Origin of the sequence: Lacibacter luteus, from assembly GCF_004118265.1 — a bacterium.
Lineage (GTDB): Bacteria > Bacteroidota > Bacteroidia > Chitinophagales > Chitinophagaceae > Lacibacter > Lacibacter luteus.
In genome coordinates this window covers 576,717-634,387 of the sequence record NZ_SDHW01000002.1, presented here as the reverse complement: position 1 = coordinate 634,387, position 57,671 = coordinate 576,717, and the positions used below count along the sequence as shown (strand labels likewise).

Here is a 57,671-nt window from a genome sequence, read left to right as displayed (position 1 = left end):
AACAGGCACGGGCATTTCACGGAGTTCGTTTTTCACAAACGTCATGTTATAGCTCGCATCCCATGTAAAGTTTTTGCCTTTAATGATCTTGTAACCGAGGCTAACTTCCCAACCTTTGTTGATTACATAACCGGGCAGGTTAATAAACCAGTTAGAAGTAGGGGCGAAACCACCCGGAGTAGGAGCATTGAACAGGATGTTTGTGCGCTTTGTATAGAAGTAATCAACGGTAATATTTAAACGGTTGTTTTTTGTTGTAAGATCAACACCGGCACCGGTAGTAGCAGCTTCTTCCCATTTAAGATCGGGGTTACCTGTTTGTACCAATGTGTTTTGATCTGCACCGTTTGCATCTTTATAGTTGAACTGACGGTTAACAGCCCCGTAAGAAGGCAAACCATCCTGGCTACCCAGTACACCATAGTTTGCTCTTAAACTGAACTCGCCTAACCATTTGCCAATACTGTTTCTTGCAAACTCTTCGTTAATGAGTTTCCACTTACCGGCAAAGGCAGGGAACACACCGTAACGGTTATTTGCACCGAACTTAGAAGAACCATCGGCACGTACTGTTGCAGTAAGGAAATACTTATCGTCGAACGAATAGTTTACACGACCAAAGTAAGACTGTAATTCATTCTTATCGTAGCCGGGATACATATCCGCATAGTTCTTAAAGTTGTTGAAGTCTTTTACAAATACATCTGTTGGTGCAGTTACCGGTGTATTTAAACCCCAACCTACACGTTGGCTGTATTCTGTAATAAAGTTCTGATAAGAAAAACCACCAACGATGTTGAAGTTACTCTTACCAAAATCTTTATCGTATGTAAGATAATGTTCAACCAGTGTAGATTTAAGATCTAAGTTTTGTTTGGTTGTACGTCCATTACCCTGGATAGAGTTATTGAAGTTTTTAACAGTAATGCCGTTTGGTGTACTTAAACTTGTTGTACCACTGTAAGCATTGGTGCTTAAGCGTGGATCGGCAAACGCAATACGTTCACTTTTCATATTATCCAAACCTAATACCACTTTATAGGTAAGCCCTTTCGTAATGATCCAGCTACCTGAAATACTGTTGAGGAAACGGGTTACACGATCGTTATCATCGAAGTAAGCCAGCATTTGAGCAGGGTTACGTTGATCGCCGGGTTGGTAGAACGAACCATCAGGATTATAAACAGGATAAGTAGGGTTAAACTGTAATGCAGCACCCAGCAAGCTACCCTGGTAACCTGCGTTATTGCTTAATGGAGGATACTGATTTTTTGTGTTTGAATAGGTAGATGCAATTTCAAACTTCAGTTTATCGCCCCAGAATTTTTGTGTAATGTTTGCACGTGCAGTTAAACGTTTCAACGAGCTGTTACGGATAATACCTTGTTGATCGTCGTACGAACCGCTTAAACGTACATTGGTTGATTTAGCATTAAAGCCCCAACCAAGGTTATAGTTTTGTGAAACGCCTGTGCGGAAGATCTGATCCTGCCAGTCTGTACTTGCTTTTTTATCGAGCAATTCAACGGCAGAAGCAGCAGCAACAGGATCGGCGCCACCATCAATATTCGCTTTCTTGGCTGCAAGCAAAAAATCTTGCGGGCTCATCAGATCGTAACGTTTAGCAGTTGTTGCAATGCTTGTTGCAGCGCTGAAGTTGATTTGACCTTTTTTACCGCCTTTACCGCTTTTTGTTGTAATTAATACAACACCATTTGCACCTCTTGAACCATAGATAGCGGCTGCAGATGCATCTTTTAATACGGTAATGCTTTCAATGTCGTTAGGGTTTAAGAACATCAACGGGTTTCTTGGAGTTGAGCTACCTTCTACACCGCTGGCACTACCTAAAGTACCACCACCTGCAATGGGTACACCATCCACCACATATAATGGTTCCTGGTTACCACGAATAGAGGCTGTACCTCTGATGTTGATTGTTGCAGCAGAGCCCGGTTCGCCGCTGGCAGGAGTTACCAACACACCGGGTGTACGACCTTGTAATAACTGGTCGGGAGTAGAGATCTGTCCTTTGTTAAAGTCTTTTGTTGTGATGTTGGATACAGAACCTGTAAGGTCTTTTACTTTACGGGTACCATAACCAATTACTACTACTTCATTTAAAGCAGCATTTTGTGTTTCGAGGCTAACAGCAATCGGACCATCTGTTATACCCACTTCTTTGGTAGAAAATCCTACGGAAGAAATAACAAGTGTTTTAGCACCTGTGGGAGCATTTAAGCTAAACGAACCATCGGCACCTGTAGTAGTAGAAACCTTTGTTCCTTTAACTGCTACTGTGGCCGAAGGAACACCTTCGCCTTTCGAGTCGGTTACCTTACCGGTAACTGTTTTTGTTTGTGCGGTTGCAAAAGCAACAAATACAAACAAACTGAGCATGGTGAGAATGCCTCTTGCAAGTTTCGTCAAGATCATAATCAGTAGTTTTTAAATTGTTGAGGGTTATAATCAACACACGTCTTGCAATGACAGCCCGGAGAAAGCCCAGAATGGCCGGGATATGAAAATTCTAAAGCAGTCTTATATGGCTACAACGCAATCGGCAATGTTAATCTGTTGTGAATTTATATCAGTTTTTAGGAAATCAATCCGGAAAAACATACTAAGTTTAACCTTTCAAACCCGCAAACGATTGCGAAAATAATTGCGGTGGAAAAATTAACGATCCTCATTTTCTGATATGGCAAACGCTACACTAAAAAAGATCGCTCAAGTGTTAGAAATCAGTGTTTCTACGGTGTCAAGAGCATTAAAAGATCATCCTGATATTTCTGCGGGTACAAAGCAAAAAGTAATGGAGCTGGCAGAAACACTTGAATATGAGCCCAACGCCGTAGCAGTTAACCTGCGCAGCAAAAGCACAAAAGTGTTTGGAGTAATGATTCCTTCCATTACCAATAACTTTTACGACTCCTTTGTAAACGCTGTTGAAGAAGAAGTAAAAAAAGCCGGTTACTCATTAATGATTCTGCAAAGTGGTGATGATCCTGTTACTGAAATTGACAATCTTAAGATCTACAGGCAGAACAGGGTAAGCGGTGTGTTTGTATGCCTGTCGAAAGAAACAACTAAGATCGATGCATTTGATAAAATGAAAGATGCAGAAATTCCTGTTGTGTTTTTTGATAAGGTACCCGACGATAACGCTTACGACCGTGTTTGCCTTGCAGATAAAGATGCAGCAGAAATGGCAGCGGAAGCTTTACTTCAAAAGCAGAAAAAAAACATACTGGCCATTTTTGGCAATACTCAGCTATCTATTACAAAACGACGGCTCGAAGCGTTTAAAGAAAGCATGAAGCAAAATACAGCTGTAAATGTTTCGTACGAATTTGCAGGCAATTCGGAAGAAGCAGACAATATTGCACAACGATATTTTCAGTTAAAACAAATGCCCGATGCTGTTTTTTGTATGAGCGATGAAATTCTGGTAGGCCTCATGAAATGTGTGCAGCAACTGCATATTAAAGTACCCTCGCAAACAGGTATTATTGCTTTAAGCGATGGTTACTTTCCTAAAATCTATTACCCCGAAATAACCTATGTTGAAACAAGCGGTTACAGGTTAGGTAAACTCGCATGCGAACGAATGATGGAGTGTTTAAAAGGAAAAGAAGAAACTACAGAATTGTTTGTAAGCTCACGCTTTGTTGAAGGGGGATCACTCTAAAGTTTAGATTGCTGCTCTTTTAATTTTACATGCAGACGAATAAAAATTCCCAGCAGCAGAAAATATATACTGCCGATTTTATCAGTTTCAATTAAATCACTTAACAGATTGAGTGTAACGATCATGCTGAGAATAACAGCTGCAGTAATTGCAAGCGAACGTTCAAAGGGGTCGTTTAAAGTATGGTACGCTTTTACAGCAATAGCAAACATGCTGATGAGTAATGCTAACAGAATAAGCAATGCAGGCAGGCCCTGTTCGATGGTTACCAGTAAAAAATAATTGTGTACCGACGATTTTTCTTCGTTGCTGCTCACCCATGTTTTAAAAGAGGCAACGGTGTATTCTTTATAATAAGTAGTAAATGTATTGGGGCCATAACCTTTCAGTTTTTCTTCGTTTACCATTTTAACTCCTGCAATCCAACGATAGAAACGCTCCATCGTTGACATATCCTTGAGCGTATACGTAGCTTCAAGATGTTCATTCAAATCGAAATGCTGACGGGTAGTATTGAAGTCGGGTGCAAACTTCATGTAGTTGTCGTTTTGAATGAGCAAAAACAACGATACTGCTGCCAAAAGCAAAGCGCCGGCAATAAGCGAAAGCAGAAAACGCTTTTGTACTGCATACCAGGTTATAAATCCGGAAAGCAAACAAAGCCATGCACCTCTCGAGTAAGCAAAAAACAATGCAACCAGAAACAATGCCATACATGCCAGCACCCATTTACGCATTTGCTGATTTGCAAATCTATACCACAACAATAAAACAGGAGAGAGGCATACAAGCAACGCTGAATAGTTTACATGGTTTCGAAAGAAGGGGTCGAGAGTAGCGTTAATTGCTTCAAACGAAAACCCTTTCCCGGCATGCCGTATTAAACTGTACAGCACCGGAATCAACATTGAAAAGATGAGTGCTTTGGAAGCTGTTGCAAAATCTTCTTTGGTACGCAGAAAATATAAACCGCCAACAACAAAAGCCATAATAAACCAACTCTTTGCCAGGCAGTATTTAATACTCAACCACACTTCATGCGAAAACAAAACGGTTACCAGCATCCACACAAGTTGCAGCAGCAGCAAAAGAACCAAACTGCTTTTCTTTATTTCAACAGGTATTAATTGTGGCTTTATTAAAAACAAAACAAACAAACTACCTGCCAGCAGCAACATCAATGGTTCGTCGGGAAGATCGGTAGAAAGTGTAGCGGTTACTTCAAACTCTGTTGAAAGCGGAATGGCAAACAGCAATGCAAAAAACAAAAACCTGATGTTTAAGCCAAAGGCAATACTACCCAGTACTGCAAATGGCAAAACCAACAGCAGTTTTTGATCTAAAACAACAGCTGCAACAAAACAGGTTATTGCTGCTGCTGCAGGCAGCCAAAATGTAAATGCTTCTTTCCTGGTAAAAAGAGCCTGCATATTATTTTGCTTTCGCCTGCAAGCGCCATTCAATAAAAATGAACAACAAGACCGCAAACACAAAAGAAACTACTGCAGCAAGCAGCATGCCGGCCATAATTTTTGGTTTGTCCTTTTTTAATGCGGGTAAAGCTTCTTCTATAACAAACAATGAGCTAACATCATTAATACTTGTATTAAACTGCTGAATGAGTTTTTCTGTTTCATTAAGCCGGCCGATCAATCCTTCCTTGCGTGCGGTTAAAAAAGCATCGGCATCTGTTTTCAATTGCTGTTCTACCTGTTGCAACGTATCTTTCTGTGCATTGAAATCACGTTGCAGTTTTTGCAGTATCTCGATCTTCATTAGATTAAACGAAGCCACACTTTTCTGATTCACTCGAGCAACAATGGCATTGGCAATAGCTGCTGCCAGCTTTTTATCGGTATCCCACACATTTACTTTTACATGCCCAAACTCGTTTTTATGAATACGTACATTCTCTTTGTATTCATAATCTACATCGTAAAGTGCTTTATCGCCGATCGCTGTTATTTTATAATGATCGATTAATTTAAAACTATCAACCATAAAGCGACACATTTCTTCGGAGCGTGCCAGTGCCATTAAACGGTCGTTATCCAACTCGCCTCCGTAATAAAAATATTGTTCCCAAAACTCTGTACGGTAAATATTTGAACGATCTCCAAGATTTGGGTTTGCTGCGGTAAAAACAGCCGAGCTGCGGAAGTACGGTTTCTGCAAATACAAAATGCCTCCTGTTAATACAGTTGCAAACAGCACAATAACGGCTGCCTGCTTCCAGCGTTTCTTAATCAGCTCAAATACAATATCTAAATTCATAAACAGTAAACGGGTTGTAGATTCACTAAAGTACAATTAGTTTTCAGTAGCTGCTTCCATCAGGAAATGTTCGAAGCAACCTGTACTTTGCGGTTAAAACTTTCTTCAAGAGAAATAAGTGTTTCGGTACGTTCAATACCTTTTATTTTCTGCAACGCATCGTGCAATACATAACGCAGCTGGTTAATATCCTTGCATACCACTTCAATAAACATACTATAGTTACCTGTAGTATAATTTAACCGAACGATCTCCGGAACCTTCTGTAACTCTTTTGCTACGTTATCGTATAGGGAGCTTTTTTCAAGATACACGCCAATAAAAGCTGTTATATCGTAGCCCAAAGCTTTCAGGTCTACGTTTAGCTTGGTGCCTTTTACAATGCCGTGCTCCTGCAGTTTTTTTATGCGTACATGGATGGTACCTCCCGAAACAAAGAGCTTTTTACCCAAATCGGCGTAGGAAATCTGTGCATCTTCCATCATTTCTGATATAATCTGCATATCGAGTTTGTCAAGATTCAATTTAGTGGCCATATTGGAGCGCTGTTTTGAAATTATTTCAATATTAACAATATTATTTTGAATACAATCAAAAGTTTTAAAATTTATGTTTGAAAACGTTCAACAAAAGGTAAAGATGGTTTAATATTGCACTGTAATCGTTCTTTGAACAACATACTGTGGAGTGATGAAATTTTCGGCAGACATGCCCTCTCGTCTCGGGGGTGGAGAAATCAGAATAAAGTCCGGCAACGGTTCCTAACTGCTCCGTGGAGGTTCGACCCCTCCCTCTACAGCACAATAAAAAGACAAAAACCAATCCCCAAGAATGTTACCAGTTTGGACATTGGAATTTGATTTTTGGATTTTTAAACGAGTTCTTTTTACACTGTGGGGTGATGAAATTTTTGGCAGACATGCCCTCTCGTCTCGGGGGTGGGGATTCCAGGATAAACGCAGCATAGAGCCGACGTTACTTTTGGTAAGGCCGACCAGGGTTGACCACTAAAACTTTGTACTGCAGCTAACTGCCCCGTGGAGGTTCGAACCCTCCCCCTACAGCATCTTATTTCGGCGCAAACCGATAACCTTGCTTTCCGTACAGATTTTTCTCATGCTTTTTTACGATTGCCTTTTGTTTTTACAAAGGGCTTTTTTGTTTTTACAACGTTTCTTTTACGTGGTTTTATTTTTAAATATTTAGCGCCCGTACCCACCATTACTCCTTCACTACTTAAATGAATTTGTAAAATAAATACCTTAAAAAAATAATACATGAAGTCCTGTCAGTTGGCCATTCACCAACATTTTTAAATTTTCACTGATTTAATCTTCTAGCCTTTTTTCCCTGTATCCATTTCATTTCCTGCCTAAAAAAGACAATTTTTTTGTCCTTTTTGGACTTCAAGCCATTTCAGAGCTTCGTTAGGCGATCGCATTCAGCTCCGGTTTATTGTCCTTCATCCCCGAAAAGTGCACTATATGTTTGCTGATGAGTGGTTGACAGTAATTGCAGTCTGTCTGAAAAAAGGGGCAGAATTTTGAGAGTGGGTATTAGAATTAGGTAACGGTTGAGAGTTGAAAAAGCTGTCTTTTCCCGTTTGGAGATAGTTTTATTGATTTGTGCTGTGGAGCTGGTGGCTTGTACAGCCCACGACAAAATGATCATTTAATTCTGAAGATGAAAAGAAAGTTGATTTTAAGTGAAACATTTGCCACCACTACCTATTTATGTATGGTTGACGATAAATAGCAGCAGCGGTTTTTAAAGAATAACCTTTGATGTGCAAGAGGGGAAGTTAAAAAAATGTTTCGCCAAAAATTGCATTTTAAACATCAAACTGGTTCATTTGCTTAAACTCGATTGATGCTATTCAGGAATCAGGGATAAATTTTCGTGAATTTTCAAGATTCTGTGAAAAATCGATTTCTGCTATGAACTAACATTACATTATGAAAAGCAGGGTTGCTTATGAAAAAAGGGGATAATGATCGGAATAATAATGAGATAAGCAAAAACATATCCCTGTTTTATTTCCACAGATGTGTGGATAGCTTGTTCTGTTGATGTTGAGGAGTAATTGGTATTTTGCATACTACCAAGTTCTTTGATACATATCTCATTTGTGGCGCACCATCGAAAAAAGAAGAATTTAACTGAGGCATCAGAATAACTGCCGCATATGAGAAAGATTATGACAGAGGTTCTTTATTGTCTAAAATGTGGTAAACCATTGCCTAATCACTGGTCGTGGGAATCGCCCTGCACATTAACCATAAAAGAAGAAAGCCCCGTGGTAGGAGGCTTAATTCGGGTTGAATGTTGCACTTGCGATACACATTCAGAGTAACTTGGTCAAGTTCGGCCCCTTGTTTTTACAGGGGGCTTTTTAATTACAATAAATTGTAATTACTCCACAATGTTAAGGTGAATTCATGGGATTTAAAAGACCGGTTGTGTGATTTTATGCCCAATTGTGTCATAAAATGTGAAAACACAGTTTTGAATTCTTAAATATTGTGAATTATGGTGACCCATTTTTGTCGGCGATATTCCATGCCAACCTATTGAATTCTTTTAGTTTATGTAATAATTGGCTTAAAATAAGCTGTCTCAAAGTCTTCACTTTTCCTGCACCCGTTACCACCAACTCTTTTAATAGGAACTCCCCGATTTGTTTTATTCCCATTCTTCTTCCACATCCTACCTTTGCCCGCTATGGGACAAAAAAAGCTCATCCGTTTTGCAGAAATAGAAACCTTTCCAAACGTGTTGCAATACCCGCAGCACATGAAAGGGCAGTGGGCAACCTTTTTTAAAAATGAGCATCCGCTTACGTTGGAACTGGCTTGTGGTAAAGGCGAATATGCCGTTGGGCTTGGCCGCATGCACCCGCAACGCAATTTCATCGGTATTGATCTAAAGGGTAACCGCATTTGGGTGGGTGCCAAAACTGCTATTAAAGAAAACCTCAATAATGTTGCATTTGTACGTTCGCAAATAGACCAGGTAAACAATTATTTTGCTGCTGATGAAGTAAGCGAAATATGGATCACCTTTCCCGATCCGCAACTGCGTGCATCAAAACACAAAAAGCGTTTAACACATCCCAAGTTTTTACGTTTGTACCAGCAGTTCTTAAAGCCCGGTGGTTTTGTGCATTTAAAAACCGATTCGCCTGTGTTATATCAATTCACTAAAAAAGTAATTGAATTATACAACCTTCCGCTGCACGAATCAACCGATGACCTGTACAAACAGACAAGCATCAGCGATGAATTAAAAATTAAAACCCATTACGAAGGTTTGGATATTGCACAAAGCAACCGTATCCATTACCTGCGTTTCAGTTTACCGGCTACTGCATTACCTGCCGATAACGACAGCCTGTTAAAGCAATGGGTGTTTGATACAGAGAAAGAATAAGAGTGTCCCTTATTAATGTAACTGAAACAGATTTAAGTGAATGCGGTGCGGCAGGCTAACGCTTTTCGCCCATAACAAACCGTGTACATATTAATACAAATCTTAACTTTTTTTCCACCGGCTCAACAAAACGCTTTCCCGTTGGTTATTGTTTTGAAGCACCACTTATGAGCAGGTTAAAACAAGGCGCCGATTTTTATTACGACGAGCACGATAATATTGTGCTTACTGCCGAATACCATCTTAATAAAGGTTATTGTTGCGGGCATGGTTGCCTTCATTGCCCTTACGATTATGAAAATGTTCCGGAACCCCGTCGTACCTTGTTTTTAAAAGAACGGAACAATGTCCAACAAAAAGCAAACAAGCAAACTCCCCAAAACAGGTAAGGCAAAAGAATATTCTTTTTTTGATGATGTGTATGATGTGGTAAGGCAAATACCCAAAGGCCGTGTAACATCGTATGGAGCCATAGCCGTTTACCTGGGCACCAAACTCTCTGCACGTATGGTAGGTTGGGCAATGAATGGTGCACACAATGTAAAACCGAAAGTACCGGCCCAACGTGTTGTAAACCGTAATGGTATGCTTACCGGCAAAGCACATTTTGCAACGCCTACACAAATGGAAGAGTTATTAAAGAAAGATGGTGTTCCTGTAAAGAACGATACAGTTGTTGATTTTGAAAAACGTTATTGGGACCCGGCGGTGGAGTTAGTATAGCCCCGACCTTGTCATCCAACCACTAATCAACATTTTCCTTTTTTTTCAACTGCAAAGATTACCTTACCATTTCAAAACCTTATACAGTATGAGAAGATCTGCTATTGTGCTGGCAATGCTTGGCTTTGCCTTGCCCCTTGCTGCACAGCAACCAACCAAAGACAGTGTAAAAAAAGATACGATGCCATACACGGCATTCGCTAATCTTCCGCTTAAACCTACAAGACAGGTAAAGTTCACCGCAAAAGAAGGTACATGGATGAGTGTGGATGTGAGTCCTGATGGTAAAACCATTGCCTTCGATCTGATGGGTGATATTTATACTATGCCCATCGAAGGTGGTAAAGCCACACAAGTAACAAAAGGTATTGCGTACGAAACGCATCCACGCTTCAGCCCCGATGGAAAGAAAATTTTGTTTACCAGCGACAGAAGCGGAAGCGATAATATCTGGTACATCGATACAGAGAAAAAAGATACCGTACAGTTAACCAAAGAACCAACAGAAGATTTTCCTGCAGCAGTATGGAGTACCGATGGCAATTACATCATCGCCAGCAAAGGTCGTCGTATACCGAAGATCTTTATTTACCACAAAGATGGCGGCGGGGGTACGCAACTCACCGAAGGATCGCCTTCATTAAAAATGATCGATCCGTTTATGAGTGCAGATGGTAAAACCATCTACTTCAGCATGCGTAATGGTTCGTGGAATTACAATGCATTATTACCGCAATACCAGATCGGCACTTATGATCGTGTAAAAGGAATCATGAATTCCATCACCACCCGTTATGGTTCGGCGTTTACACCTACACTCAGTAAAGACGGACAGTGGATGGTGTACGGCAGCCGTTACCAGGATAAAACAGGTTTGGTTATCCGCAATATGAAGAGTGGCGATGAACGCTGGCTTGCTTATCCTGTACAGCGGGATGAACAGGAAAGTATTGCACCGCAGGGTGTGTTGCCCGGCATGGCGTTTACCCCCGACAGTAAGTTTTTAGTAGCGAGCTATGGCGGTAAAATATGGCGCATACCTGTTGATGGCAGCAAGGCATCAGAAGTTTCGTTTGAAGCAGATGTGGTTTTAGATATGGGTCCACGTTTGTATTTCAATTATGCTATTAAAGACACTACTGCAAAACTCGCCACACAAATACGGGATGCCGTTCCAAGTCCCGATGGAAAGAAATTAGCATTTACAGTATTGAACCGTTTGTACGTAATGGATTATCCAAACGGTACTGCTAAACGTGTAACCACTAACAACTTTACCGAAGCAATGCCTGCGTGGAATCCTGATGGTACACAGCTTGTATTTGTTACATGGAACGAAAGCGATGGCGGTCATTTATACAAAGCAACACTTGGCAATAAACCATCGGTTACAAAACTTACAACAGAGTCGGGCTTTTACATGCAGCCTGCATGGAGTTACAGTAACCGCATTGCGTTTTTTAAAGCACCTGTGCGTTTGTTTAAAGATGCAGAAGATCCCTTCTATAGCGGAGCAGAAGGAGAAATTGTTTGGATAGCACCAACAGGTGGCGCTATTACAAAAGTTGATAACGCAAACGGACGTGGCAATATTCATTTTACAAAAGATACAAGCCGCATTTTCTTAAATGCAGGTGGTGGCACATTAATGTCGATCCGTTGGGATGGTACAGATACGAAAGTGTATGTACGTATCACCGGTATTACAACATATGGTACGGTTGCCGATGCAGACGATCACAGCAATCACGAACACACAACAGTAAACAGCAATACCTATGTAATGGGCAAGTCGATGATGAAAGCCGATCCGGTAAATTATTGCATGTTGCCCGAAGGTGCCAGCAGCAGAGAACCGCAGAATCTTCCATCAAGTGCCGATATTATTTTAATGGCGCCCGAAGGGAATCTTGCATTAGCACAGGTTAACAACAATGTGTATGTAGTTACTGTGCCCGAAACAGGAAAGCTCACCAGCATCAATGTTGGTACGCCTGCCTTCAGTGCATTTCCCTCTCGACAGTTAACAGAAATCGGCGGAGAGTTTCCTGCATGGGAAGCAAACGGCAAACGTGTACACTGGAGTTTAGGTAACGGACATTGGGTGTACGATGTTGACCGTGCACAATTTGTTGAAGACTCTGTGAAAGCTGCGAAAAAAATTGAAGCACAAAAAACAGCAGACAGTATAAAAGCCTTGCTCGCACTTGGGCCCGATGCAAAAAAACTGGCAGATTCGTTAGCGAAAAAATATGCCGATTCAATGGCGGTTGTATTGAAAGCTGATACTGCCCGTGCAAAACGTGAAGCATTGGCGAAAGAAGAACAGAAGAAAAAAGAAAAATACAGTCCCGATGAAAACCAAGTGAAAGTATATTTCAATAAAGACATTCCTTCATCTACCATTGTACTAAAGAACGCACGCATTGTAACCATGAAGGGTGAGGAAGTAATTGAAAATGGTGATGTACTCATTGTTAACAACCGTATTAAAGCTGTTGGAAAATCAGGAACGCTGAGCATACCTGCAGGCGCCAAAGAAATTGATTGCAGCGGCAAAACCATTACGCCAGGTTTTGTAGATACACATTCGCATATGTGGACCAATTGGGGCTTGCATAAAAACACATCCTGGATCTATGCTGCCAATCTTGCATATGGTGTTACAACTACAAGAGATCCGCAAACTGCAGTTACCGATGTATTAACATGGGGCGATATGGTGGAAGCCGGACAAATTCCCGGTCCACGTATTTACAGCACAGGACCTGGTGTTGGTTTCTGGATGTATAATTTAAAAAGCCTGGAACAAACACGCAGTGTATTAAAGCAGTACAGCAAATACTTCAACACACAATACATTAAAATGTATTTGGTTGGTAACAGGCAGCATCGCCAATGGATAATTATGGCTGCTAAAGAACAGCAGCTGATGCCTACTACCGAAGGTGGTTTGGATTTTAAATTAAACATGACACAGTTGTTTGATGGCTACCCCGGTCATGAACATGCAATTCCTGTTTTCCCGCTGTACAGCGATTTAACCAAAACCATTGCAGAAAGTAAAATGGCCTACACACCAACCTTACTTGTTGCTTATGGCGGACCATGGGCTGAAAACTTTTATTACACAACCGAAAGTCCCGTGCATGACAAGAAGCTCAACTTCTTTACACCGTATGAAGAAATGAGTGCAAAAAGTCGCCGCCGTGCAGGTGGTTTGGGTGGATGGTTTACTCCGGAAGATCACGTGTTTCAAAAGCATGCACAAAGTGTAAATGCTGTTGTACAGCAAGGAGGTTTGGCAGGCATTGGCAGTCATGGTCAGTTACAGGGGCTCGGTTACCATTGGGAAGTGTGGAGTGTTGCAAGCGGCGGCATGAGTAACCTCAATGCATTACGCACAGCAACAATTCTTGGTGCAACTGCATTAGGTTTAGATAAAGAGTTGGGCAGTATTGAAGAAGGTAAACTGGCCGACATTATTATTATGGATGCCAACCCATTGCAGAATATCCGCAACACCAATACCATACGTTATGTAATTAAAAACGGAAGATTGTACGATGGCAATACATTAGAAGAAGTTTATCCAACTCCACGCAAACTCGATGTTGGCAGCTGGACAAAAGAAGTACCGAAAGTAACAACGGAAGTAAAACAATAAACTTCGTTACTAAGAGAAATGAAAGCCGCATCAATTGATGCGGCTTTCCTGTTTGTGCAACCGTTTGCCCTCTGCTATAAATTATGTTTCCGTTATTTTCATTCTTCTAAAACCAGCAGATGCAAAACGTAATTCAACTACCGGCACAAAAAAAAGAAACGAATCTTATTCCAATGATCATTGTGTGTGCCCTGTTTTTCATTTTCGGATTTGTAACATGGGCCAACGGAACGCTCATTCCTTTCTTTAAACTGTCGTTTGGGTTAAGCGATTTCCAGGCTTTCTTTGTTACGTTCTCCTCTTACATGGCGTATTTCTTTTTAGCATTGCCATCGTCGTGGATCTTAAAGAAAACAGGTTTTAAAAAAGGGCTCGTACTCGGCATGTTGATTCTTGGTGTTGGTTCGTTGTTGTTTATTCCTGCTGCAAAAACAAATTCGTTTGCACTTTTTTTAACCGGCATTTTTATACAGGGCTCTGCGTTGGCGTTGCTGCAAACCGCATCGAATCCGTATCTGACAATCATCGGACCTATTGAAAGTGCGGCCAAACGCATCAGTATTGCCGGTGTGTGTAATAAAGGTGCCGGTATGTTGGTACCGGTGATTATGGGTACGTTGTTTTTAAAAAATGCAGCAGCTATCGAAAAGCAAATAGAAGCAGCAACAGGTGTTGCCAAAGAACAATTGCTGCAGGAAGTGTTAGGCCGTGTAAACATGCCCTACATTGTGTTGGCCATTGTGTTTTGTTTGTTTGCGTTGGTGATTAAGTTTACAGCTTTACCCGAAGTACAGGTTGAAGAAGATGTGGTAGATGAAACAAGTGGTGAAGTGATCCATCATAAAAGTATTTTCCAGTTTCCGCATTTGTTTCTCGGTGCACTTTGCATTTTTGTATATGTAGCTGCCGAAGTAATGGCGGGTGATATAATTGGTGTGTACGGAAAATCGCTGGGCATCAGTGCCGATATTGCCAAATTCTTTACATCGCTTACTCTCGGTGGTATGTTGCTGGGTTATCTCATCGGCATTCTTACCATTCCTAAATACTTATCGCAACAGATGGCGCTACGCATTTGTGCATTGCTGGGTATTGCGTTTAGCATTGGTGCTTACCTCAGCAGCGGTTATGTAGCTGTTACATTTATTGCGTTGCTGGGGTTAGCAAACTCTTTAATGTGGCCGGCGATTTTTCCTTTAGGTATCAGTCACCTTGGTAAGTTTACCAAAACTGGTTCTGCTATTATGATCATGGGTATTGCCGGTGGTGCAATCTGGCCAATGATCTATGCTTACTTAAAAGATAACCTGCAGCTCGATTTTCAACTGGCGTATTTTATTGCTGTGCTTCCTTGTTATCTGTACATTCTTTATTTCGCAGTAAGCGGACATAAAGCAGGTGTAAAGAAAAAATATGCATAAACAGTTTCACACATGAGCGAACAATCAACTACCGTAAGCCGCAGATCGTTTCTCGATTCTTTTACCAAAGCTGCAGCACTCAGCACAATTGGTATTTCAGCTGTACCCGTTGTTGCAAATGCGGGCATCTCTGCAAATGAAACAGGTGATGATGAGCATCGCTTTCTCTGCAAACCTTACCTGCACAGTACTGAACACAGCAGCATGTATGTTCGTTGGATCACCAATAAAAATGCGTATTGCTGGATAGAATTTAATGAACCCGGTAAGGCTCCGCAAAAAGCACATGCAGTGAATGATGGCCTGGTGAATGCCAATAACCGGGTGCATGAAATTAAACTCAGTGGGTTAAAGCCGGCAACAACATACGAGTATAAAATAGCAGCGAAGGAGATCAAAGATTTTCAGCCGTATAAACTTACTTACGGCGAATTGCTTTACAGCGATGTGTTTTCGTTTACTACATACAACCCTTCGGCTAAAGAAACACAATGGCTTGTATTGAATGATATTCACGATCGCCCTGCATCGTTCAACGAATTAATACAGTTAAACGGCAACGATCCTTATCAATATGTATTCCTCAATGGTGATATGTTCGACTATCAAACCAACGAACAACAGATTATCGATCATTTGCTTACACCTTGCAGCAATTGCTTTGCTACACAAAAACCAATGTTGTTTGTTCGTGGCAATCATGAAACAAGAGGCAGGTATGCACGGCAGTTGAAAGACTATTTTGCTGCACCGCAAGGTGCTTACTTTTCGTATCAATCAGGGCCTGTGTTTACAATTGCGCTTGATACGGGTGAAGACAAAGAAGATACGCATCCTGTTTATGCAGGCATTGTAGATTTTGATCAGTTTCGTATTCAGCAGGCTGCATGGCTCGAGCAACAACTGCAATCAAAAGCATATAAAAAAGCAAAGTATAAAGTGGTGATGATGCACATACCGCCATTTTATTCCGGTGAGGCACATGGTGTAATGCACTGCAGAGAATTGTTTACGCCGTTGTTTGATAAATACAAGATCGATCTGCTCATTTGTGGCCATACACATACACATGGAATACATGCGCCCGTTGCAGGGAAACACAGTTATCCCATTATTATCGGCGGTGGACCAACAGCCGGCAAACGTACACTTATTAAAGTACACGCCAATCAACAAGAACTACAAGTACGTATGTTGAAAGATGATGGAAGTGAAGCAGGCACTTATACAATCTCTCCCAAACGATAAGTATTCGGCTGCCGGTTTTCAATTTATCTTACTACCAATAATTCATTTTGTTGGGAGTTCACTATTTATACAGTCGCAGTTATTTGCAATTCTTATTTATGTTTATTAATTTTAATAAGATCATTATTAAAAATTGAACAGAACCCACATTGTTGCCACTTTGTTTTGTTGAATTTAAGTAGTGAAATCTATGAAACTGTCGATCAGAACTTCAATACGTCTGGCGTTATTACTATTTACAATCCTTATTGTATCAATCATCTTTATTACTATTCGGCGTACAGTTACGCTGAGAGAGACTAACCAGGAAGCCGTTTATTCCGAAGAGATCCGCTACCAGTTACAACAGCTTTTACTTGCCGTAATGGAAAACGAAACAGGTGCCCGTGGCTATGTTATTACCGGTAATGAAAGTTTTCTTGAACCGCTGTATGCATCAGAGCGAACATTAAAAGCATACAGCAGTCAATTAGGCCATCGTATTCAAAGCGACGACATTAAATCAATATTCAATGATTCGCTGAAACCACTCATTAGCAAACGCATTGTTTTTTCCCGATTACTGATCAAAACCAAAATGCTGCAGAATGCCGATGAGGCCCGCCTGTTGATAGCAAGTGGCGTTGGTAAAAGATATACAGATAGTATACGGAGATTTGGTGTGCGGATAAATGCGCTTCAAAATAACCATCTTCAGCAAAAAAGGAAAGAGAACGAAGTGGCATTGCGTCATATGAACGTGTTCCTGTTTGCAATGCTCTTTATCATTTTTATGTTATTGGTACTTAATCTCAGGTGGCTTGTCCTTCATTTCAAAAAACAGAAAGAGCTTGTTCTGAGAAGCAGTGAAGAAACAAGAAGGCTAATTATGAATGCTTCTCTCGATGCAATTATTTGTGTTGATGACAGCAACAGGATCATTTTCTGGAACAGCCAGGCCGAACATCTTTTTGGATGGTCGTTCGATGAAGTAAAAGAAAAACCATTTCATCAAACAATTATACCAACAGCCTACCGCAAGCACGCAGAAAATGGCATTATGTCTTATCTGTTTTCGAGAAATGCCGAGAGCTTAGACCATATCGTTGAAACAACAGTTGTTACCCGCTATGGAAAAGAATTTCCCGTTGAGTTTTTTGCAATAAATGTAACTGCTGAGAACAACAATTTTACCTGTGCCTACATTCGTGATATTTCCGAAAGAAAAGAATTGCAGCAACAACTTCTTAAGCAGGAGAAAAAAATTGCAAGAGCAATTACGGCTACAGCTATTGATGCGCAGGAAAAAGAGCGGAATGTGATCGGGCAGGAGTTGCACGATAACATTAACCAGTTGCTTGCGGGTACAAAACTCCTGTTACAAACAATTATTACAAGTTCCGAAAAGCATGCTAAACAAATTAACATGTGCATTGATGCAATTGGCCAGGTAATTAATGAAAACAGGCGTATTGCACACGAAATGGTTACACCTTTTTTAAGCGAGGAAATATTTGTTGAACTTATTCATAAAATAGCCAGCAATATGCTTGGCATCGTTGGTATTGAAGTTGATATTCAGCTCAACAATTTTGATGAAAGTTTTTTGAGTGAAAAACAGAAACTTACACTTTATCGTATCGTACAGGAACAATGCACCAATATTATTAAACATGCCAATGCTACAAAAGTTGTATTCTCTCTTGAATCAACCGACGAATCTGTTCAGCTTACGATCAGTGATAACGGAACGGGCATGCGTGCAGAAAAGGCAACAGAAGGTATTGGATTGAAAAACATTGCCAGCAGGTTAAGTGTATACAATGGCACAATGGACATTGTTACAAGCCCGGGTAATGGGTTTATATTATCAGTTGAATTACAGTTGGAAGATTTATACCAGGGTGTTTGAAATGAAATAACTATTTAAACTATAAGTACAGCTATAGAAAACAAGTGATAATGATTTAGTTTACAATCAGGGTCACATCATCAAGGTTCGAACTTCGAACAAGAATTCTTCCATTGTTGTCGATAAGCATGTACGTTGGAAAATGAGCGATTGCCAATTGCTTTACCATATCTGGCTTTTGAAAAGGATGATCTCTTAACTGTATAATCTGTTTCCAGTTGAGCTGGTATTGCTGAATCAGTTTCTTTGTCTTTGCCACATCCTGTTGCTGTTCGAAAGGAAGACCGACAATCTCTACTTTTTGATTATTGATATCTGCAAATACTTTCAATTTTGGCAGATTGGCAATACACGGCCCACACCAGGAACCCCAAAAATGAAGCAAGGTATATTTCGAATCAGTTCGTTTTAAACCAATATCTTCAAATGCACCGGTGCTAAAATTTGTACCATAAACAGATTTCAAGATTGCTCCGGGTTGTACGCCTTTGAATGTTTCGTTTTCTCCCACTTTTTTAAATACAATGGTATCGCCCATCACACTTACTGAATTTAACATCAGTATTTCGTTGCCTATATATAAACTGTCTTTAGATGAATAGACAGGATATGGTGTAGAAAATAATTGAAAATCATTTTCATTAGCATTTGAAATAGAAAAGTTGCCACTGTATTTGCTGTACATTAAGTGATGATCACTCAGATAAATTTTTACGAGAAAACTATCCAAACCTACTACCAACCTGCCTTGTGTTATTTTTCTCGTACCTCCCCAGGTGTTAAAAACGGCATCTGTATACTTCTTAGGTAATGCAGCATCAGGTATCAGATTAAAAGCAAGCTCTTTTGCAAAAGCTTTCTCATTCCAGAAATTTACTTTTAATGATTGCGTAAACCATTTCCTATCTGCAAAGAATGACGTGTCCCTAAAATAAACAGGGTCATCTGAAAATATGCCTGAATAATTGGCATCGAAAATAATCTTCCACTTGCCTTTTGTTTTTTGAATATAAACAAGCAGTTCATTTTCTTTTTTCCATTTATGAAGATTTGCCGTGTCGAGCAAATACTTTCTTTGAAAATGAGCTAAACTATCTGTAGAAATATATTTCTTCTGATAATCTTCAAAAAGCTTGTGGCGCATATCAAAACTATAACGCACTACCTGCGAGTTATCTTCCTTATTTACTGAAACTATACGCAACGGTTCCATTGTTCCCCCAAGACCACTGTTTACCTGGGTATCTTTTTGCGTGATAACGGTGTAAAATGTTTTACCTATTTGTGCGGTTGCTGTAATAGAAAAAAACAAGAAAATAAGGAAAATGAAACGCATCTTGTTGAAAAAATTCAGTTAAGGTGTTTTCTTAAAACGTAGAAGGCTGTATTTTATTTTTGCCAGCCGTCGCTGTGTATTTTGACCAGCGACAATTTCACATAGCCTTTACACCGGATCAATGATGATGAACTGTTTGCGTTATCAAAAAAAGCAGTCCTACAATTTATAACAACAAATGAACCTATATATTCATGAATTAATGATTGGAGAAAATACTCAACGAGGATGGTGTGCTATTTGTGTGATTGATTCTTTTAACGGCTGAGAGAACGCCAACCGGGATGACAAAATAACTTATTTCAAATTTTCATTTATAATCTGTTCATATTCTAAAACTGTATTTTGATCATTGCCAATAAATCTTGAAATCAATTTTCCTTTGCTGTCTAAAAATAGAGTATATGGAATAGCCCCTACTTCAAATTGTTCTTTTAATTGTTGTCTTTTGTTTTCCGGAATGATTAACTGAGGCCAGTTCATTTGTTCTGCTGCAACAGCAGACAACCAGGATTTTCTGGAGTCATCAATTGAAATACTAACAATATTTAATTGGTTGGGTTTGTATTTCGCAGCTATTTTTTTAAGTTCAGGTATTTCCTGACGGCAGGGCGCACACCAACTTGCCCAAAAAACAATCATGTTCACTTTTGCATTAGAACTGTAAATTTCGGTAGCAATGCCCAACTGGTTTTCAAACTTGTAATTCTCAAAAACCGGATTATCGTTTTTGCTTTCAGCATATTTTTTTAATACCTGAAAGCTGTTGTTTTTAGATACCTTGCTGTTAAATCCGTTGAGTAGAGCAGCAAGTTCCGCTTTCTTCAATGTCGATTTGTTTTCATTCAATTTCTTTGGTAAAAATATTGAACCTTGGTAGTTGTTAATGATGTGAGTGTAAAGTTGAAATTGCTCCGTTCGTTTAGAGAGATCGGCGTCGAGGTAGCCAAAATTCATCATTTGTGTTTTAAAAAAGACCTCTGTTTCCATTCCTGCCTTTATAGTGTAGTAGCCATTAAGTTGTTTAGATCGGGTTACAGCAATGTACGAGCTATCGATAAGAAAAGCATCTACCACATATTTTTGGCTATCGTTGCTCAACACATGATTATAGAAGTTTAGTTTTTTCAGTTTGCCTTCCTCATTTTTATAGCTAAGGCTGTAAATGCTTTCTGCTAAGTCTTTTTTACGTAACTGAAAGATGAAAAGACTGTTCACTTTTTTCGCCGTACTGATTGGATTTTCCCAATTGTATGCATCGGTTAAGTAGAGCTCATTGACTGAGCTGTCTTGAATTTCGATCTTCAGTTGTATGTCTTTCGATGTTTCTCTACATGCAAAACAAACCAGAATAAAAAGAAAGAAATACGATTTTTGAATCATTGGAAGAAATTGAAAAGGATTGGCATATTTGTGATGTCAATCCTTGTTAAAGAATCATGAACAATGGCTTGTACCTCCGTTAGAAGTTAAAGCTGTTGGTTGCGTATGACTGGCCGTATGGCAATAGCCAACAAATTCATTGCCTAGAAAGTACACCCAAGCCAGATCCTGTATAGTATACAGAACAGGTTCCATGCTCAATATGCCATACACCTTGCGAATCCTGCCAGGTATATGTACATGATTGACCACTGGTAATAGATTTTTGTTTGTATTTACCTAACGTCTTACCTAAAAATTCAATTTTTTTCATTCCAATCAATTTTTAGTTACAAATAAATGCGTCTCGTTTAAGCCCGTGAACGCAGTGGCGACCGCCTGCAGATTGCATTTGCAACTGCAACCTTTCGCCTTGCAGGCTTTCTTTCCATGGCGAAGAGGAAAGAATGATGAAGTGCTTTGTTACACTTTAATTGCAACAGCTAATCTCTGCAAAAGGAAAAAGAAATGCAAGCTTTTACCGGTTGTAAAAAACAACCGATTTGTTAAACCTGTTTAATCATGCAGATAGCTGAAAACAATAAAATAAAAAAAGCCGCACCTAAATATAGATGCGGCTTTTCTATTCTAACTGAAATCCTATTCCTCTTCTTTTGGTGGATAAGAAATGTTGATCAATCCTCTTCTGTTCTTCGCACGGCCATCGGCATTATCTCTGCCATTGATCAATTCCATCTCTACCGGGCAACATGCACCAAACGATTCAAAGCTGATGCGTGCTGAATCAACACCTTTTGCCATTAAGTAATCGGCACATGCTTTTGCACGTTTGTCGGAGAGTATCTTGTTGTATTCTTCCGAACCCAAACCATCGGTGTAACCGCTGATCTGCACAATGGCGCCCGGGTTCTTCACCAGTATATCATACAACGAATCGAGTTTGAAAGCAGCATCAGGCTTGATGTTGTGTTTATCAAAATCAAAATAAACGGTTACCACTGTTTCCGGTGTAAGAATAATTTTACGGTCGAGCACAATATCGTTGTTGGTAAACTTAGTGCTGCTCCAATCGCTTTCATCGGTATTAATGATGTTGATGCCCGATTGCTTTTCAGCATAACGATGTTTGCTTACTGTTACAGTACCATCTGCATCGGTTTCAATTTCTGTTGTGTAACGGCCATTGGCATCGGTTGTTACTTTCAACTGTTTGCCGTTTGCATTTATTAGTACAATTGCATTGGCTACCGGCTGATTATCTTTTTTATCAACCACTTTACCGGTAAAGATCTTTTTCTTTGGTGCTTTGGTAACGGTATAAGTTTCCAGGCAACATTCCGAACCACGATCACTGCTGAACACCGCATTCTTCAACAGGTTTTGTTTATCGCTTGTAAAAAAGTACACATCATCACGCACAGAATTTACAGGATAGCCCATGTTTTCAATAGTACTCCAGTTATTTCCTTCGCCTTTTGCTGTAAACAAATCAAATCCACCCATGCCTGCTTTACCATCAGTTGCAAACACCAATGTTTTTGTTGCGCTGTGGTAGAACGGTGTTTGTTCATCGTGTGCTGTATTGATGGCGGCACCTGTATGTACGGCTTCACCAACACTACCATCGGCATTAACAGAAGCATACCAGATATCGTAACCACCCTTGCCGCCTTCACGATTGGATGAGAAGAATAAATACTGACCATCGGCACTCAATTGCGGATGTTTACTGCTGCCGCCTTTGTTTACAGTACTAACTTCAGCAGCTGCACTCCACCCTTCTGCAGTTTTTGTTGCATGATAAACAGCAAAAACCTGTTTGCCGTTTTCTGTTTTCCATTGCGTAAAATAAAGATGCTTCCCATCGGCGCTTATTGTTGCAGCCCCCTGGTTCGTGTAAGCATCAGCACCCAATGCAACAGGTTCACTTACATGCAACACATTGTTTGCAAGACTTACTGCATACAATCGATTATGATTAGGATTTACACCTGCTTGCGCAACTGTATCTTTTTCTGTACCGGTGATGATAAACTGATCGCCGCCAATATGCAGCGGTGCAAAAGCTCCTTTTTCTGCACCTGCACTCAGCGTAAACTTATTAAACGTGTACATAACAGTATCGGGGCGTACAGTTTGTTGTTTTACAAACTTTAATGTTGCCAACTCATTTTCTGCTGCAGCTCTGTACGGATCGTTGGCAGTTGCCTTTGCTAAAAATTCATTTAAACTTTCTTCTGCTGCTGTGGTATTACCTAATGCACGCTGGCATACAGCATACCAGTATAATGCATGTGCATAGTTAGCCATATCAGCTGCTGCAACGGCTTTGTAACGTTCTGCTGCCTGCGGTAAGTAATGTGCCAGACGATAACTTTCGGCCTGTTTGTACAACAGATCGTTTTTTGTAACGCCTTTGCCCATGCTGCTTCCCTGGCGACCATGTTTTGCATTGAGAGGAAAATCGGCCTTTGGTTTTTCCTTTGCTGAAGGCTTTAAGTACTGTTCGTATAAATTAGCGGCAGTAAGAAAATCGCCTGCTGCATAATATTGTTCGGCTTGCTTTATGCGTAGATCGACCTGTGCAGTTGCCTGTTGCATAACAGTACATGCAAACAAACACAGTGCTGTTCGGCCGGCTGTTTTATAAAAGCTATTGGTATGTTTGGTTTTCATTTCTTAGATGTTTGTGGATTGAAAGAATGGCTTACAATTAAAAACGTGCACAACGGATAAAGTCGAACACACTTCTTGTTCCGCTGCGTTTGATGTAGGATAAGCTCAGTTCAAAACTGTTTACGTTTCTGTTGTTGGCACCAAGCTTCGATGCATTTACATCGTAACTTAAACCCACCACAAAATTTTTCCAGTCAACACCAATAAACGGAGCTACTGCATCTTTTACACGATAGTAAGCACCAAACATAAAATCGGTTTCTTCATTTACATTCAACTGCACATAAGTGCCCAGCATTGCTTCAGTTGCAGTTCCCTGCCTGTTAATCAACACATGTGGGATAATGCTTGTACGTTCCGATAAATTATAACTGATACCTCCGTGTGCTACATAACGCAACGGAATAGTATTGAGTGATGTGCTCTGTGACGTAATGATGGGATCTTTCGGACGGTTGATGTGAAAGAACGATACACCTGCAAAACTGTTGATCTTTTTATCGGGTGTGGCATCGTAATACAAAACCCCTGCACCTGCATCAAACACAGTAGACTGTGTTGTACCAAAGCTTTCGCTTGTGGCATTGTTAGAATTGTATCCGGTGATGGGATTCCATTGATCGCCCCATTTGAATTTCGATTGATCTACTCTGCGGTTGATTAAACCACCTTGTACTGCCAATACTAAACGATGATTATTATCGGCACCAAACTTTACACCCGTGTATGCTACCGACACCTGAGCGTTGAGATAATTAAAACCACCGTCTCCTGCTTTCTGGTTGAGCAGATTTACACCCAACGCAATGTTTTTGTTTGTACGTGTATCAAACGAAACACCGGTTGTACTGTAAGGGTTTGTAATGCTTCCCCATTGGTTACGGTACACACCCGATACACGATACTCACCATCACTTCCACCTGTCATTGCAGGATTGATGTACATGGGATAAGTATAGTTTTGGGTAAAGTGCGGATCTGTCTGCGCAAAGGATTGAAGCACGCTAACCAAAAGCAGGCATGCTGTAAATAACCCCTGTTGTGTGATGAATTTATTTTTCATTTTATAGCAGATATAAGATTTTGAATGTTGTTTGTTTTCAAGATTAACGTACAAGGGTTATTGAACCTTTCTGATCGATGGTGCGGCCATCCGTCATTACAGCACGCAGCACAAATACATATACACCTACAGGTTGTGGTTTACCGTTCTGTGTACCATCCCATGCCTGCGACTGGTTATTGATGAATGCAATTTGCTGACCCCACTGGTTAAAGATGCGCATCTCTACTTTGTTAATGTAGTTGCCATACACACGCAGCACATCATTCTTACCATCTCCATTTGGTGAGAATACGTTTGGCACAAACACATCTTTGTTCAATGCTTTTACAGTAATGGTATAAGTAACCGGTGTACCGATACAACCGTTAATACGTGGTGTTACTGTAATTGTTGCTGTGATATCTGTATTACCTGTATTGGTTGCAGTAAACTGCGGCACATTACCTGTACCCGATGCTGCTAATCCAATTGCGGGGTTTGAATTTGTCCAGTTGATGGTTACACCCGATGCAGGTGTTATTGTAAACACAGTTGCAGGAACTACTGCACCATCATTAACAGTAATATTTGCAGGAGCAGTTACAACCGGTATTTGATTTACCTGTACAGTATAGGTTGTGTTTACAGCACACTGTCCGGCTGTTGGTGTAAAGGTATACACAGCATCGGCTTGGTTGCTTACGGTTGCAGGACTCCATGTACCGGTTACACCGTTGGTTGATGTTGCAGGTAATGCAGGTACTGTTGATCCGATACAGATTGAAGCACTTGTACCAAAGCTGAAGGTTGGGGTAAGTATTGGATTTACTGTTACTGTAAATGTTTGTGTGGTTGCACATACACCTGCTGTTGGTGTAAACGTATATGTACCACTTGCAGTTGTACTTACAGTTGCAGGGCTCCATGTACCGGTAACACCGTTACTTGATGTTGTTGGTAATGCAGGTACAACTCCGCCGTTACAAATTGAAAGTGTTGTACCAAAGCTGAAGGTTGGAACTGTATTCGGAACTACTGTTACCGTAAAGGTTGTACTTGTTCCGCATTCGCCTGCGTTTGGCGTAAAGGTATAGGTACCACTTGCTGTATTACTTACAGTTGCCGGGCTCCATGTACCATTAATACCATTTACAGATCGTGTTGGTAAAACAGGTGCTGTACTGTTTGCACAAATACTTGCAGTTGCACCAAAACTAAATGTTGGTGTAAGTATCGGGTTAACTGTTACAGTTAATGTTGTGGTAGTTGCACACAAACCGGCTGTTGGTGTAAACGTATACGTTCCGCTTGTAGTGTTATCAATTGAAGATGGGCTCCACGTACCTGTTATACCATTTGTTGATGTTGTTGGTAATGCTGGTGCAGCAGCGCCATTACAAATACTCAAGGCTGTACCAAAACTAAATGCCGGAGTAATATTCGGATTAACTGTTACGGTAAATGTTTGTGTTGTTGCACACTGCCCCGCTGTTGGTGTAAAGGTATATGTGCCACTTGCAGTATTACTTACAGTTGCAGGACTCCATGTGCCGGTAATACCATTGCTTGATGTTGTTGGCAATGCCGGTACTGTTCCGCCGCTGCAAATGGTTAATGTTGTACCAAAACTAAATGTTGGTGTATTGTTCGCACTAACTGTTACAGTAAATGTTTGTGTAGTTGCACACTGTCCCGCTGTTGGTGTAAATGTGTACGTTCCACTTGCTGTGTTACTTACCGTTGCAGGACTCCACGTACCGGTAATATTATTGGTAGATGTTGTTGGTAATGCAGGAACTGTTCCGCCACTGCAAATGCTCAGCGTTGTACCAAAGCTGAACGTTGGTGTAATATTCGGATTTACTGTTACAGTAAATGTTGTTGTTGTAGCACATTGCCCGGCTGTTGGTGTAAAGGTATACGTTCCGCTTGCTGTAGTGCTTACAGTTGCAGGGCTCCATGTACCGGTAATACTATTTGATGATGTATTTGGTAATGCAGGAACTGTTCCGCCATTACAAATAGTAAGCGTAGTACCAAAGCTGAACGTTGGTGTAATATTCGGATTTACTGTTACAGTAAATGTTGTTGTTGTAGCACATTGTCCGGCCGTTGGTGTAAAGGTATACGTACCGCTTGCTGTGTTACTTACTGTTGCAGGGCTCCATGTACCGGTAATACCATTATCTGATGTTGATGGTAACGCAGGAACAGAGCCGCCGCTGCAAATTGTTAAGCTTGTACCAAACGCAAATGCAGGTGTAACATTCGGATTAACTGTTACTGAAAGGGTGGTTGTTGTAGCACACTGTCCCGCTGTTGGTGTAAATGTGTACGTTCCGCTTGCAGTATTGCTCACTGTTGCAGGGCTCCATGTACCGGTAATACCATTGCTTGATGTTGTTGGCAACGTTGGTGCTGTTGCTCCTGAGCAGATGCTTACACTTGTACCAAAACTAAATGTTGGTGTAATATTCGGATTTACTGTTACAGTAAATGTTTGTGTTGTTGCACATTGCCCGGCTGTTGGTGTAAAGGTATACGTACCGCTTGCAGTAGTGCTTACTGTTGCAGGGCTCCATGTACCGTTAATACCGTTGCTTGATGTGTTTGGTAATACAGGTACAGTACCTCCATCACAAATGATAAGTGTTGTACCAAAGCTGAAGGTTGGTGTTACAATCGGATTTACTGTTACGGTAAATGTTTGTGTTGTAGCACATTGTCCCGCTGTTGGTGTAAAGGTGTAGGTACCACTTGCGGTGTTACTTACAGTTGAAGGGCTCCAGGTACCGGTGATACCATTACTTGATGTGTTTGGCAATGCAGGAACCGCATCTCCATTACAAATGGTTAAGCTTGTTCCAAAGCTGAAGCTTGGTGTAACAACAGGGTTAACTGTTACAGATAATGTTTGTGAGGTTGCACATTGTCCTGCTGTTGGCGTAAACGTGTACGTATCGCTTGTTGTATTGCTTACAGTTGCAGGACTCCATGTACCTGTTATACCATTGCTTGATGTTGTTGGCAGTGTTGGTGCTGCTGCCCCTGCACAAATACTCACGCTCGTACCAAATGCAAACGTTGGTGTAATAACAGGGTTTACTGTTATATTAATTGTAACCGGGTTTGCACAAGCCGAAGCGTTGGGCGTAAAAGTATAAGAACCCGATGTAGTGTTACTAACTGTTGATGGGCTCCATGTACCACTGATACCATTGTTAGATGTGGTGGGCAGTAGTGGTGCTGTTGCGCCATTACAAATACTTGCAGGTATGCTGAACGTTGGCGTTGTTCGTGGAGTAACAGTAATGTTGATTGTTACGGGCAAACCACATTGTCCTGTTGCAGGAGTAAATGTGTATGAGCCCGATGTAGTATTACTAACTGTTGCAGGATTCCATGTACCGCTGATACCGTTGTTTGATGTTGCCGGCAGTGTTGGTGCAGTTGTGCCTGCGCAGAACGGAGCTATTGCAGTAAATGATGGAACAAAGATCGGGTTCGATAAAATTACACCTGAGAAAAGATTGGTTGTACAACCGTTCACTGTAATTGCAAAACCCGAGTACACACCTGCATTTAAACCGGTAATGATTGCCTGGCCCGATCCGTTGGCCACAATTGTTACAGGACCAACTGCATTACCATCATCTGTATAAGAAATGGAATAGCTTGTACCAGGTACTAAGCCGTTAATGGTAACAGAACCTTCTGTTCCGTTACAGCTTGTTGGGTTATTACTGGATAATGTTGGTGCCTGAATAGAAAAAGTTGATTTATAATTGGCGCCACCGTTATTTAATGTAACAGTTTCGTTACAAAGAGAAGTTGAAGAGTTTGATCCGCTTACTTCATAATATACTTCCAATACATAATTACCGGGAGCATAACTGGTAAGGTTCACCGGAGCATAAGGTGTGGTTGTACCATCTGCAATTACACGTTGCCATTTTTGATCGCCGTTGGCACAGGGTCCGCCGGATGGAAAAGAACCTGCATTACAATCGTCAACAAATGGCAGATCGATACTTGTAAAAATTCCTGAAGGACTTCCTTGTGGGTAAACACGATAATTCAAACGTACCGAACATACATTAGAGGATGCAGGATTTTTAAAGGTTTTCACTTCTGCACCTCTTAATACAAGCGTACCGGAATTTTGCGTATGCGCACCAAAGCTCATGTTATCATATACATTACCTGAGGGGCCAATTAAATTAGCTCCTGTTCCGGATGTATTATAAAAATTACTTTGATTGCAATCTGTTACCCAAACTGCAGATGCGAATGTTCCGATCGATTGCGCATGAGAGAAGATGGAAAGCAATAGCAGAACAATAGTTCCTGCTAAGGCAATTGGATTTTTGGATTTCATTTTCTAGCTGTTAGTTCTTTGATAGGCTAATTAGAACTATAAATTTAGTGTATAAACTGTTGATAAACTACAGTTTCCGTATTTTTCCCGTAAAATTGTGGGTTTCTACTTAGCAATACAAGGACAATGATAGTGCCCGCTATTTCGAAAATTACGTATCCCTTTTGTGTATTAAATGAACAGTTGCAGAAAATTGCGGTAACAAAAAATGGGAACCATTACGATGAATAATTCCCAATTTCAAAATCAATATAAATATCGTTCTAACTGTAATACGGACTTATCATGATATATACAATTACTCCTGTAACTGCAACATAAAACCATAAAGGCCATGTAATGCGGGCCAGCTTTTTATGTTTATGAAACTCTGCTGTTAATCCACGATAAGCTGTAAACAAAATGAACGGCAGAATGATACCTGCTAAAACAATATGTGTAATGAGAATAAAATAGTAAACCAGTTTTATAAGACCACTACCGCCATAGCTTGTTTCACCGGTAAATAAGTGATGACAGATGTACGATACAAGAAACACTACCGAAAAACCGATAGCCCACATCATTAACTTTTTATGTGTACGGTAACGTTTATCCTTAACTGCAAACAACGCCCCGAGTAAGAATAAAGCAACGAATGTATTGATCAATGCATTCAGTCGGGCAAAGATGTGTTTATCAAATCCCAGGTTTACATTTACTTCAATTCTGCTTAAAAAAGCAACGGCAACAAAAACAATAATGCTTACAAGAAAAATAAGGATGTATGCCAGCTTATCATTTTTTTCTATTGCAGGTGGTAATGCTTTGCCACGTCTGTGCTCTCTGTAACTTGACATTTGTATTTATACTTTGAAATTATTTCCTAAACAGGTTTCGCTTTTTCTTTTTGTCTTTTTCAAGGAAGAGCAACCCGATATCTTTTGCAAGTTTAGCCATTGCAATGCTATCAGTGCCATCGTACCAGCCTCGTATTACTCTGTCTCTATCCAGTAAATAAAATTTATTGGTATGCAGAAAGGCTGTATCAACTTCACCGCCATCAATGGTTGCAGCTTTAAACTCATCGTAAGCCAGCTTATAAATTGTCTGCTTATCGCCCGTTAAAAACCACCAGTTGTTGTGACGCACCTTGTACTTATCGGCGTAACGTTTCAATGCTTCAACACTGTCTCTTGACGGATCTACAGTTAACGAAATAAAATGTACGAGTGAATCATTTTTCAAAAATGCGTCCTGCATTTTTTTCATGTTGCGTGTTAGTGTTGGGCAGGGGTTCGGGCAACGGGTGAAGAAATAATCAACAACCAGGATCTTTCCTTTCAACGAATCAACACTAACAGATTTGTTCAGCTGATTGGTAAATGTAAAGTTGGCTACCTTATGCCATACGGTATCTTTTACCAGTTTTCCTTTTTCGGTTTTCTCAATTACCGTGTCAAAAAAATAATGCCTCGGCATATCTACCGATCCTTCGCTGGTAAACTTAACAATGTAATACGATATTACGGGTACGCCAACCGCAAGCAATAAACCAAAAAGTCCTTTTTTACTCATACACGTTTCATTCGCTGCTAAAAAAATCGTCCCGATACTCCTGCAAAGGAAAACCGGGACGAATATGAATCAACTCTTCTAATTATTTCAATCCGCCTTCATGTGCGCCGCCGCCATGAGCCGGTTCTGCTTTTTGTTCATATTTCACCGGATCCTTCGGACGATATTCGTTACGAAGATTTTTCCATGAATTACCATCCCATAAAAAAGCAACGATGAACCAGATGAACAATGCCAACGGTACAACAATGGTCATGATCATGTTTCTGATTTCATCGCCAAGGTGCATGAAAATAGAAACAATGTAAAACGCTTTTGCAAGAGAGAGAATAATAATAATTCCTTTGATCATCATTACAGCAGTATCGCCAAAGTCTGTAGCATAAAGCAAATAACCTAATCCTAATTCGATAACTGTAATAACAGAAAGCAAAATTGTTGTTTTCCAGATTCGCTTTTTTGAATCATCGGTTGGTGCGCTGTGCGGATAAGTTACTTCACCGCCAAATGTTTGATGTTCCATATATAAATTATTTCAGAATAATAGTTTGTTGAATACGGTTAAACGAGATAGAAGAATAAGAATACAAACACCCATACCAGATCTACAAAGTGCCAGTACAAACCAACTTTCTCAATCATCAGATAATGACCTCTTCTTTCAAACACACCTTTCCATGTCATGATGGTGATGATGATATTGATCACCACACCTGAAAACACGTGGAAACCGTGGAAACCTGTAATGGTAAAGAAGAAGTTAGAGAAGTTGGTAGTAGCAACTGTACCATCTGCATTCGGGAAAGGATTGCGACCCCACCATGCACCTTCGTGATGTAAATGTGTCCACTCCCAAGCCTGGCAGCTCAAGAAAGCTAAACCACCAACAATGGTCCAGATCATCCATTTAATAACACCTTTCTTATTTCCATGATGACCTTCGTGTACAGCCAATACCATTGTAACCGAACTTACAATGAGGATAAACGTCATTAAACTCACAAACACCAGTGGCATACCGCTGCCAAGGAAAGGAAAAGATTGAAACACAAAGTTTGGATCGGGCCATGATGGGCTCGATACACGTACTGTACCGTACGCAATCAAAAATGCGCCGAATGTAAACGCATCACTCATTAAGAAATACCACATCATCAACTTGCCATACTCCACATTGAAGGGGCTTTTACCACCACTCCACCATTTTGTGTTTGCTGCTACTGTTTGTGCCATTTATCAGTTTTTAATTGTTCTCAATTTTTAAAAAATCAGGATACCAGTAAGAAAAATACAAACAGGTAAATCCATAAAATATCTACAAAGTGCCAGTATAACCCGGCTGTTTCAACAGGTGCAGTACTGTAATATTTTGTTTTGCTGTTGTATGCTCTGAAAAACAAAACAGCTAATGCTATTATACCGCCTATAACATGCAGTGCATGCACACCTGTAATAATGTAAAAGAACGATCCGGCTACGCTGTCACGAAAAGTGATCTTGGTTGCCCACAGTTCAGAAAATCCAATAAACTGTGTTGCTACAAAAGCCAAACCTAAGACTACCGTTCCCGAAATCAGCAACCGATACTTCGCCATTTCTCTTGCTTTCATTGCCTTTTGCGCCAGGAAAACCGTAACGCTGCTTAGGATAATAAGCAATGTAGATAAATAAAAGATCTTTGGTACCTGAACGGCTTCCCATCCGGCCTGGTTACTTTTTACAATGTATGCGCTGGTAAAACCGGCAAACATCATCGAAATACTTCCAATAGCTACCCACAACGTAAAGCGGTGGGGATGCATTTTTTGTGTTCGTTCACTGCTCATAACCGTCTCCATCTTTCAATCGCTTTTATTAGCAACTGTTTTCACAGTTTCACTTTTGTTATTGCTGTGCAATTTTATCGGCCAGTAAAGCAAGCAGTACAATTGGTAAATAAATGTAACTGCTGAACATTACTCTTCTTGCACTCTTTACATCCATATTAAAATACAGTCGTACACATTGTACAACCATAAACAGGTTTGCCGCAATCAGTATCCACATGCTTACAACACCACTCATGCTGAAAAAATATGGGAGCATGCCAACAGGTACCATCAACAACGAATAAATAATTGTTTGAATGGCGGTAAACTTCGTTGGTCCTTTATCGGATGGCAGTAACTTAAACCCGGCTTTACTGTAATCGGTATGCGCAACCCAGGCTATTGCCCAGAAATGCGGAAACTGCCAGAGGAACTGAATTGCAAATAAGATCCAGCCACCTGTCCACGAAAAATTTACATCATCGTAAGCAGCAGCCCAGCCAATTAAGCAAGGTAGTGCACCGGGCACCGCACCAACCAATACAGCAATAGAGTTTACTTTTTTAAGCGGCGTATATACAAAGCCGTAAATAAATAAACTAAACAGCGATAAGCCTGCTGCGTACCAACTGAAGTACAAACCCAAAATCAAAGAACCAATTATTGCAGCAATGAAGGCAAAGGTGGTGGCTTCCTGCACACTCATTCTCCCGCTTGCTACCGGTCTTGTACCGGTACGTTTCATTACTGCGTCTGTATCTTTTTCTGCAATCTGGTTGATGGCGTTGGCACTGCCTGTAACAAGCATACCACCTAACAACAACAACAGAATGCTTCCAAAATCATATTCAACTACGTTTGGCGCAAGCATGTATGCAATTACACTGCTAAACACCACCGTAAAACTGAGCGTAAACTTAATGAGCTGTCTGTAGTCTTCTATCTTACCTCTTATACCCGTTTTGGGCTGCTTGCTATCTGCCTGTTTATTGCTCAAAATGTTCAATCAATATCGACACGCTTGTGCCGGTTCAATTAATGTTTACTCTCGTTTGCGCTTACAGGTACAGTTTGAGCAATGTGATCTTGCCCGTCTTTACCGTAATCGTATGCCCAGCGGTGTACTTCCGGAATTTCACCATCCCAGTTGCCGTGTCCCGGATTGATTGGTGTGGTCCATTCCAATGTATTTGCACCCCATGGGTTTTGTGTTGTTACTTTTCTTCCTTTCCAGATACTGTAGAAGAAGTTAAAGATGAACAGTATTTGAATAAGGAATACGATGATTGCTACAACACTGATGAACTTATTCAACTCACCAAATTGTTTAAACGATTCCCAGATATCGTACTTGTAGTAACGGCGTGGCATACCTGCTAAACCTTCGTAGTGCATAGGCCAGAAGATGAGGTAAGCACCAACCATGGTTACCCAGAAGTGGATATAACCAAGTGTGTTGTTGAGGTAACGGCCATACATTTTCGGATACCAATGGTAAATACCTGCGAACATACCGAACATACTTGCCACACCCATTACAATGTGGAAGTGTGCAATTACGAAATAAGTATCGTGTAATTGAATATCCAATGCAGAGTTACCTAAAAAGATACCTGTTAAACCACCGGAGATGAACAAGCTTACAAAGCCCAATGCAAAAAGCATTGCAGGTGTAAAGCGGATATTACCTCTCCAGATTGTAGTTAACCAGTTAAATACTTTGATGGCACTTGGTACAGCGATCAACAATGTTAACAGTACAAAGAATGCACCGAGGAACGGATTGAGACCTGTTACAAACATATGGTGTGCCCATACAAGGAAGGCCAGAATTGTAATGGCGAACAACGATCCGATCATGGCCATATAACCGAAGATCGGTTTGCGGCTGTTAACCGAAAGAATTTCTGATGCCATACCCATTGCAGGTAACAGGATGATGTACACCTCAGGGTGACCTAAGAACCAGAACAAGTGCTGATAGAGAATTGCACTACCACCTTCATTCGGTAAGGCTTGCCCGTTAATATAGATATCACTTAAGTAGAAGCTTGTTCCGAAGTGACGATCAAAGATCAATAAGATAAAACCAGAGAATAATACAGGGAATGATAATACACCCAATACAGCTGTAAAGAAGAATGCCCAGATTGTTAGAGGCAAGCGAGTCATGCTCATACCCTTTGTACGCATGTTCAGTACTGTAGCAATGTAATTCAAACCACCAAGTAACGATGATACAACAAACAATGCCATCGACACCAACCACAAATCCATACCAACTTTAGAACCAGGTGATGCTTCTCCCAACGCACTCAACGGAGGGTAAGCTGTCCAACCACCACTGAAAGGACCTGTTTGTACAAATAATGAAGAAAGCATTACGATACTGGCTACAAAAAAGAACCAGTAAGAAAGCATATTCATGAAAGGCGATGCCATATCACGTGCACCAACCTGTAAAGGAATTAAAAAATTAGAGAACGTGCCACTTAAGCCCGCTGTTAATACAAAGAATACCAACACCGTTCCGTGCATAGTTACCAATGCATAATATGCTTCGGCTTGTAACTGACCGCCTTTTGCCCATTCGCCCAGCAAAGCTTCCATCCAGGGAAATTTTGCATCGGGAAAACCAAGTTGCAAACGGAAAATAACAGAGAACAAACCACCCAGCAATGCCCAGAACATACCGGTAATCAAAAACTGCTTGGCAATGGTTTTATGATCCTGACTGAATACATACTTCGTAAGGAAGGTTTCATGGTGATGACCATGATGCACTTCATGATGCGTTTCATGCGGAACGCTTACAGTAGAAGAATGCACATGTGATGTCTCGTTACTCATAATCTCTTTTTTATACAATTCGTTTTACGATACAATTATTTGTTGATGGCTACAGTTGTTTTTTCTGCAGCTGTTGCAGCTGCTGTTGAATCTGCAGCAGCAGGTTTTACAACACCGGGTTCTTTATCAGGAAACGCTGTGTAGTAGTTGGGCTTTTGTTTCGCCATCCACACATCAAACTCTTCCTGTGTAACTACTTCAATAATACCTTTCATCGAGTAGTGACCGTTACCACACATCTGATCGCAGGCAATTTCATATACGAAATTCGGATTGCCGGTACGCTCTTTCATTTCTTTGGTAGTGTACTTAGGCGTAAACCAAAGTGTTGTTGGAATACCTGGTACTGCATCCATTTTCAAACGGAAATGATTTAAACCAACATCATGAATTACATCACGGCTGCCGATGATCAATTTAACCGGACGACCTTTAACGATGTACATGGTTTGTGTTGTAACAACATCATCAAAATTTGTTGGATCAGCTTTCAGCTTCAGCGTTTCATCGTCTTGAAAAATCTGTCCGAAAGGATTGCTGTTTTCATCGCTGATAACACGGAAATATGTTTTACCGAAAATTTTGTCTTTACCGGGATAACGCATCATCCAGCCAAATTGCTTACCAACAATTTCAACTTCCAATGCACCTTTTGGAGCGTCTGATGTAATGCGGAACCATGAACGCAAACCAAATACAACCAATACTGTTAAGAAGATGGCAGGAACAACAGTCCAGATCAACTCCAGTTTATTGTTGTGGGGAAAGTAAAAGGCTTTACGTCCTTCTTTCTCCTGGTATTTCCATGCAAAAAAGAAAAGGAGAAACTGTGTAAGTACAAACACTAAGCCTGTAACAGCTGTAGTGATCATAAACATTTCATCGAAATCTTCACCTTCTACCGATGCAGAACCCTGAGGAAACAATGTGGTTTTATACAAAAGCTTATTGCAATAGTAAACAGCAATAAAGCCTACAATCATAAATCCAAGCAGCATAAAACCGTTGATGCGGTTGTTTTGCTTGCGTGATGTTTCTTCACCTTTTAATACACTCACATATTCGCTGGCCTTCGAAATCTGGAAGATGACAATAAACACCAGGACGGCAGCTGCAATGATCAGATATGTTGTAGTAGTCATAGCTTGCGCAATTATTTATAGTTGGTCAATTGTTTTTTACGTTCAGTTATCAGGTATGGTGAATAATACTTTCTTTCACCAACGGATGGTTCTTCGGCAACAACGGCGCTTTGGTTAAGTGCTTCGCTGTAAGGAAAATAACCAAACCGAGGAATCCTGCACCCACACCAAGACTGAATACGAAATGGCTGATTGAGTTTGATTCTTTACCCAATTCTTTCAAAGGACCGGGAGTGATCATTTGATAGAAATCGAGCCAGTGACCAAAGATGATGATTACTGCCATCAACGTTACAACAGTGTAGTTACGTTTCGAACCACGACGCATCAGAATTAACAATGGAGCGAGGAAGTTAATGATGAGGTTCAACAGGAAGATACCCCTGAAAATACCTTCACCTTTACCACCGTAACCTAAACGATCAACGAAGTAAGCCGTTTCTTCAGGCTGGTTACTATACCAGATCAACATAAACTGAGAGAACCAGAGATAAGTCCAAAACACAGAAAACGCAAACATGAACTTACCAATATCGTGAATGTGCTCTTCGTTTACATATTCAAGGTATCCCTGGTTTTTCAGGTACACCACAAACAACATGATGAGTGAAATACCTGCAACCCATGAGCTTGCAAATGTGTACCAGCTGTACATGGTGCTGTACCAATGCGCATCAATACTCATTAACCACATCCATGGCAATGTACTCAACACCGTTAAACCGTATGTTACAAGGAAAGCTGCTGCAATAGCCAACGACTTCCAGTAATGAGAACGTTCGCCTTTTTGTGCAAGATCTTCTGCAAGTGAAAGTTTACGGAACGAATGGCGGAACCACATCCACAAACCAACGGCAGTAACAGATAAAATGGTATAGAACATTGGGTTTAAGAAACCACTCTTATGTAATAATTTCTCATCGTGCTTTACATGCTCAACATCTTTCCAGTGATAAATATGATGGTCTTTAGAAATCCATACATAGCCTAAAAGAATAACGAGTGCAATAGGGCCTAATACATTAATACCACCTGAAATTGCTTCAGGAACACGACGGAATACCAACGGCCATCCAGCCTGTGCCAATGTTGTGGCCGAGATAAAGAAGAAGCTGGCTGCTACAACCAGTAACCAGAAGATACCGTTGTGCATTAATGCCATCCAGAATTTGGTAGCACCATACGCTTCTGCGCCATGACCTTCACCGTGACCGGCAGAAAACGGATGCAGAAACACTACACCGAGGATGAGTGTTAATACACCTACACCCATCAATGCATAACTCCATTTTTTTAATCCGCCTGGTATTTCAAATTGTTCTTTCAGTGCCATTGAACTTCGTTTATAGTTGAATGTGTTAGTTTGGTAATTCTTATTTCGTTGCCTTAACTGTTGTGTCTGCTGCAGGCTTAGCAGTTGTTGTATCTGCTGTTACTGCTACAGGTTTTGCACCACCCGGCTGCATGCTCTTTACGTAGTGAATAATCATCCAACGTTGTTGGGTAGTCAGCTGCGATGCATAGCTACCCATGAGGTTTCTGCCATAAGTAACAGAATACATCATTTGGCCTGCAGGCATGTTTTCATACTTCACATCACCAACCAGTGTAGCCGGTTTTGCAGGGTATGGACCTTCACCACCTTTATAAATAGGACCGTTGCCATCTAATTTTTCACCATGACAAATGCCGCAGTTAACATTGTATAAACGCTTTGCTTCTGCCATATCTTTTTCATTCAATGCAGGAAGCGGGTTAACCACTTGTTTCGACGCTACATAGTTTGCAGTATCGCCAACTGCATCTTTCCCTAAAGGAAACGATGCTACACCACCACGTTTTACAGTACCTGCAACAGGTGTGGCATCATAATAAATACCGGCTTCAGTAAGGTTGCTGTGGTCGGCATATGTTTCTACTGCACGGCTGTAAGCCATATCGGGCATATAAATTTTACCCGGCTCACGGCGGGGGCCGTTATTGCAGGCTGCTGCTGCCAATACTACTGTAACCAATCCAAGTGTAACAATCTTTGTTGAACGCATTGCAATATGTTTATGCTGTAACGATTTCTTCTTTTTCAAATGCTTTTTTTGCTTTGTCGTAACGACCTAACCACCATCCGGTTTCTGCTTCTTTTTCAAACACCTCAACTGCACCGGCATTCTGGAAAAATGCTTTTACTTCTTCCACGTTTGTTTTATCGGTCACTTCAATCGGCATTACAAACAGATCGTCTGTAGCACGCAGGTGAAAATGATCTTTGGTTACAAACGGAGCCAACTGGCAGAGGTAGCAGAATGTAAGCACCATACCTACAGCTGCACACAATACCGTTAACTCAAACACAATCGGAATAAATGCAGGCAAAGGCAAGTGTGGTTTACCACCAATGTTCAGAGGCCAGTCTTTGGTAAATACCCAGCTCATGAAGGTTAAGGCAGTTGTTGTACCTGTCATTGCATAAATAAAGCCGGCTGTATGCAAACTTGTATCACGCAAACCCATTGCATGATCTAAACCATGGATCGGGAAAGGCGTATATACATCATGAATCTTATAACCTGCCTTGCGGGTATTTTTTACCGCAGGAAACAGCGTTTTTTCATCATCGAAACAGCCAACTACGAATTTTTTTACAGACATATTTTTTAGCTTTTAGCTTTCAGCTTTTGTTCAATTAATGTGCATGCGCATGTTCGTGTGCAAACTCTGTCACGCTTTGCTCTTCAATACCATCCATTTGCTCTTTATAACTTTCGCCATTCTTCTTCAATATATGTTTGATCTCCGCAATGGCAATTACAGGGAAGTATTTCGAGAACAGGAAGTAGCAGGTAAAGAACAAACCGAACGAACCGAGATAGAAGCCAACTTCCCAAATGGTTGGACGATAGTACACCGACCATGAAGAAGGCAGGTAATCACGATAGAGTGATGATACGATGATCACAAAACGTTCGAACCACATACCCACGTTCACCACAATACTCATTAAGAAAGTAAAGGCGATGTTGCGACGGAGTTTCTTGCTCCAGAATAACTGTGGCGTAATTACGTTACAGGTCATCATTAACCAGTAGCTCCATCCGTAAGGACCGGCAATACGGTATTTGAAGAAGATATCCTGTTCATATTTTACAGCACTGTACCATGCCATGAACAACTCAGTTAAGTAGGCACAACCCACGATTGAACCGGTTAATACAATAACCTTGTTCATGTTTTCGATATGGCTGATAGTAATATAATCTTCCAGGTTCATGATCTTACGTGTAACCAACATCAGGGTTTGCACCATGGCGAAACCGGAGAAGATGGCACCCGCAACGAAGTAAGGAGGGAAGATGGTTGTATGCCAACCGGGGATAACCGAAGTGGCAAAGTCAAAAGATACGATCGTGTGTACACTCAATACAAGTGGCGTACTTAAACCGGCCAACACCAGCGATAAGCTTTCATGACGCTGCCAGTGTTTGGTTGAACCTGTCCATCCGAAAGAAGCAACACCATAAAATGCTTTTGCCCATTTCTTCTTGGCACGGTCACGCAGGGTGGCCATATCAGGAATCAAACCGCTATACCAGAATAAAAGAGATACAGTAAAGTAAGTAGAGATCGCAAATACGTCCCACAACAATGGTGAGTTGAAGTTCACCCAAAGAGGACCACGTGTATTTGGATAAGGCATTACGAAGAAGGCCATCCACACACGACCCATGTGCCAGATCGGGAACTGGCCCGCACAAATAACCGCAAAGATGGTCATCGCTTCAGCCGCACGGTTTACACCGGTACGCCAGCCTTGACGGAATAGTAACAAGATCGCAGAGATCAATGTACCGGCGTGACCAATACCTACCCACCATACGAAGTTGGTGATATCCCAACCCCATCCGATGGTTTTGTTCAGGTTCCACATACCTGTACCGTATACAACCTCTTTGTAAAGGCTCACTGCACCAAATAACAGGAGGGCAACCGAAATAATGAAACCGATCCACCACAAACGAGTGGGTGCAGCTTCCACCGGCTTACAAATATCCTCTGTAACATCGTGGTAGGTTTTATGACCATCAACCAATGGTTCCCTAACCTGTGATTCGTACCTTAATAATGACATACTTGTTTTCGCTTTTAGCTTTCAGCTATTCGCCGCCAGCTTTGGTTTTATGTTTATGTACTTAGCTTCAGATTCATTGTTCAGCTTCTGTTGCGTCGCACACTTCAACTGTAATTAACTCTTTTCAACAGCTCCCTTCTTTCGTAGGGTTACATCACTTATTAATGTGCTGCAGGTTCTGTTGCTGCTTCTTTTTTCTCTTCGTGCTTTTCTTCGCCATGTGCTTCATGACCTTCTTCGTGGTTACCTACCACACGGTCGGTATTACGCACTTTTGCCAGGTAGTTCACGTTTGGCAACACATGAATTTGTTCCAACACGTAGTAGTTACGGTTGTAACCTTCCTGTGTACGCACTTTGCTGATTGCACTTTCTTTGTCGTTGGCATTACCGAATACGATAGCGTTTGTAGGACAAGCCTGTTGACAAGCAGTTTTAATGTCGCTGTCAACCATTGGGCGGCTGTCTTTCTTCGCTGTCAACTTCGCTTCCTGTAAACGTTGTACGCAGAACGAACATTTTTCAATAACACCACGGCTACGAACTGTTACATCAGGGTTCAACACCATGCGTGTAAGGTCGTCGTTCATGTCGAGTGTCACTTCGTTCAGGCGGCCATATTCAACCAATGGATTCTGGTTGTCTTTGAAGCTGTCTGCACCGTTCCAGTCGTGCCAGTTAAAGCGACGAACTTTATAAGGACAGTTGTTGGCACAATATCTTGTACCGATACAACGGTTATACGTCATCTGGTTCAACCCTTCGCTGCTGTGATTGGTAGCTGCTACCGGACAAACGTTTTCACAAGGAGCGTTATCACAATGCTGACACATCATTGGCTGGAATACCACATCCGGGTTTTCCATATCACCGCTGAAATAACGGTCAATACGTAACCAATGCATATCGTGGTATTTACCTACCTGTGTTTTACCTACAACCGAAACGTTGTTTTCTGCACTACATGCTACCACGCAGGCACCACAACCGTTACAAAGGTTCAGATCTAAACTCATTCCCCATTTGATACCGGGTTTGTCGAATACAGGATACAATGTTCCTTTTTCTTCTAAACCTTCTACACCACCGTATGGTCCGATTTCGGCCAAACGTTCATTTATGAAATACTTAGGATCTTTCTTGAATACAGCAAGACTTGTTTCTTTCACTACTTCCACACGGTTATCGTAAGTACCATGTGTCTGCATTTGCACCACATCATACATCTTATCTGTTTTTTCAACAGTTACGTCGGCAACAGTGTATTCGTATGTTTGTCCGTTAAAGCCAACAAATGGGTAGATGTTCTGACCAGCTCCTTTTGCAGCACGTCCAATTTTTTCGCTGCGGCCATAACCTGTAGCAACAGCAATAGTATTGTTATTTGTACCCGGAACAATAATCAAAGGCAACTCAACTGTTTTACCAGCTGCAGTTAATTTTAAAACACGCTTCGGAGGATTTACTTCATATTCGTCGAGTTCTGCCTGTTTTGCGTATCCAAATTCTTTTGCAGTTTCAGGAGATACAATTACGTAGTTATCCCAGCTGGCACGTGTAAGCGGATCAGGCATTTCCTGTAACCAAGGGTTGTTTGCCATTTTACCATCACCGATACTTACTTTTTGGTAGATCACTAATTCATGCTTTCCACCTTTTTTTGCAGCGCTGAGTTTAGCACTTGCTTCGGCAACTGCAGCAGCATTGAAAGCAGCACCAGCAACAACAGGGGCTACCGGTTCAATTACACCATCCTGCAATGCTTTATCAAAAGCAATCTGTCCACCAAGTTTGCTGATCCAGTATGCTTTGAAATATGTTTCATAATCCGCAACAGTGCTGCCACTCCATTTTAATAAGGAAGTTGCGAACGCTCTTGTTTTAAATAACGGATGAATAGTTGGCTGAATGAAAGAGAGGTAACCTGTTTTTGCTTCAGCATCGCCCCAGCTTTCTAAGTAATGATGATCGGGAAGAATGAATTTACATTCTGCAGTTGTTTCGTCTTCACGTTCGTTGAACGATACAGACAATGCAACTTTTTTCAATGCATCAGCAAATTTCTTACCGTCACGATAAGTATAAACAGGGTTTGCACCATGAATGAATACTGCACCAACAGCACCTGCATTCATATCAGCAACCAATTGTTCAAACTCAGCATCAACACCTTTACGGTAGTTGAGCATAGTGCCGTAGTTTATGGTTTTGCCGTTAGCAGCAATTTTATCGTTGATTGCATTTACAATGATCTGTGCATTTACATCGTTGCTTCCGCTAACCACTACTGCATTACCGCCGGCAGCCAATAATTCTTTTGCCGCAGCATCGATACCTGCAGCCAAACGCTTATCGCCAATAGCAGGAGCTGTTACTGCACCACCAACTTTTGCATACAGGGCTAACAATGCAGCGCCGAGTTCGCTTGGTTTGTGTGTGTAACGTTCATCGGCACTTGCACCCGTTAAGCTGTACATGCTTTCGAACTGGAAGTGACGGCTCATAGTTGGGTTCTTCTCGTTGATCTTACGCTTAGAAGCATATTGCTTAGCGAAATCAACCGGGTTGAGCCATGTACCAAGGAAATCTGCACCAAAGCTTACAATTACATCAGCCGTATCGAAGTGGTAAGAAGGAATTCCTTTTTTACCGTAAGAAACTTCGTTTGCCTGGATGATACCGCTGTAAGAAACGGCATCGTATGTAATATGCTTGGCTGTTGGGTATTTTGTTTTGAACTCATCCAATACCGTTAATACAGTTGGTGAGTTAATTGTAGAAGTTAAGAATACGATCTGCTTACCTGCTGCTGCAGTTAATGCAGCTGCGATTTTTTTATCTACAGCTTCGTAAGTAGGAGCTTCTTTAAAACCTTCGCCGGTTTTTTCCATTGGGAAACGTACACGTGCAGTATCATACAGGCTTAATACAGATGCCTGTACACGTTGCGATGTACCACCTTTGGTAAAACCTAATTCGTTACCCTCAATTTTAATCGGGCGACCATCACGCACTTTTGCCACTACAGGAATTACATCACCATCGAGTACAAAAGTTGTTGCGTAATAGCTTGCAACGCCGGGAACAATATCGGCTGGTTTATTAAGGAAAGGAATTGCCTTTTTTACGGGTATATCACAACTTGCTGCAAGTGTTGCAGCCGCTGTGCTGAAACCGAGGTACTTTAAGAAATCACGACGGGGAGTTTTCCCTCCGTTATCGTCCATTTCAAACGGCAGTTCCTCTTTGAATTCGTTTGCAGCATCTTCTGTGTATGCTTCTGTCGCATTCAACTGTCCAAAACTTTGCCAATACTTTTTCTTGCTCATATGCTAATTAGCGAATTTGAAAAATGAATCCTTCGATGTTTGCTCAGGATAAATAAATAATTGAGTTACGCTCAATATTAATAGTGACATTTTTGACACTCTGTACCACCAATCTTCTCAACGGTTACACTATCCATCTTGCCGTTCTTAATGTCGTTGTGGAACTTCTCGTACATGCTGTAAAAGCCGTTGTCTTTAAACTTCACGCTCGTTTCACGATGACAGTTGATACACCAGCCCATACTTAAGTTGCTGAACTGATAAACTTCATCCATCTTCTGAATTTCACCATGACAGGTTTGACATTGTACGCCACCGGCTTTTGTATGCTGTGAGTGGTTAAAGTACACATGGTCGGGCAAGCTGTGGATTTTCACCCATTCGATAGGCTTACCTTCTGCTGTGTATTTGTTTGCTGTTGGATCCCAACCGGCGTATTTGTATAATTTTTGAATTTCTGCTGTACCATTTACTTCCGAACCATCGGGGTGGAAAAGCTTTTCACCTTTGTATTCATTGATGGCCATGTGACAGTTCATACAAACATTTACACTTGGGATGTTTGCATGCTTGCCTTCCATTGCACTGCCATGGCAGTATAAACAGTTTACCTGGTTAATACCTGCGTGTACTTTATGTGAATAGAAAATCGGTTGTTCAGGTTGGTAGTTGGTTTGGCGGCCAAGACCGATCATGCTTTGTGCAACTAAATAACCACCGGTTAAAAAGAGGAGGATAATTCCTGTTGCGATGTAGGCTTTATTTTTCCAGAAAGCTACAGGTTCGCCACGTACTACACCATCTTTTTCATCTGTAAGTTTCTTCAGGTTGCTGTTGATCTGTAATAAGATCAATGCAACAACTGCTAATACCAGAGCCAGTATACCGAAAAGAAGTGAGTTATCTTCTGCCGGTTGATCGCCAGTACCTTCTGTTTTCTTACCATCACCACCAGGCACCGGTGTGTTAACGAACTTTACAATTGCATCAACTTCAGCATCAGACAGGTTAAACGGAGTCATTGCAACACCATATTCTTTCATCAAAGCTGCTGCATATGCGTCTGACTTAGCAAATGCAGAAGGGTTTTTGATCCATGCATAAAGCTTTTTACGATCGCTCCAGGGACCACGTTCTTCAAGACCAGCCAATGCCGGACCCGTTAACTTTTTGTTGATTGCGTGACAGCTGGCACAATTGGTTTGGAACAGCGCTTTACCATCCTGTGCAAACGAGTTATTGGCAATAAATAAACAAACAAAAACCAAGAAGAGCGTAAACGACTTTCGGAGTAGTAATTTTGGTTGATTCATAACGTTCTGGAACCGATTGTGATGAGGAAGAATATCCTTTTTACTGGCTGCAAAAATAGGGGAGGATACTGACATAATATCCACACTTTCAAAAAATATTTTACTTAGTTGTGACTTGACAATGAATAGTTTGCCGAAAAATTTGCTTTCAATTTATCTTGAAAAAACTGAATGGCTTGCGTATGCAACTTTTTTACATGAGTACCCGCTTATTAAACAAAGTTTTCCCCCGATTTTTGCTTGATGTTTGAAAGACTGCGAACAAAATGGAAAGTTACCCCGCTGCAACTGGTATTTATCCTGTGCACTTTTGCCATTGGCGGAAGTCTTACCGGCTTTGTGGGCAAACGCATCATGCCCCTGTTTGGTATTGAAAGCCCCTGGCTGTATATTCCGGTTTACATTCTTCTTATTACCCTTATCTGGCCCATGATGGTTTTACTTATAAGCATTCCTTTCGGGCAGTTCCGGTTTTTTACCGGTTACCTTAAAAAAATGGGAAAACGGATGGGTTTGGTGAAAAAATAGACCAAAACCTGTCGTTTTTCAGCAAAAAACACAAAAAATCTAATGAAACGTATCGCCATTTTTGCCTCAGGTGCCGGCAGCAATGCCCGAAAAATTATTGAGCATTTCACTCATCACCCGAAAATAAGTGTAGAGCTGATCGTGTGCAACAAACCCGGCGCAGGCGTATTGAACATTGCCGATGAACATGGTATTCCTTCCTTATTATTAGATAAAGAACAGTTTTTCCGTGGTAATGCTTATGTAGACGAACTGAAGGCCGACGAAATCGACTTTATTGTTCTGGCTGGTTTTTTATGGAAAGTTCCGGCAACGCTTATCCAGGCTTATCCGCAAAAGATCGTCAACATACACCCTGCGTTATTACCCAATTATGGAGGCAAAGGCATGTACGGTCGTTTTGTACATGAAGCAGTGCTGGCCAACAAAGAAACTGAAAGCGGCATCAGCATCCACCTGGTTGATGAACTGTACGACCATGGTAAAGTAGTGTTCCAGGCCAGCTGCGAAGTAAAGCCCGACGACACGCCCGATACACTTGCGCAACGCATTCACGAGCTGGAGCACAAACATTTTGCTCCTGTAATTGAAACCCTGCTTTCGTAAATCCATCCTAAAATATCTTCTGCTACCGCATTTTTCAGCGGTAAGAGAGTATCATTGCAGCGTTGAAAAAAATCGTTCTATATATAATAATAGTCCTGATGGCCAAAACAGGGCTGGCCCAGATGCAATTAACGGGCACTGTGTACGACAGTACCAAACGAAACATTGTAATGGGCGTGCAGGTTGTTTGTACCTGCGGCACTATGAGTTTTACCGATAGTGCCGGTAACTATAGTATATATGTTGGCGAAAAGGATTCGGTGTTCTTCTTCTTTAATAACCGGCCTACCCAAAAATTTGCAGTTTCTACCATTAAAGACTTTTCAGCTTTCGACATTTCCATACAAATGCATGTACCCGGCAGGTATAAACAATTAAAGGAAATCATCGTTTACGGCAAAAACCGCAGACAGGATTCCATCGAAAACCGCTTGCAGTACGATAAAGTGTTTAACCACGATAAAGGCGGGCTTCGCTTTACCGGCTCAGCACCGGAAGCAGGTATGGGTGCCGGTATCGATCTTGATGCGTTGATCAATGTATTCCGTTTCCGGCACAACAAAAGTATGGCCCGTTTCCAGGAGCGGCTGATACGGGAAGAGCAAAACAAATACATCGATTACCGTTTTAATAAAAGCATTGTAAAACGACTCACTACCTTAACCGATGGACCTTTGCTGGATGAATTTATGGAACGTTACCGTCCGCAATACGAATTGCTTACACAGGTACTCGATATTGAATTGTACATGTACATTCAGGCTGCAGCAAAAGATTTTCAGAAACTGAAAGAAAAGTAGTGATTTGTTTCACGCTGATGGTATAGAGAAGCCAGACTCAGCAAGGTTCTTTGCATTTAAAATTCTGCAACTGTACAAAGCAAACAAGCTGTTACCTTTTTAACTATTTCTCTGCGTGAGCTATGCTTTCATCTTTGATAATGCCACAAAATAATAATTAAGTTTTTTGTAATACTGCTCTTCAAACTGCAATTGTGTTAAAGCAGGTTTGTTTTTCAGATAATCATGCAGCAACAAAATGCTGTAACCATGTTTTTCAAAAAAAGTAAACAGCTGGGTTGGTGTATGCTCGTAAATATCTGTGCCGCCTAACCCACATTCGAAAATAACAACAGGATGGTCACGTGCAAGCAAAGCCGATGCTCCTTTTAATACATCCAGTTCTCCTCCTTCCACATCAACCTTTATAAAATCGATGTTGTTTGTTTGCTGCAGCAACAGATCATCAAGTTTTGCAGTTTTAACGTTTATCTCCGTATCGGTTTCGCCTTTGCGATCGTAGTTTCTCTTTTTAATACCGCTGTACGATGGGTTGCTGGTTACATAGTTGAACGATGTGGTACCGTTTACATTGCTTAATGCGTAATCGAACAACTGCACATTTCCGTTGTTGCTGTACTTTTTTTTCAACTGTTGATATAATAACGGGATAGGTTCAAAACCATAGTGCATTCCATTGGGCGATTGTTGCAGCAACACATCCAGTATATCGCCGCAATGCGTACCCACATCAATACAGTGGCTGTTGGCCTTACAAACCCTGCGAATAATTTGTTTGGTTTGCTGATCGTATAACTGATTTTTGGTAATACTAACAGGCAGCTTTTTTACCAAACGCTTCAATTGCAACAATATGCCGGTATTAAACAGTTGTATCATAACAACAGGTTTTCTTCATTGATCTCCTGCAGCAAGATAAACCCTTTTGCACAGAAAGATTTACTTTGCTGTAAATTGAACGGATGCAGCTGAAAAAAATTTACAATGCTCTTTTTCGTCCAAACAGACTGGCTTTGCTGGATTATGAAATTATGCCTTCGCCTTTGTACACAACTGAGCATCCACATCAATTGCTGCTGCAACTGGTACAGCAACAAAAGAACAGTTACCGGCAGCTGTTGCAAAATGCATTGCAGTATAAAAACAATTTCAGCAGTATTGCACTTCACGAAACAACTGCAAGTACCGAACCTGTATGGAACAATGGTTTTTTTCCGGGGCTGGATATTGCAATGCTGTATACTTTACTTACCCAACTACAGCCCAAACAATATGTAGAGATCGGCAGCGGCACCAGTACCAAAATTGCTGCAAAAGCAAAAACCGAACAGCAGCTCAATTATAGTATTACCTGTATCGATCCCTATCCACGTAAAGAAATTACAGCTGTAGCTGATGAATGGCTGAAGGTGCCTTTACAACAGGCACCGCTTTCCTTGTTTGAACAACTGGAAGCAAATGATGTATTGTTTTTTGATGGCTCGCACCTCTTACATGCCAACAGCGATGTGCAATGGTTCTTTTTGGAAGTAATGCCAAAACTAAAGCCGGGAGTTGTAGTACAGGTGCATGATATTTATTTGCCGTACGATTATCCGCAAAATATGTGCGACCGTTTTTATGCTGAGCAATACATGTTGTCAACAATGTTGTTGAGCAATGCTGAACGATATGAAATTCTTGCGCCAAATTTTTATATGAGTGAAGAGACAGAATTAAAAACAATTTTAGAACCGTTGTGGAAAAAATTGCCGGGCGTGGAGAAGCATGGGGGATCGTTTTGGTGGAGGGTGAAAGAGTGATAAATACATATTGCTGTTGTTTAGGATACTCAACAAAGTCGGGCTTAAGTTTTCAATCATCATTTCAAAAACTGTTCATTCACAAAAAGATGTCTGATGTCTTAACGACGTCCTGACATCGGTGCTGTATAAACCTTGCAAAGGTTACACAGCTGTTTATACCTTCTCCCATTTTAATTTCTCTTTTCGTTGTATTTTGTCCTCCCAAAATTTTCGAACATGGAACAAACAAACCTTGGCATTGGCACACGCCTGCAACATACACAACACGGTCCCGGTGTGATCGTTGGCATCCGCTACGCCACGTATTTAATTTCTTTCATCCACAGCGGTATAAAAGAAATTGATAAAACCGACAGTAACCTCGATGAGATCATTCCCGAAAACATTACCGAAGAAATTGAAACGCACAGCGAAGTGGAACGTTCGCTGTTAAAAATATTACGCTTATGGAATGGTATGAGCGAAGTAGTTCCGCTCGGCGAAAAATGGGAAGGTGGTATGCTGTTACTGCAACCCAAAGACAAGTCGCTTAAGCCCAAAGAAATTCCGGTAGAAGATTTCTTTCATAAAATAGTGATGCTGCGTGATCGTTTGCGTGTACTGGAGCAAAATATCAACAGCAACAAAAACCTCAGCGACGAAGAGAAAGTAAACATACAGCAATACATCACCCGTTGCTATGGTTCACTCACAACTTTTAATGTGTTGTTTAAAAACAAGGAACATTGGTTTGTGGGCGAAAAAACAAGCGCATAAATTAAATAAGAAAAAAATATACTTTTACGGCTTGCTTCCGTTTTCTACTTAAATAAATGACGAACACTTATGAATAATCAGGAAATAAAAAACTGGTTGGTGCAAAAAATTGCTGAAGAATCAGACATTCAGCCCGAAACCATTAAAACAGACATGCCCATCGAGTCGTTCAATCTCGATTCGTTATCGATGATTACATTATCGTACGATCTGGAAAATGCATTGGGCAAAGAAATTGACCCGACTGTTTTCTGGCAGCACAATACAATTGATAAACTGGCAGAAGCTATCGAAACTCTTCCGTGATGGCATTGTGGAATCCTTACACAACAGGTTATTTTAATAATCCCTACGAACATCTTGCAGAGTGCCGAACAACAGAACCGATGCAGATCGGTATTCATAAAGAATGGTTGTTATTTAACTACAAAGATGTTCGGGAAGTTTTACGTTCGCCTGCATTTGGCGTATCAAAACTCAGCGAATATTTTGCGCAGAAAGAGCCGGTAATCTTAGAGAAAGCTGCTTGTCCATTTCTTGCTAAAGGAACAAAAACCTGGATCATGTATCTCGATGGGCAGGATCATGTGCGGATACGTACACTTGCCGATGCTGCAATACGGCAGTTTAATTTTACACCTGCTATTGAACGGGCTGTAGCTGCCTGTTTCGAAAAAAACAAAGATGCTGCTGAACTTGATGTGGTGGATATTGCCACACAAATTCCCATGTATATCGTTGAAGAGCTGATGGGTGTAAGCGGCATGTGCAGTTACGAACAGGTAAAACGTTTTTCGCATTTGCTGGCTGTATCGCAGGATCTGTTTGTTACAAAAACAACCTACCGGGAAGTAAACAGCGAATTTGAATGGGCGTTTTCTTTTTTTGGTGAGTTATACAGAAAAGCAGGAGCAAATGCAGAACCTCATCTGCTCACTTTTTTACAAACTGTAAATAAGGAAGAAGGTTTTCGCTTGAGTGATGATGAAATGATCTCACTTATAACAGTCATTTTTATGGCGGCGCTTGAAACAACAAAAGACACGATGAGTGTTATTTTATACGAAGTGCTGAAAGATCCATCACTTGCTGTTTATATTGAACAGGCAAATGAAATTGAAATAAATATTCTTGCTGAAGAGTTTTTACGTTTTGCATCGCCACTGCAATACACTGTTCGTGTTGCGCATGAAGATGTAGAGATCAACGGCATCCGTTTTCCAAAAGGAACACGCCTGTTTCTTTGTCTTGCTTCAGCAAACAGAGATGCTGTGGTTTTTGACAATCCTGATACAATTGTACCCAACAGAAAATACAATCCGCATCTTTCCTTTGGTTCAGGAATGCATTCCTGCCTTGGTGCAAGAGTAGCAAGGAACGAAATACGTTCCTGGTTAAAGCCGGTAACAAAACATTTATTGAATTACCGGCTTGCAGAAAACGAACCCCCTAATTGGCAACGAACAATTTTTATGCGTGGCTTAAAAAGCCTGAAAATTGAACGAAAATAAACATGCTTACAATCAGTTTTTCTGTTTTGTTTTCTGTAACAGCTTTGGCAGTTCTTGCTTTCCTGTTTTGTAAACCTGCGCAGCGATGGATGGTTTTATTGCTGGCAAGTTTACTTTTTTACTTTTTACTTACGGGTTTGCAGGTGCTGATCTTATTTGCTTTTGCAGCCATAATTTATGCAGGAACATTACAAATAGATGCGGTGGAAGCAGATCTGAAGCGCAGAAAAAAAATCAGTTACTGTTTCGTTGTGTTAAGTCTTGTTCCATTGCTCGCATTAAAACTGTTGCCGTTTTTATCTGCAGAGGTGCTTGCTTTATTACCCCAAGTGCCAATTGAACATAAAGCTTATCAATCGCATATACTTGAAATAACAGGCATCTCCTATTTTACGTTTAACGGCATCAGTTATTTAATTGATGTGCGTAAGAAATACATCAAGCCGTCCCGTAACTATTTTTTTGTTCTGCTATACATTTCTTTTTTCCCAATTATACTGGCGGGGCCTATGCACAGAGCAAAAAATTTGTTTGATCAGTTTAAGGAAGGGCTCAACTTATCGAATCAAAATTTTTCTGAAGGATTCAGACGCATACTCTGGGGTTTGTTTAAAAACTTTGTAATAGCACAGCAATGCAAATTTTTTATGGATACCATTGAGCGTAACAATGCCGGCGGTTGGTATGTTTTACTTCAAGGCTTTGCGTTTTTTGTTTACCTCTATTTTAATTTCAGTTCTTATATTGATATTTTCAGCGGCATAGCCCGCATCTTTAATATAGAGCTGGTAAAAAATTTCAACAACAGGGTATATGCTTCTTCCTCACGTAAGCAATTTTGGGAAGGCTGGCATATTACACTTAACCACTGGTTTCGTGACTATTTCTTTTTTCCACTTGCAAAAGGCATCAAATCTAAGTGGGCGTTTAATCTTGCTTTGTTGTTTACATTTGTTTTGATTGGCATCTGGCACGGCATATCGTGGCGCTTTGCAATATGGGGATTAGCAAATGGGGCGTGGATCATTCTGGAACAGAAATGGAAACCGGCTTTCAACTTTATTCCTGCTGCAGTACGTAAACACGCAGGCATGCTGTACCATATGTCTGTGGCATCTTTTGTTGCATTGTTGTTTAGCAGCAACGATCCGTTGCAAACATATAAGCGCCTGTTTTCAGCAACACAAATCAATGATGGAATAAACCAATTGTTGCTGTTTCATCTTGGGCTTATTCTTTTGTTTTTTATTCCATTTGATCTTATTTCACGAAGAGCAGGTAACGAAACAATCGAATTTTATTTAGGTAAACAACCAACGTGGGTAAGGTGGCCTGCTTATGTTGTTTTATCGGTTTGCATTCTTACGTTTACTGTAAACTGGGCAATCAATTCTTATTACTTCAGATTTTAAACATGCAGAAACAATTAACCATATCGCTTGGTAAATTAGCACTCTATCTTGTTCTGGTAGGGGTCATTATTTTTGTTGTAAAGAAAGTGGCCTTATCGGGTTTGCAACAAAAAGATATGTTCAGCACATTGTATCAACCTCAGGAAAAAGCAGAAAGGTATGTTTACTTTACCGGCACAAGCAGAACCCAATGTGCTATTAACGATTCGTTACTGAACAACGGTACAGATCGCTATCTTTTTTTTAATGCCGGCTTTGCGTATGGTACATTCATCAGCAATATTGCATTGGCCAATAAGCTAATGAACCGGATTGATTCTCCCGTAATTTTTATTGAACTGTCTGTTGCCAACGGACGAATGCCGGTAACATTCAGTCTTGTTTCCGAGCCGGCAAACATGCTGTCGTCAATGTGGCCTTTATTGCAAACCACTTCCTTTAAAGACGTATACCATGTGTACGGACCATTTACTGAAAATTATTTTATTGATTATATCAACCTCAAACCTTACCTGAAAATTTATAACAGTAATTATACACTCAGTGATTATTTCGGTCGATCGAAAAAGTATGATTCGTTACAAAATCATCCGGGTACATTTCTTTTACATAACGATCTAACCAATACAGCAATTGACCCTGCAGCTGTTCCCGAATCGTACAGGATTATGATTGAACAGTTGCTTGTAAAAGCCGAACAAACCAATTGCCGCATCTTTTTTACGTTGCCTGTTTGTATAAATAATACAGAGGAAAAAGAAAGACTGCTTGCTATTTATAATTCTATTCCCGAAAAGAACAAACTGCATTACAGCAGTTCTTTTTTGCAGGAAATTAATAACCCCGCCTACCTTGCCGATGATATTCATTTGAATGTAAAAGGAGCAGAAGTTTATACGAACTACGTAAAGGAGACAATTACAGAAATACTGAGCAATTAAATAAAAAAAGAAGGCCGCATAAATGCGGCCTTCTTTTTTTACAAATGCGCTTTTGCACATACTTCCTGCTCCAGTTGTTTTGCTTTTGGAAACAGAATATTATTCTCCAGGTGAATATGCGTATGCAAATCGTCTTCAAACTCTTTCAGCTTAGCGTATAACACTCGATAGGTATTACATGCTTCGGCCGGTGGATTGTAATTATTACTGAGGGCAGCTATTTCATGAAAGTGATCGCCTGCATGTTCATGCTCAGCTTCCATCATTCGTATGGGATTATCTACTGTTCCAAAGTTTGGTGCCGCAAGCGTTACATTATTACGGCTTGCAGCTGCCAGCTGTGTTACATAGGGAAACAGGATCAACTCTTCTTTTTGCAGATGATGAGCGAGCTCTTCTGCCACTTCATCAAACAAACGGGCAATTGCAATCACTTCCGGACGATGGTTGCCATGCACCTGCGCCACTTTGTGTGCATACTGCAGCAACACAGGAATATTGTTTAACACATAGCTGTGATGTTTTTCAACAATATACTGGGCAAGTTTATCGAGTTGCCATTCGTTGAAGTTGGTGGTATTATCGGCCGTTTCATTGCCGATGCTATAAAGCTGTTCGGCTAATTCGTTGTAGGAAATATTTTTCTTTCTGCAGATCTCGCTTACGGTTACTTTACCACCGCAACAGAAATCGATCCCGAATTTTTTAAACACATCGGCTGTGCGGTAATCTTCCGTTACAAGGTCTGCTACTGTTCTTTCGGCTATTGTTTGCATGATTGTGATTTTTTGTACAGCGAAACTACCGCCGTTAAAAACCTTGCATTATGCGTTCAATCATAAAAGAAAGGACTTACAGAAAAATTACAGATCAACATACTTCACCACTATTTTAATATCCCTGTTGCGTCCTTTATCATCCGTACAGGAAATTTTGATGTTGCCCTCCGTTGGTAAGAAGAATTGTTTGCTGCCAGGATCGGTTGTTTTATAGAATTGATTATTGATATACCAATACACACGACTCACATCGTTTCCTGTTTCGCAAACCAATTGCAATGGCTCCGGATTTTTTTTACTGATGAGATATTCAGTGCCGTTCACCGGTGATTTGATCTGCGGTGCACCCGATGCAAATATTTTTTCGCAATTGGAATTATGCGGCGGAATCAATTCAACAGCCAATCCATTTCCCTGCATCCAGTTTTGTACTTCGGGAGCAATGAGTTTATACCCTTTGCGTTTGAAACCGGTTTCAGGTTCGCAGGTTTTGCAATAGCTCATCTTTTCATCGGCACTCACGGCAATCTCTTCAAAATTGTTACAGGTTTGCGTTGATGAAATACCCGGAATAAAATAATCGAGCACATGATTGGTACAATGAGCCGATGGCGGTAATCCTGTTTCGCTGCAGATCTTCCGTTGCTCCAATTCTTTCGGGGGTGTAAACCATGCACGGTCGGCATCGTAATCAAGTGTATTAAAAATGCGGAACAACAAAGGCGTAGCTGTATGGGCACCACTTAACTCAGCATTTCCTTCACCCGAAAAATTGCCGACCCACACACCTACGGTGTATTTTTTATTGTAACCAATACTCCAGGCATCTCTTCGTCCATAAGAGGTGCCTGTTTTCCAGGCGATCTTCGGCAGGTGTGCAGTTGCATCCCAATGCAAAGGAAAATCGGGGCGATTGATGCGACTCAAAATATCAGTGACCATATAACTTGCATCGGCCGATAAAATACGTTGTGGTTTTGAAACAGCATCATGTTGCACATACAATGGACGGTAATACGATCCTTCGGTTGCAAAACAACTGTACATTCCCGTTAGTTGTTCCAGTGTTGCTCCGCAACCACCTAGTATCAAACTCAAGCCCAGCCCTTTTTGTTTCGCCTGTATTTGTTTAAAACCAATGCTGCTGAGTTGCTGGATCATCTTATCCTTACCCAGCATGTTCAATGCTTTCACCGATGGTATGTTGAGCGAATGTTCCAATGCATACTCAACTGAAACTGGTCCATTGAAAATTTTATCATAATTCTCCGGGGCATAACCGGCATAATTCACAGGCACATCGTTCATCATTTTCTTTGGCGTGAGTAAGCCTTCATCAAAACACAAAGCATAAAGCAATGGCTTTAATGTACTGCCCGGCTGACGAACAGCTGCTGCACCGTTCACCTGTCCGCCATCTGTTGTATCAGAAAAATCACCGCTGCCAACGTAAGTGATCACCTTGTGTGTTTCATTATCAATAATGATCACTGCTGCATTGCGGATCTTACTCAACCGCAGTGTTCGCACATAATCCTGTACCAGCTTTTCCGTTTTGTATTGTGTGTTGAGTTGCAGGTTGGTTTTAATGATGGGTCCGCCACTTTGTTTGAGTTTGTAAGCAAGATGCGGTGCAAGCTTTGGCACTACTCCACGTTTTGCTGTTAATGGTTCAGCCAACGCATCTTCAATTTCCTTTTTCGTAAACACCTTCTCCTCTGCAAAACGGTTAAGCCATTTGTTGCGTTGTTTTACAATTTCATCATTATGCTTACCGATCACCAACGAAGATGGCCGATTGGGAATGATGGACAAAGCAGTGATCTCTGCTAACGATAAATGATCGGGGTTTTTACCGAAGTATAAAATAGAAGCCGACTTAACGCCTTCGATATTGCCACCGTATGGAACAAGGTTAAGATAGAGTTGCAGAATTTCATCTTTACTGTATTTCAACTCCAATTGCAAAGCCCTGAACATTTCGATGAGCTTGTTACCGATGTTCCGTTTTTTTGGCTCAAGGGCTTTGGCCACCTGCATGGTAATGGTGCTGGCGCCCGATGTGCGCCTGCCGGTAAATACATTCATCACAAACGCACGGCCAACAGCAATCGGGTTAATGCCAAAGTGCCGATAGAAATATTTGTCTTCTTTTTGAACAATGGTTTTCCGCAGCAGCGGTGAAATTTCTTCCAGCTCGGTTTTCATGCGCCATTGTTCGTTGCCGGTAAGAAAAGCGTGGATCACTTCGCCTTTATCGTCGGTAATGATCGTGGAGTATTCGATCTTATCAGGCAACGGAAAAATAAGGTGCAGAATAAAAAACAAAACAATGAAGCCAAGTACAGCAATGCCTGTTTTTTTAGACAATTTTTTCCATGATGGTTTTGATAGCTTCATTCGTGGGTTATAGGTATGCCATACCTATCATTATGCTGAGTATTTTCAAATAGACTGAATAGGTATGGCATACCTAAAGTCATCCTTTAGAACATAAAATTAACCGCATCTCCGTTAATGATCTTATAAGAATTTTCATAGAAACGATCTTTTTCAATACCCAATAAAGAAAATGCAAGCTCACGGTTACAAAGTGTTCCGTTTCTCAAACCAGCGTAATCTTTAAACGAGGAATAATCCCACTCTTCCATCTTTAAAACAAGTGTAGCCTTCATGGGGTTTTGATGAATGTAATGAAAACAGGTTGGGCCATAGTTTATACTCCCGTCATCCAAACATTTTGCTTTCGTGTTTTGCTGAAACAAAGACCCGGTTGTATGATTTTGTTTGTTGATAGCCTTGGTATAGGTTTGAAGCATGTTGCGGATGCCTTCTGACAAAACATTCCGTTCGGTTGCAGCAATCTGCTTTGTTTCAATTGCACGTTCATCAGTATAAACCAATAAATGAAAATGATTCGGCATGAGGGCATAACTTAAAATCTCGCAATGCGGCAGGATGAACGTTCGGATCTTCTGCAGAAAGAAGAGATAATTGGCCTCGGTAAAAAAAATAGGTTGTTGATTGTTTCCACGATTGTAAATATGGTAGAGGTGATTAGGATGAAATTCCATAGTCAGGTTAATTGGTCTTTTCCAAGATAGAGAATATTGGTGAGTTTGATTAGGTATGGCATACCTATCTACAGGATGAGTAATAGCAGACTGACCAAGTAGGTATGCCATACCTATCGGCACCCAATAAGCATTTGCAATTCTTTAATAAATAACACTTGGAAATATGATGATT

At 40.9% G+C, this 57,671-nt stretch carries 45 protein-coding genes (1 of these 45 only partly in view); 17 read left to right on the top strand and 28 right to left on the bottom strand.

The genetic code is table 11. The features are described 5' to 3' along the window. Positions 1–2,436: the 5' portion of a SusC/RagA family TonB-linked outer membrane protein gene (locus ESA94_RS10440; RefSeq protein ID WP_129130831.1), read on the bottom strand. It extends 636 nt beyond the left edge of the window; 2,436 of the gene's 3,072 nt are visible here — the first part of the coding sequence; it begins with the start codon at positions 2,434–2,436; its stop codon lies beyond the left edge, outside the window. Between the two features lie 265 nt (positions 2,437–2,701). On the opposite strand from ESA94_RS10440, the gene ESA94_RS10435 reads away from it, so the two are divergent. Then, complete coding sequence (locus tag ESA94_RS10435; protein ID WP_129130830.1) at positions 2,702–3,691, top strand: LacI family DNA-binding transcriptional regulator; 990 nt, start codon at positions 2,702–2,704, stop codon at positions 3,689–3,691. Here ESA94_RS10435 and ESA94_RS10430 read toward each other — a convergent pair. Genes ESA94_RS10430 through ESA94_RS10420 form a run of 3 tightly spaced genes read right to left on the bottom strand, consistent with a single transcriptional unit; the run spans position 3,688 to position 6,501 of the window. Then, entirely contained in the window at positions 3,688–5,121 is a 1,434-nt protein-coding gene (locus ESA94_RS10430; RefSeq protein ID WP_129130829.1) for an O-antigen ligase family protein, read from the bottom strand. The two genes, ESA94_RS10435 and ESA94_RS10430, sit on opposite strands and share 4 nt — an antisense overlap. A 1-nt stretch (position 5,122) precedes the next feature. Then, positions 5,123–5,965, bottom strand: coding sequence for a hypothetical protein (locus ESA94_RS10425; protein ID WP_129130828.1), 843 nt, complete (start codon positions 5,963–5,965; stop codon positions 5,123–5,125). A gap of 59 nt (positions 5,966–6,024) precedes the next feature. After that, complete coding sequence (locus tag ESA94_RS10420) at positions 6,025–6,501, bottom strand: Lrp/AsnC ligand binding domain-containing protein (protein WP_129130827.1); 477 nt, start codon at positions 6,499–6,501, stop codon at positions 6,025–6,027. A gap of 2,185 nt (positions 6,502–8,686) precedes the next feature. Here ESA94_RS10420 and trmB point away from each other — a divergent pair. The 7 genes from trmB to ESA94_RS10385 all read left to right on the top strand — a co-directional run bounded on the left by trmB (position 8,687) and on the right by ESA94_RS10385 (position 18,344). After that, a complete protein-coding gene (gene trmB / locus ESA94_RS10415) occupies positions 8,687–9,394 on the top strand; it encodes a tRNA (guanosine(46)-N7)-methyltransferase TrmB (RefSeq protein ID WP_129130826.1) in 708 nt (235 codons plus the stop codon). A 167-nt stretch (positions 9,395–9,561) separates the two neighbouring features. After that, positions 9,562–9,783 carry a DUF5522 domain-containing protein gene (locus tag ESA94_RS10410; RefSeq protein ID WP_129130825.1) on the top strand — a complete coding sequence of 74 codons (222 nt, stop codon included), beginning with the start codon at positions 9,562–9,564 and terminating at the stop codon, positions 9,781–9,783. Next, positions 9,740–10,117: an MGMT family protein gene (locus ESA94_RS10405; protein ID WP_129130824.1), complete on the top strand. Its 378-nt coding sequence runs from the start codon at positions 9,740–9,742 to the stop codon at positions 10,115–10,117. The genes ESA94_RS10410 and ESA94_RS10405 overlap by 44 nt, the downstream gene beginning before the upstream one ends. A gap of 88 nt (positions 10,118–10,205) precedes the next feature. After that, the gene (locus ESA94_RS10400; protein ID WP_129130823.1) at positions 10,206–13,784 is read left to right on the top strand and encodes an amidohydrolase family protein; all 3,579 of its coding nucleotides are present in this window, start codon (positions 10,206–10,208) and stop codon (positions 13,782–13,784) included. 119 nt (positions 13,785–13,903) lie between these two features. Continuing rightward, a complete protein-coding gene (locus ESA94_RS10395; RefSeq protein ID WP_205755951.1) occupies positions 13,904–15,205 on the top strand; it encodes a sugar MFS transporter in 1,302 nt (433 codons plus the stop codon). Between the two features lie 12 nt (positions 15,206–15,217). Beyond that, positions 15,218–16,453, top strand: a complete 1,236-nt coding sequence (locus tag ESA94_RS10390; protein WP_129130822.1) for an FN3 domain-containing metallophosphoesterase family protein — start codon at positions 15,218–15,220, stop codon at positions 16,451–16,453. Between the two features lie 190 nt (positions 16,454–16,643). Next, positions 16,644–18,344: a CHASE3 domain-containing protein gene (locus ESA94_RS10385; protein WP_129130821.1), complete on the top strand. Its 1,701-nt coding sequence runs from the start codon at positions 16,644–16,646 to the stop codon at positions 18,342–18,344. Positions 18,345–18,399: 55 nt separating this feature from the next. Here the strand turns inward: ESA94_RS10385 and ESA94_RS10380 are convergent, their stop codons facing one another. From ESA94_RS10380 to ESA94_RS10290, 20 genes are all read right to left on the bottom strand, one after another. Beyond that, positions 18,400–19,680, bottom strand: coding sequence for a TlpA family protein disulfide reductase (locus ESA94_RS10380; protein ID WP_129130820.1), 1,281 nt, complete (start codon positions 19,678–19,680; stop codon positions 18,400–18,402). A 297-nt stretch (positions 19,681–19,977) separates the two neighbouring features. Further along, the gene (locus ESA94_RS10375) at positions 19,978–20,898 is read right to left on the bottom strand and encodes a thioredoxin-like domain-containing protein (RefSeq protein ID WP_164972701.1); all 921 of its coding nucleotides are present in this window, start codon (positions 20,896–20,898) and stop codon (positions 19,978–19,980) included. A gap of 301 nt (positions 20,899–21,199) precedes the next feature. Next, positions 21,200–21,376, bottom strand: a complete 177-nt coding sequence (locus ESA94_RS21425; protein ID WP_164972700.1) for a hypothetical protein — start codon at positions 21,374–21,376, stop codon at positions 21,200–21,202. Positions 21,377–21,702: 326 nt separating this feature from the next. Beyond that, the gene (locus ESA94_RS10370; RefSeq protein ID WP_129130818.1) at positions 21,703–23,739 is read right to left on the bottom strand and encodes an OmpA family protein; all 2,037 of its coding nucleotides are present in this window, start codon (positions 23,737–23,739) and stop codon (positions 21,703–21,705) included. A gap of 37 nt (positions 23,740–23,776) precedes the next feature. After that, the gene (locus ESA94_RS10365) at positions 23,777–24,802 is read right to left on the bottom strand and encodes a PorP/SprF family type IX secretion system membrane protein (RefSeq protein ID WP_129130817.1); all 1,026 of its coding nucleotides are present in this window, start codon (positions 24,800–24,802) and stop codon (positions 23,777–23,779) included. 43 nt (positions 24,803–24,845) lie between these two features. Further along, positions 24,846–29,162, bottom strand: coding sequence for a gliding motility-associated C-terminal domain-containing protein (locus ESA94_RS10360; protein WP_129130816.1), 4,317 nt, complete (start codon positions 29,160–29,162; stop codon positions 24,846–24,848). Between the two features lie 263 nt (positions 29,163–29,425). After that, entirely contained in the window at positions 29,426–30,001 is a 576-nt protein-coding gene (locus ESA94_RS10355) for a DUF420 domain-containing protein (protein WP_129130815.1), read from the bottom strand. Between the two features lie 19 nt (positions 30,002–30,020). After that, positions 30,021–30,719, bottom strand: coding sequence for an SCO family protein (locus ESA94_RS10350; RefSeq protein ID WP_129130814.1), 699 nt, complete (start codon positions 30,717–30,719; stop codon positions 30,021–30,023). An 82-nt stretch (positions 30,720–30,801) separates the two neighbouring features. Beyond that, positions 30,802–31,242: a cytochrome C oxidase subunit IV family protein gene (locus ESA94_RS10345; protein ID WP_129130813.1), complete on the bottom strand. Its 441-nt coding sequence runs from the start codon at positions 31,240–31,242 to the stop codon at positions 30,802–30,804. 38 nt (positions 31,243–31,280) lie between these two features. Beyond that, entirely contained in the window at positions 31,281–31,952 is a 672-nt protein-coding gene (locus ESA94_RS10340) for a cytochrome c oxidase subunit 3 (protein WP_129130812.1), read from the bottom strand. Positions 31,953–31,987: 35 nt separating this feature from the next. Then, on the bottom strand, positions 31,988–32,545 hold the full coding sequence (locus tag ESA94_RS10335; protein ID WP_240671027.1) for a cytochrome c oxidase subunit 3: 558 nt from the start codon (positions 32,543–32,545) through the stop codon (positions 31,988–31,990). 58 nt (positions 32,546–32,603) lie between these two features. After that, positions 32,604–33,524 (bottom strand): heme o synthase, encoded by a 921-nt coding sequence (gene cyoE, locus ESA94_RS10330; protein WP_240671026.1) that lies wholly within the window; start codon positions 33,522–33,524, stop codon positions 32,604–32,606. A gap of 38 nt (positions 33,525–33,562) precedes the next feature. Then, complete coding sequence (locus ESA94_RS10325; RefSeq protein WP_129130810.1) at positions 33,563–35,377, bottom strand: cytochrome c oxidase subunit I; 1,815 nt, start codon at positions 35,375–35,377, stop codon at positions 33,563–33,565. Positions 35,378–35,412: 35 nt separating this feature from the next. Continuing rightward, entirely contained in the window at positions 35,413–36,519 is a 1,107-nt protein-coding gene (locus tag ESA94_RS10320) for a cytochrome c oxidase subunit II (RefSeq protein WP_129130809.1), read from the bottom strand. Positions 36,520–36,568: 49 nt separating this feature from the next. Beyond that, positions 36,569–37,852, bottom strand: a complete 1,284-nt coding sequence (locus tag ESA94_RS10315) for a quinol:cytochrome C oxidoreductase (protein WP_129130808.1) — start codon at positions 37,850–37,852, stop codon at positions 36,569–36,571. 40 nt (positions 37,853–37,892) lie between these two features. Next, complete coding sequence (locus tag ESA94_RS10310) at positions 37,893–38,564, bottom strand: c-type cytochrome (RefSeq protein WP_129130807.1); 672 nt, start codon at positions 38,562–38,564, stop codon at positions 37,893–37,895. Positions 38,565–38,574: 10 nt separating this feature from the next. Next, positions 38,575–39,165 (bottom strand): DUF3341 domain-containing protein, encoded by a 591-nt coding sequence (locus ESA94_RS10305; protein ID WP_129130806.1) that lies wholly within the window; start codon positions 39,163–39,165, stop codon positions 38,575–38,577. A 34-nt stretch (positions 39,166–39,199) separates the two neighbouring features. Then, positions 39,200–40,642 carry an NrfD/PsrC family molybdoenzyme membrane anchor subunit gene (gene nrfD, locus ESA94_RS10300; RefSeq protein WP_129130805.1) on the bottom strand — a complete coding sequence of 481 codons (1,443 nt, stop codon included), beginning with the start codon at positions 40,640–40,642 and terminating at the stop codon, positions 39,200–39,202. 161 nt (positions 40,643–40,803) lie between these two features. Then, positions 40,804–43,971 carry a TAT-variant-translocated molybdopterin oxidoreductase gene (locus ESA94_RS10295; protein ID WP_129130804.1) on the bottom strand — a complete coding sequence of 1,056 codons (3,168 nt, stop codon included), beginning with the start codon at positions 43,969–43,971 and terminating at the stop codon, positions 40,804–40,806. Between the two features lie 77 nt (positions 43,972–44,048). After that, positions 44,049–45,284, bottom strand: a complete 1,236-nt coding sequence (locus ESA94_RS10290; protein ID WP_129130803.1) for a c-type cytochrome — start codon at positions 45,282–45,284, stop codon at positions 44,049–44,051. Positions 45,285–45,527: 243 nt separating this feature from the next. On the opposite strand from ESA94_RS10290, the gene ESA94_RS10285 reads away from it, so the two are divergent. From ESA94_RS10285 to ESA94_RS10275, 3 genes are all read left to right on the top strand, one after another. Continuing rightward, positions 45,528–45,812 (top strand): DUF6787 family protein, encoded by a 285-nt coding sequence (locus ESA94_RS10285; protein WP_129130802.1) that lies wholly within the window; start codon positions 45,528–45,530, stop codon positions 45,810–45,812. Positions 45,813–45,854: 42 nt separating this feature from the next. Continuing rightward, complete coding sequence (gene purN / locus ESA94_RS10280; protein WP_129130801.1) at positions 45,855–46,418, top strand: phosphoribosylglycinamide formyltransferase; 564 nt, start codon at positions 45,855–45,857, stop codon at positions 46,416–46,418. Positions 46,419–46,516: 98 nt separating this feature from the next. Further along, positions 46,517–47,218 carry a hypothetical protein gene (locus tag ESA94_RS10275; protein WP_129130800.1) on the top strand — a complete coding sequence of 234 codons (702 nt, stop codon included), beginning with the start codon at positions 46,517–46,519 and terminating at the stop codon, positions 47,216–47,218. 120 nt (positions 47,219–47,338) lie between these two features. Here the strand turns inward: ESA94_RS10275 and ESA94_RS10270 are convergent, their stop codons facing one another. Continuing rightward, positions 47,339–48,097, bottom strand: a complete 759-nt coding sequence (locus ESA94_RS10270) for an FkbM family methyltransferase (protein ID WP_129130799.1) — start codon at positions 48,095–48,097, stop codon at positions 47,339–47,341. A gap of 83 nt (positions 48,098–48,180) precedes the next feature. Here ESA94_RS10270 and ESA94_RS10265 point away from each other — a divergent pair, with 83 nt between their 5' ends. The 6 genes from ESA94_RS10265 to ESA94_RS10240 all read left to right on the top strand — a co-directional run bounded on the left by ESA94_RS10265 (position 48,181) and on the right by ESA94_RS10240 (position 53,643). Further along, on the top strand, positions 48,181–49,020 hold the full coding sequence (locus ESA94_RS10265) for a class I SAM-dependent methyltransferase (protein WP_129130798.1): 840 nt from the start codon (positions 48,181–48,183) through the stop codon (positions 49,018–49,020). A gap of 219 nt (positions 49,021–49,239) precedes the next feature. Continuing rightward, positions 49,240–49,779, top strand: a complete 540-nt coding sequence (locus ESA94_RS10260) for a hypothetical protein (protein ID WP_129130797.1) — start codon at positions 49,240–49,242, stop codon at positions 49,777–49,779. 69 nt (positions 49,780–49,848) lie between these two features. Beyond that, positions 49,849–50,085, top strand: a complete 237-nt coding sequence (locus ESA94_RS10255) for an acyl carrier protein (RefSeq protein ID WP_129130796.1) — start codon at positions 49,849–49,851, stop codon at positions 50,083–50,085. Next, positions 50,085–51,290: a cytochrome P450 gene (locus ESA94_RS10250; RefSeq protein WP_129130795.1), complete on the top strand. Its 1,206-nt coding sequence runs from the start codon at positions 50,085–50,087 to the stop codon at positions 51,288–51,290. Before ESA94_RS10255 ends, ESA94_RS10250 begins: the two co-directional genes overlap by 1 nt. A gap of 2 nt (positions 51,291–51,292) precedes the next feature. Continuing rightward, positions 51,293–52,702, top strand: coding sequence for an MBOAT family O-acyltransferase (locus tag ESA94_RS10245; protein WP_129130794.1), 1,410 nt, complete (start codon positions 51,293–51,295; stop codon positions 52,700–52,702). A gap of 2 nt (positions 52,703–52,704) precedes the next feature. Beyond that, entirely contained in the window at positions 52,705–53,643 is a 939-nt protein-coding gene (locus ESA94_RS10240; RefSeq protein ID WP_129130793.1) for an SGNH/GDSL hydrolase family protein, read from the top strand. Between the two features lie 38 nt (positions 53,644–53,681). On the opposite strand, the gene ric is transcribed toward ESA94_RS10240, so the two are convergent. The 3 genes from ric to ESA94_RS10225 all read right to left on the bottom strand — a co-directional run bounded on the left by ric (position 53,682) and on the right by ESA94_RS10225 (position 57,496). Next, positions 53,682–54,419, bottom strand: coding sequence for an iron-sulfur cluster repair di-iron protein (gene ric / locus ESA94_RS10235; protein WP_129130792.1), 738 nt, complete (start codon positions 54,417–54,419; stop codon positions 53,682–53,684). Positions 54,420–54,506: 87 nt separating this feature from the next. Beyond that, positions 54,507–56,822, bottom strand: coding sequence for a penicillin-binding protein 1C (pbpC, locus tag ESA94_RS10230; RefSeq protein WP_129130791.1), 2,316 nt, complete (start codon positions 56,820–56,822; stop codon positions 54,507–54,509). Between the two features lie 86 nt (positions 56,823–56,908). Then, a complete protein-coding gene (locus tag ESA94_RS10225; protein ID WP_129130790.1) occupies positions 56,909–57,496 on the bottom strand; it encodes a transposase in 588 nt (195 codons plus the stop codon). Positions 57,497–57,671 lie beyond the last annotated feature (175 nt).

Coding starts and splice junctions, on each gene's coding strand:
- ESA94_RS10435 (WP_129130830.1), top strand. CDS start 2,702: ATGGCAAACGCTACACTAAAAAAGATCGCTCAAGTGTTAGAAATCAGT.
- ESA94_RS10430 (WP_129130829.1), bottom strand. CDS start 5,121: ATGCAGGCTCTTTTTACCAGGAAAGAAGCATTTACATTTTGGCTGCCT.
- ESA94_RS10425 (WP_129130828.1), bottom strand. CDS start 5,965: ATGAATTTAGATATTGTATTTGAGCTGATTAAGAAACGCTGGAAGCAG.
- ESA94_RS10420 (WP_129130827.1), bottom strand. CDS start 6,501: ATGGCCACTAAATTGAATCTTGACAAACTCGATATGCAGATTATATCA.
- trmB (WP_129130826.1), top strand. CDS start 8,687: ATGGGACAAAAAAAGCTCATCCGTTTTGCAGAAATAGAAACCTTTCCA.
- ESA94_RS10410 (WP_129130825.1), top strand. CDS start 9,562: ATGAGCAGGTTAAAACAAGGCGCCGATTTTTATTACGACGAGCACGAT.
- ESA94_RS10405 (WP_129130824.1), top strand. CDS start 9,740: ATGTCCAACAAAAAGCAAACAAGCAAACTCCCCAAAACAGGTAAGGCA.
- ESA94_RS10400 (WP_129130823.1), top strand. CDS start 10,206: ATGAGAAGATCTGCTATTGTGCTGGCAATGCTTGGCTTTGCCTTGCCC.
- ESA94_RS10395 (WP_205755951.1), top strand. CDS start 13,904: ATGCAAAACGTAATTCAACTACCGGCACAAAAAAAAGAAACGAATCTT.
- ESA94_RS10390 (WP_129130822.1), top strand. CDS start 15,218: ATGAGCGAACAATCAACTACCGTAAGCCGCAGATCGTTTCTCGATTCT.
- ESA94_RS10385 (WP_129130821.1), top strand. CDS start 16,644: ATGAAACTGTCGATCAGAACTTCAATACGTCTGGCGTTATTACTATTT.
- ESA94_RS10380 (WP_129130820.1), bottom strand. CDS start 19,680: ATGCGTTTCATTTTCCTTATTTTCTTGTTTTTTTCTATTACAGCAACC.
- ESA94_RS21425 (WP_164972700.1), bottom strand. CDS start 21,376: ATGAAAAAAATTGAATTTTTAGGTAAGACGTTAGGTAAATACAAACAA.
- ESA94_RS10370 (WP_129130818.1), bottom strand. CDS start 23,739: ATGAAAACCAAACATACCAATAGCTTTTATAAAACAGCCGGCCGAACA.
- ESA94_RS10365 (WP_129130817.1), bottom strand. CDS start 24,802: ATGAAAAATAAATTCATCACACAACAGGGGTTATTTACAGCATGCCTG.
- ESA94_RS10360 (WP_129130816.1), bottom strand. CDS start 29,162: ATGAAATCCAAAAATCCAATTGCCTTAGCAGGAACTATTGTTCTGCTA.
- ESA94_RS10355 (WP_129130815.1), bottom strand. CDS start 30,001: ATGTCAAGTTACAGAGAGCACAGACGTGGCAAAGCATTACCACCTGCA.
- ESA94_RS10350 (WP_129130814.1), bottom strand. CDS start 30,719: ATGAGTAAAAAAGGACTTTTTGGTTTATTGCTTGCGGTTGGCGTACCC.
- ESA94_RS10345 (WP_129130813.1), bottom strand. CDS start 31,242: ATGGAACATCAAACATTTGGCGGTGAAGTAACTTATCCGCACAGCGCA.
- ESA94_RS10340 (WP_129130812.1), bottom strand. CDS start 31,952: ATGGCACAAACAGTAGCAGCAAACACAAAATGGTGGAGTGGTGGTAAA.
- ESA94_RS10335 (WP_240671027.1), bottom strand. CDS start 32,545: ATGAGCAGTGAACGAACACAAAAAATGCATCCCCACCGCTTTACGTTG.
- ESA94_RS10325 (WP_129130810.1), bottom strand. CDS start 35,377: ATGAGTAACGAGACATCACATGTGCATTCTTCTACTGTAAGCGTTCCG.
- ESA94_RS10320 (WP_129130809.1), bottom strand. CDS start 36,519: ATGACTACTACAACATATCTGATCATTGCAGCTGCCGTCCTGGTGTTT.
- ESA94_RS10315 (WP_129130808.1), bottom strand. CDS start 37,852: ATGGCACTGAAAGAACAATTTGAAATACCAGGCGGATTAAAAAAATGG.
- ESA94_RS10310 (WP_129130807.1), bottom strand. CDS start 38,564: ATGCGTTCAACAAAGATTGTTACACTTGGATTGGTTACAGTAGTATTG.
- ESA94_RS10305 (WP_129130806.1), bottom strand. CDS start 39,165: ATGTCTGTAAAAAAATTCGTAGTTGGCTGTTTCGATGATGAAAAAACG.
- nrfD (WP_129130805.1), bottom strand. CDS start 40,642: ATGTCATTATTAAGGTACGAATCACAGGTTAGGGAACCATTGGTTGAT.
- ESA94_RS10295 (WP_129130804.1), bottom strand. CDS start 43,971: ATGAGCAAGAAAAAGTATTGGCAAAGTTTTGGACAGTTGAATGCGACA.
- ESA94_RS10290 (WP_129130803.1), bottom strand. CDS start 45,284: ATGAATCAACCAAAATTACTACTCCGAAAGTCGTTTACGCTCTTCTTG.
- ESA94_RS10285 (WP_129130802.1), top strand. CDS start 45,528: ATGTTTGAAAGACTGCGAACAAAATGGAAAGTTACCCCGCTGCAACTG.
- purN (WP_129130801.1), top strand. CDS start 45,855: ATGAAACGTATCGCCATTTTTGCCTCAGGTGCCGGCAGCAATGCCCGA.
- ESA94_RS10275 (WP_129130800.1), top strand. CDS start 46,517: ATGGCCAAAACAGGGCTGGCCCAGATGCAATTAACGGGCACTGTGTAC.
- ESA94_RS10270 (WP_129130799.1), bottom strand. CDS start 48,097: ATGATACAACTGTTTAATACCGGCATATTGTTGCAATTGAAGCGTTTG.
- ESA94_RS10265 (WP_129130798.1), top strand. CDS start 48,181: ATGCAGCTGAAAAAAATTTACAATGCTCTTTTTCGTCCAAACAGACTG.
- ESA94_RS10260 (WP_129130797.1), top strand. CDS start 49,240: ATGGAACAAACAAACCTTGGCATTGGCACACGCCTGCAACATACACAA.
- ESA94_RS10255 (WP_129130796.1), top strand. CDS start 49,849: ATGAATAATCAGGAAATAAAAAACTGGTTGGTGCAAAAAATTGCTGAA.
- ESA94_RS10250 (WP_129130795.1), top strand. CDS start 50,085: ATGGCATTGTGGAATCCTTACACAACAGGTTATTTTAATAATCCCTAC.
- ESA94_RS10245 (WP_129130794.1), top strand. CDS start 51,293: ATGCTTACAATCAGTTTTTCTGTTTTGTTTTCTGTAACAGCTTTGGCA.
- ESA94_RS10240 (WP_129130793.1), top strand. CDS start 52,705: ATGCAGAAACAATTAACCATATCGCTTGGTAAATTAGCACTCTATCTT.
- ric (WP_129130792.1), bottom strand. CDS start 54,419: ATGCAAACAATAGCCGAAAGAACAGTAGCAGACCTTGTAACGGAAGAT.
- pbpC (WP_129130791.1), bottom strand. CDS start 56,822: ATGAAGCTATCAAAACCATCATGGAAAAAATTGTCTAAAAAAACAGGC.
- ESA94_RS10225 (WP_129130790.1), bottom strand. CDS start 57,496: ATGGAATTTCATCCTAATCACCTCTACCATATTTACAATCGTGGAAAC.